This is a genomic window from Paraburkholderia sp. CNPSo 3274, from assembly GCF_024206475.1.
Classification (GTDB): Bacteria; Pseudomonadota; Gammaproteobacteria; order Burkholderiales; family Burkholderiaceae; genus Paraburkholderia.
In genome coordinates this window covers 1-57,487 of sequence record NZ_JAMBPR010000042.1, presented here as the reverse complement: position 1 = coordinate 57,487, position 57,487 = coordinate 1, and the positions used below count along the sequence as shown (strand labels likewise).

The 57,487-nt window shown below is 64.7% G+C and carries 50 protein-coding genes and 1 pseudogene (1 of these 51 cut by a window edge); 17 read left to right on the top strand and 34 right to left on the bottom strand.

Annotated elements, in window-relative coordinates; translation table 11 throughout:
* The 12 genes from M3I54_RS26415 to M3I54_RS26360 form a co-directional block, all read right to left on the bottom strand.
* Positions 1–526: the 5' portion of a VOC family protein gene (locus M3I54_RS26415; RefSeq protein ID WP_254341362.1), read on the bottom strand. 437 nt of this gene lie to the left of the window's left edge; 526 of the gene's 963 nt are visible here — the first part of the coding sequence; its start codon is at positions 524–526; the stop codon falls past the left edge of the window.
* Between the two features lie 75 nt (positions 527–601).
* The gene (locus M3I54_RS26410; RefSeq protein ID WP_254341360.1) at positions 602–2,095 is read right to left on the bottom strand and encodes an aldehyde dehydrogenase; all 1,494 of its coding nucleotides are present in this window, start codon (positions 2,093–2,095) and stop codon (positions 602–604) included.
* A 25-nt stretch (positions 2,096–2,120) separates the two neighbouring features.
* A complete protein-coding gene (locus M3I54_RS26405) occupies positions 2,121–2,948 on the bottom strand; it encodes an aspartate dehydrogenase (protein ID WP_254341357.1) in 828 nt (275 codons plus the stop codon).
* The gene (locus tag M3I54_RS26400) at positions 2,941–4,599 is read right to left on the bottom strand and encodes a thiamine pyrophosphate-binding protein (RefSeq protein WP_254341356.1); all 1,659 of its coding nucleotides are present in this window, start codon (positions 4,597–4,599) and stop codon (positions 2,941–2,943) included. The genes M3I54_RS26405 and M3I54_RS26400 overlap by 8 nt, the downstream gene beginning before the upstream one ends.
* Positions 4,592–5,407, bottom strand: coding sequence for an SDR family oxidoreductase (locus M3I54_RS26395; RefSeq protein ID WP_254341354.1), 816 nt, complete (start codon positions 5,405–5,407; stop codon positions 4,592–4,594). Before M3I54_RS26395 ends, M3I54_RS26400 begins: the two co-directional genes overlap by 8 nt.
* Positions 5,404–6,276, bottom strand: coding sequence for an IclR family transcriptional regulator (locus tag M3I54_RS26390; RefSeq protein ID WP_254341351.1), 873 nt, complete (start codon positions 6,274–6,276; stop codon positions 5,404–5,406). The genes M3I54_RS26395 and M3I54_RS26390 overlap by 4 nt, the downstream gene beginning before the upstream one ends.
* Positions 6,273–7,175 (bottom strand): alpha/beta fold hydrolase, encoded by a 903-nt coding sequence (locus M3I54_RS26385; RefSeq protein ID WP_254341349.1) that lies wholly within the window; start codon positions 7,173–7,175, stop codon positions 6,273–6,275. Before M3I54_RS26385 ends, M3I54_RS26390 begins: the two co-directional genes overlap by 4 nt.
* A gap of 29 nt (positions 7,176–7,204) precedes the next feature.
* Positions 7,205–7,741, bottom strand: coding sequence for a cupin domain-containing protein (locus tag M3I54_RS26380; RefSeq protein ID WP_254341347.1), 537 nt, complete (start codon positions 7,739–7,741; stop codon positions 7,205–7,207).
* Positions 7,742–7,786: 45 nt separating this feature from the next.
* Entirely contained in the window at positions 7,787–8,563 is a 777-nt protein-coding gene (locus M3I54_RS26375) for an SDR family oxidoreductase (RefSeq protein WP_254341345.1), read from the bottom strand.
* Positions 8,556–9,641 (bottom strand): aromatic ring-hydroxylating dioxygenase subunit alpha, encoded by a 1,086-nt coding sequence (locus M3I54_RS26370; protein WP_254341342.1) that lies wholly within the window; start codon positions 9,639–9,641, stop codon positions 8,556–8,558. Before M3I54_RS26370 ends, M3I54_RS26375 begins: the two co-directional genes overlap by 8 nt.
* 35 nt (positions 9,642–9,676) lie before the next feature.
* Positions 9,677–9,988, bottom strand: coding sequence for a recombinase-like helix-turn-helix domain-containing protein (locus M3I54_RS26365; RefSeq protein ID WP_254341340.1), 312 nt, complete (start codon positions 9,986–9,988; stop codon positions 9,677–9,679).
* Between the two features lies 1 nt (position 9,989).
* Positions 9,990–10,304, bottom strand: a complete 315-nt coding sequence (locus M3I54_RS26360; protein WP_254341338.1) for a non-heme iron oxygenase ferredoxin subunit — start codon at positions 10,302–10,304, stop codon at positions 9,990–9,992.
* Positions 10,305–10,756: 452 nt separating this feature from the next.
* Here M3I54_RS26360 and M3I54_RS26355 point away from each other — a divergent pair, with 452 nt between their 5' ends.
* Positions 10,757–11,830 (top strand): porin, encoded by a 1,074-nt coding sequence (locus M3I54_RS26355; protein ID WP_254341337.1) that lies wholly within the window; start codon positions 10,757–10,759, stop codon positions 11,828–11,830.
* 36 nt (positions 11,831–11,866) lie between these two features.
* Here the strand turns inward: M3I54_RS26355 and M3I54_RS26350 are convergent, their stop codons facing one another.
* The 4 genes from M3I54_RS26350 to M3I54_RS26335 all read right to left on the bottom strand — a co-directional run bounded on the left by M3I54_RS26350 (position 11,867) and on the right by M3I54_RS26335 (position 16,115).
* Positions 11,867–12,844, bottom strand: a complete 978-nt coding sequence (locus M3I54_RS26350) for an IclR family transcriptional regulator (protein ID WP_254341335.1) — start codon at positions 12,842–12,844, stop codon at positions 11,867–11,869.
* A gap of 373 nt (positions 12,845–13,217) precedes the next feature.
* Positions 13,218–13,562, bottom strand: a complete 345-nt coding sequence (locus tag M3I54_RS26345; protein WP_254341333.1) for a hypothetical protein — start codon at positions 13,560–13,562, stop codon at positions 13,218–13,220.
* Positions 13,563–13,721: 159 nt separating this feature from the next.
* The gene (locus tag M3I54_RS26340) at positions 13,722–14,981 is read right to left on the bottom strand and encodes an MFS transporter (protein WP_302059140.1); all 1,260 of its coding nucleotides are present in this window, start codon (positions 14,979–14,981) and stop codon (positions 13,722–13,724) included.
* A 93-nt stretch (positions 14,982–15,074) separates the two neighbouring features.
* Entirely contained in the window at positions 15,075–16,115 is a 1,041-nt protein-coding gene (locus M3I54_RS26335) for an ABC transporter substrate-binding protein (RefSeq protein ID WP_254341415.1), read from the bottom strand.
* A gap of 165 nt (positions 16,116–16,280) precedes the next feature.
* Here M3I54_RS26335 and M3I54_RS26330 point away from each other — a divergent pair, with 165 nt between their 5' ends.
* A complete protein-coding gene (locus M3I54_RS26330; protein ID WP_254341329.1) occupies positions 16,281–16,946 on the top strand; it encodes a response regulator transcription factor in 666 nt (221 codons plus the stop codon).
* The gene (locus M3I54_RS26325; protein WP_254341327.1) at positions 16,933–18,360 is read left to right on the top strand and encodes a sensor histidine kinase; all 1,428 of its coding nucleotides are present in this window, start codon (positions 16,933–16,935) and stop codon (positions 18,358–18,360) included. The genes M3I54_RS26330 and M3I54_RS26325 overlap by 14 nt, the downstream gene beginning before the upstream one ends.
* Here the strand turns inward: M3I54_RS26325 and M3I54_RS26320 are convergent.
* The 6 genes from M3I54_RS26320 to M3I54_RS26295 form a co-directional block, all read right to left on the bottom strand.
* On the bottom strand, positions 18,347–19,123 hold the full coding sequence (locus M3I54_RS26320) for a TIM barrel protein (RefSeq protein WP_254341324.1): 777 nt from the start codon (positions 19,121–19,123) through the stop codon (positions 18,347–18,349). The genes M3I54_RS26325 and M3I54_RS26320 overlap by 14 nt on opposite strands.
* Before the next feature lie 27 nt (positions 19,124–19,150).
* A complete protein-coding gene (locus M3I54_RS26315) occupies positions 19,151–20,353 on the bottom strand; it encodes a sugar transporter (RefSeq protein ID WP_254341322.1) in 1,203 nt (400 codons plus the stop codon).
* A gap of 115 nt (positions 20,354–20,468) precedes the next feature.
* Entirely contained in the window at positions 20,469–21,791 is a 1,323-nt protein-coding gene (locus tag M3I54_RS26310; RefSeq protein ID WP_254341321.1) for an MFS transporter, read from the bottom strand.
* A gap of 97 nt (positions 21,792–21,888) precedes the next feature.
* Positions 21,889–22,527, bottom strand: coding sequence for a 3-isopropylmalate dehydratase small subunit (gene leuD / locus M3I54_RS26305; protein WP_254341320.1), 639 nt, complete (start codon positions 22,525–22,527; stop codon positions 21,889–21,891).
* Positions 22,520–23,938: a 3-isopropylmalate dehydratase large subunit gene (leuC, locus tag M3I54_RS26300; protein ID WP_254341319.1), complete on the bottom strand. Its 1,419-nt coding sequence runs from the start codon at positions 23,936–23,938 to the stop codon at positions 22,520–22,522. The genes leuD and leuC overlap by 8 nt, the downstream gene beginning before the upstream one ends.
* Before the next feature lie 39 nt (positions 23,939–23,977).
* Positions 23,978–24,856: an alpha/beta fold hydrolase gene (locus tag M3I54_RS26295; RefSeq protein WP_254341318.1), complete on the bottom strand. Its 879-nt coding sequence runs from the start codon at positions 24,854–24,856 to the stop codon at positions 23,978–23,980.
* A gap of 117 nt (positions 24,857–24,973) precedes the next feature.
* On the opposite strand from M3I54_RS26295, the gene M3I54_RS26290 reads away from it, so the two are divergent.
* A complete protein-coding gene (locus M3I54_RS26290; protein ID WP_254341317.1) occupies positions 24,974–25,882 on the top strand; it encodes a LysR family transcriptional regulator in 909 nt (302 codons plus the stop codon).
* A 281-nt stretch (positions 25,883–26,163) separates the two neighbouring features.
* Positions 26,164–26,988 carry an alpha/beta fold hydrolase gene (locus M3I54_RS26285; RefSeq protein WP_254341316.1) on the top strand — a complete coding sequence of 275 codons (825 nt, stop codon included), beginning with the start codon at positions 26,164–26,166 and terminating at the stop codon, positions 26,986–26,988.
* 24 nt (positions 26,989–27,012) lie between these two features.
* Here M3I54_RS26285 and M3I54_RS26280 read toward each other — a convergent pair whose 3' ends face one another.
* Both M3I54_RS26280 and M3I54_RS26275 read right to left on the bottom strand, forming a co-directional pair.
* Positions 27,013–27,264, bottom strand: a complete 252-nt coding sequence (locus tag M3I54_RS26280; RefSeq protein WP_254341315.1) for a hypothetical protein — start codon at positions 27,262–27,264, stop codon at positions 27,013–27,015.
* A gap of 61 nt (positions 27,265–27,325) precedes the next feature.
* The gene (locus tag M3I54_RS26275; RefSeq protein WP_254341314.1) at positions 27,326–27,742 is read right to left on the bottom strand and encodes a MarR family winged helix-turn-helix transcriptional regulator; all 417 of its coding nucleotides are present in this window, start codon (positions 27,740–27,742) and stop codon (positions 27,326–27,328) included.
* A gap of 435 nt (positions 27,743–28,177) precedes the next feature.
* On the opposite strand from M3I54_RS26275, the gene M3I54_RS26270 reads away from it, so the two are divergent.
* A complete protein-coding gene (locus M3I54_RS26270) occupies positions 28,178–30,421 on the top strand; it encodes an NADP-dependent isocitrate dehydrogenase (RefSeq protein ID WP_254341313.1) in 2,244 nt (747 codons plus the stop codon).
* 108 nt (positions 30,422–30,529) lie between these two features.
* On the opposite strand, the gene M3I54_RS26265 is transcribed toward M3I54_RS26270, so the two are convergent.
* Both M3I54_RS26265 and ilvD read right to left on the bottom strand, forming a co-directional pair.
* Complete coding sequence (locus M3I54_RS26265; RefSeq protein ID WP_302059137.1) at positions 30,530–31,585, bottom strand: DUF535 family protein; 1,056 nt, start codon at positions 31,583–31,585, stop codon at positions 30,530–30,532.
* Between the two features lie 476 nt (positions 31,586–32,061).
* Entirely contained in the window at positions 32,062–33,918 is a 1,857-nt protein-coding gene (ilvD, locus tag M3I54_RS26260) for a dihydroxy-acid dehydratase (RefSeq protein ID WP_254341310.1), read from the bottom strand.
* A 250-nt stretch (positions 33,919–34,168) separates the two neighbouring features.
* Here ilvD and M3I54_RS26255 point away from each other — a divergent pair, with 250 nt between their 5' ends.
* A complete protein-coding gene (locus tag M3I54_RS26255; RefSeq protein ID WP_254341308.1) occupies positions 34,169–35,557 on the top strand; it encodes an alkaline phosphatase family protein in 1,389 nt (462 codons plus the stop codon).
* 35 nt (positions 35,558–35,592) lie between these two features.
* Here the strand turns inward: M3I54_RS26255 and cynR are convergent, their stop codons facing one another.
* The 4 genes from cynR to nirB form a co-directional block, all read right to left on the bottom strand.
* On the bottom strand, positions 35,593–36,489 hold the full coding sequence (gene cynR / locus M3I54_RS26250) for a transcriptional regulator CynR (RefSeq protein ID WP_254341307.1): 897 nt from the start codon (positions 36,487–36,489) through the stop codon (positions 35,593–35,595).
* 435 nt (positions 36,490–36,924) lie between these two features.
* Positions 36,925–41,109, bottom strand: coding sequence for a bifunctional nitrate reductase/sulfite reductase flavoprotein subunit alpha (locus M3I54_RS26245; RefSeq protein ID WP_254341304.1), 4,185 nt, complete (start codon positions 41,107–41,109; stop codon positions 36,925–36,927).
* Between the two features lie 84 nt (positions 41,110–41,193).
* Entirely contained in the window at positions 41,194–41,541 is a 348-nt protein-coding gene (nirD, locus tag M3I54_RS26240) for a nitrite reductase small subunit NirD (protein WP_254341302.1), read from the bottom strand.
* A gap of 29 nt (positions 41,542–41,570) precedes the next feature.
* Complete coding sequence (gene nirB / locus M3I54_RS26235) at positions 41,571–44,162, bottom strand: nitrite reductase large subunit NirB (protein ID WP_254341413.1); 2,592 nt, start codon at positions 44,160–44,162, stop codon at positions 41,571–41,573.
* 631 nt (positions 44,163–44,793) lie between these two features.
* Here nirB and cobA point away from each other — a divergent pair.
* Positions 44,794–45,588, top strand: coding sequence for a uroporphyrinogen-III C-methyltransferase (gene cobA / locus M3I54_RS26230; protein WP_254341411.1), 795 nt, complete (start codon positions 44,794–44,796; stop codon positions 45,586–45,588).
* A 56-nt stretch (positions 45,589–45,644) separates the two neighbouring features.
* Here the strand turns inward: cobA and M3I54_RS26225 are convergent, their stop codons facing one another.
* Complete coding sequence (locus M3I54_RS26225; protein WP_254341301.1) at positions 45,645–47,039, bottom strand: MFS transporter; 1,395 nt, start codon at positions 47,037–47,039, stop codon at positions 45,645–45,647.
* A 23-nt stretch (positions 47,040–47,062) separates the two neighbouring features.
* Positions 47,063–47,797: a type IV pili methyl-accepting chemotaxis transducer N-terminal domain-containing protein gene (locus tag M3I54_RS26220; protein WP_254341299.1), complete on the bottom strand. Its 735-nt coding sequence runs from the start codon at positions 47,795–47,797 to the stop codon at positions 47,063–47,065.
* 489 nt (positions 47,798–48,286) lie between these two features.
* Between M3I54_RS26220 and M3I54_RS26215 the strand changes: the two genes are divergently transcribed.
* The 8 genes from M3I54_RS26215 (at position 48,287) to M3I54_RS26180 (ending at position 55,733) form a co-directional block, all read left to right on the top strand.
* A complete protein-coding gene (locus M3I54_RS26215) occupies positions 48,287–48,655 on the top strand; it encodes a hypothetical protein (protein ID WP_254341297.1) in 369 nt (122 codons plus the stop codon).
* A gap of 336 nt (positions 48,656–48,991) precedes the next feature.
* Positions 48,992–50,098, top strand: a complete 1,107-nt coding sequence (locus M3I54_RS26210) for an AI-2E family transporter (RefSeq protein ID WP_254341295.1) — start codon at positions 48,992–48,994, stop codon at positions 50,096–50,098.
* A 76-nt stretch (positions 50,099–50,174) separates the two neighbouring features.
* Positions 50,175–51,695: a TolC family protein gene (locus M3I54_RS26205; RefSeq protein WP_302059138.1), complete on the top strand. Its 1,521-nt coding sequence runs from the start codon at positions 50,175–50,177 to the stop codon at positions 51,693–51,695.
* The gene (locus M3I54_RS26200) at positions 51,692–52,810 is read left to right on the top strand and encodes an HlyD family secretion protein (RefSeq protein WP_254341291.1); all 1,119 of its coding nucleotides are present in this window, start codon (positions 51,692–51,694) and stop codon (positions 52,808–52,810) included. Before M3I54_RS26205 ends, M3I54_RS26200 begins: the two co-directional genes overlap by 4 nt.
* Positions 52,811–52,818: 8 nt before the next feature.
* Positions 52,819–53,865: a DUF2955 domain-containing protein gene (locus M3I54_RS26195; RefSeq protein WP_254341289.1), complete on the top strand. Its 1,047-nt coding sequence runs from the start codon at positions 52,819–52,821 to the stop codon at positions 53,863–53,865.
* A complete protein-coding gene (locus tag M3I54_RS26190; RefSeq protein WP_254341286.1) occupies positions 53,862–54,242 on the top strand; it encodes a potassium channel family protein in 381 nt (126 codons plus the stop codon). The genes M3I54_RS26195 and M3I54_RS26190 overlap by 4 nt, the downstream gene beginning before the upstream one ends.
* A gap of 132 nt (positions 54,243–54,374) precedes the next feature.
* Positions 54,375–55,307 carry a hypothetical protein gene (locus tag M3I54_RS26185; RefSeq protein ID WP_254341409.1) on the top strand — a complete coding sequence of 311 codons (933 nt, stop codon included), beginning with the start codon at positions 54,375–54,377 and terminating at the stop codon, positions 55,305–55,307.
* A gap of 36 nt (positions 55,308–55,343) precedes the next feature.
* On the top strand, positions 55,344–55,733 hold the full coding sequence (locus tag M3I54_RS26180; protein ID WP_254341284.1) for a hypothetical protein: 390 nt from the start codon (positions 55,344–55,346) through the stop codon (positions 55,731–55,733).
* Positions 55,734–56,060: 327 nt separating this feature from the next.
* On the opposite strand, the gene M3I54_RS26175 is transcribed toward M3I54_RS26180, so the two are convergent.
* Positions 56,061–56,831 carry a LysR family transcriptional regulator gene (locus M3I54_RS26175; RefSeq protein ID WP_254341282.1) on the bottom strand — a complete coding sequence of 257 codons (771 nt, stop codon included), beginning with the start codon at positions 56,829–56,831 and terminating at the stop codon, positions 56,061–56,063.
* 111 nt (positions 56,832–56,942) lie between these two features.
* Here M3I54_RS26175 and M3I54_RS26170 point away from each other — a divergent pair.
* Positions 56,943–57,041: pseudogene (locus M3I54_RS26170) on the top strand (thiamine pyrophosphate-binding protein); the annotation flags it as partial.
* 210 nt (positions 57,042–57,251) lie between these two features.
* Here the strand turns inward: M3I54_RS26170 and M3I54_RS26165 are convergent.
* Positions 57,252–57,487, bottom strand: a 236-nt coding sequence (locus tag M3I54_RS26165) for a transposase (protein ID WP_254341279.1), incomplete at its 5' end; no start/stop codon positions are given.

Below are 57,487 nucleotides of genomic sequence, written 5' to 3'. Positions count from 1 at the left end.
CGAAGCCGAGCCGTTCGTGATAGAACTTTTCCTGTTGCGCGAGGCAGTTGGTGAAGAACACCACGTGGCCCACTTCCACCGGCTCCGCGCGCTCATACACCGGCGAAGGCTGATCCACGCGCAGCGTCTGCCCCCATACATTCGAAGGCGAGCCTTTCACGTCGATCTCGCGCCGACGTGTGACTTCCACGCGAATCGCCATCCCGGCGGGGTCGAAGCAACCCACTGCGTCGGCTTCGCTGTAGTAACCGGGTTGGTCCTTCAGGCGTTCGCGCAGCGCGTCGAGTTCCGGGCGGGTGGCCACGCCCCACGTCACTTCGCGCAGCGTCGGGCCCGCTTCGAACGCGGCGGGCAGCGACGCATCGTTCGCGTCGACTACAAGCACAGTGCAGCCGTTGAGCGTTTCGAAGCGCGCGCGCGTTTCGTCGTGCGCGGTTTCCTTTAAGCCCCAATCCGCGAAAAAACGGCGGCAGGTTTCGAGGTCCGCCACGCCGTAAGTAATCTGTTCGATGCCGAGTATCGTCATGTTGCTTGTCTCCTGTCGACCGCAATCGGCGTTAGAGCGCCTGGTGCGGTCCCATGCGTAGCGAGTCCCGCGCCCTCAGGCGTTGGCCCAGGGCAGCGGCGCGTCGTTCAAGCCCCAGTAGAGGCTCTTTTGCTGCATGTATTCACGAATACCGAGCCGCCCTTTCTCGCGGCCCATGCCGCTCTCCTTCCAGCCCGAGAACGGCGTGGAGATTGAGAACAGCTTGTACGTGTTGATCCACACCGTGCCCGCTTCGAGCTTGCGCGCGACGCGCCACGCGCGTTTGTAGTCGCGCGTCCAGATGCCGGCGGCGAGGCCGAACACGCTGTCGTTCGCTTCTTCGATCAACGCCGCTTCGTCGTCGAAAGGCATCGCCACGAGCACTGGCCCGAAAATCTCCTCCTGGCAGATACGCGCGTTGTTCTGGAGTCCTTCCAGAATGGTTGGCTGATAGAAAAAACCGTTCTCGCGCCCGTCACCCACCGGGCGCTCGCCGCCGCACAGCAGCCGGCCGCCTTCCTCCAGACCGAGCGCCACATAGCGTTCCACCGACTCGCGGTGCTTCGCCGTAATGAGCGGGCCCATCTGCGTGTTCTCGCGCGACGGGTCGCCCACGCGCAGCCTGCGCGCGCCTTCCACGAGGCGCTTCATGAACGCGTCGTAAATCGAGCGCTGCACGAAGAGACGCGATCCGGCGATACACGCCTCACCCGACGAACTGAAGATGCCGTACAGCACGCCGTTCACGGCATGGTCGAGATCGGCGTCTTCGAACACGATGGTCGGCGACTTGCCGCCCAACTCCAGCGACACCGGCATGAGCTTTTCCGCTGCAATGCGCGCGATGCCGCGGCCCACTTCGGTGCCGCCCGTGAACGACACCTTCTTCACGAGCGGATGGCGCACCAGCACGTCGCCGATCACCGAGCCCTTGCCGGGCAGCACGCTCAGCATGCCCTTGGGCACGCCTGCTTCCTCGCAGATGCGGGCGAGTGCGAGCGAAGCGAGCGGCGTGACTTCGGCGGGCTTGAGCACCACCGCGTTGCCGGCCGCGAGCGCCGGCGCGAGCTTTTGCGCGTCGGAGGCGATCGGCGAATTCCACGGCGTGATCGCCGCCACGACGCCAATCGGCTCGTGCACGCTCATCGTCAGATAGTCGCCGCGCGAGGGCGTGAGGTCGTCGTCGAGCGTTTCGAGGCACGCCGCGAAATAGCGGAACGTGTTCGCCGCGCTCGCCACCAGCACGCGCGTTTCGCCGATCGGCTTGCCGTTGTCGCGGCGCTGCAGCTGCGCAAGCGCTTCGTGGCGCTGCATGATGAGCTCGGCGATGCGATAAAGCACGAGCGCGCGCAGATGCGGCTTCATGCCGGCCCACTCGCCCTGCTTCCATGCCGCGTGCGCCTTTTCGACCGCAACGCTTGCGTCTTCGGCGCTCGCCGTCGAGACCTCCATGTTCAGCGACTGGTCTGCCGGGTAAAGGCTCGCGAAAGGCGCGGCGCGGCCCTGGCGCCACTCGCCGCCGACCAGAATATCGCTGTTCGGGATGAGGCTCGTATCGAATGAAGTCATCTTTGGTGTCTCACTTCTGTTCGCATCAAATCACGCAGCGCGCGGCCCGGTTGCGCAGTGCGCGAATCGCGCTATACGCGGTGAGCGCGGAGGTCTTCGGGTTGTCGGGCAGCGGTTTGCCGCACATTTCCAGCGACATTTCGCCGAACACACCGCGCGCCACGATGCGGTGCACGTTGCGCTCCACCGCCGGATCGGCGATCAGGCGTACCGTCGTGTGGTCCAGACCGAGGCCCGCAAGCGCGATGGTCGCCGCCACGTTCGCGTTCTTCGGAAAGAGCCGCGCCGCTTCGCGCGCGCTGCCTTCGAAAATCACCTTTTCCTGCGTGAGCGCACGCAGGTCGCAGACCTTTTCCGCAGGCGTATCGAGCCAGCCGAGCGGCGGCTTGCGGCCCGTGTACAGAACTTCGTCGAGGCCACCCAGCTTCGCCGCGGAAAGCGCGTCGATGCCGCCGATCGCGCCAGAAAGCAGCGTGAGCGTGGCGTCGCCTTCGTCGGCGGCGTGCGAGAGACGTTCGAGCAGTTCGACATCGGAAAGCGCGCCGATCGAGGCCACCGCGCAATCCGTGCCGCTTTGCAGCAGCGGCACGACATGATCGACGAGCGCGGCATGACCGGCGCACTCGAGCGCGAATTGCGGCCGCGTGGAAAGCGCGTGCACCGACGACACCACTTCCACCGCGCCGTCTACCTGCTCGCGCACGGCGGCGGCGTGGTGTTCGGGCACGATCACATGCGAGACGTGCACGAGCGGATCGGCGGCGACCGCGCGATACACGGTCTGCCCGATCGCACCGAAGCCGATCATCGCGATGTCGATGGGTGCGTGCGGCACGGCGTGGCCGTTATGCATGTTGGGGCTCCTCCTTGCGCACCGGCGGGCCCGCGAACGCCGTCTCGAAGCTGCCCACGGCCTTCATGTCCACTTCGAGCAGCACGGGGCCTTCGAACGCCATGCCTTCGCGAATCACGGTGTCGGCGTCGTCGAGCGACGAGAGGCGGTAGTGCTTGAGGCCAAGGCTCGCGCAGAACTGCGAAAACTCCGGCTGGTGCAGATCGACATACATGCGGCGACCGCCGTATTGCGCGTCCTGGATGTTGCGGATCACGCCGTAGCACTGGTCGTTCATCAGCACGATCATCACATTGGCCTTTTCCTGCACGGCCGTTGCGAGTTCGCCGACGTTCACCATCAGCCCGCCGTCGCCCACGAGGCACACGGTCTTCGCGGCGGCGTTCGCGAGCGCCGCGCCGATCGCCATCTGCATCCCCTGGCCGATGCCGCCGCCGAGCGCATGCACGCCCGCGCGCGGCGTGAAGATCTTCAGGAGGCGGTTGCCCCACGTGCTGTTCGAGATCGTGACGTCGCGCACCCAGTTGTAGTCGCGGCCCACGGCGCGCTGCAGCGCTTCCACGAGACGGCGGTAAGGACCGAGGCCCCTGGCTGTTTCCGCCACGGCGATTTCGCGCGCCTCGGCAATATCGGCGGCGAATTGCGGATCGACCTTGATGCGGCTTTCCAGGCGCGTGGCGAGCGCGTCGAGCACGCGCGAGGCGTCGCCATGCACGAACAGCGCGTTACGGTAGCCGCGATTGTCGGCGAGCGCGTCGGCGTCGATGCGATAGAGCGGTTGCGGCAGCGCGAGCTTGTACTTGAGCGTTTCGTTGCCGCGCAGGCGCGAGCCCACCACCAGCATCGCGTCGCAGGTCTTGTACAGACGCTCGACCGAGGGGCTCACGTTGAACGCGCCGAGCGTGGCCGGATGATCTTCGGGCAGCACACCGCGGCCCTGCACGCTCGTCACCACGCCAAAGCCGAGTTCAACGAGGCGCTCCACCGCGGCGCGCGCATGACGCGTGCCGCCGCCCAGCCACAACAGCGGGCGTTTCGCCTTCACGAGTTCGTTTGCCAGTTGCTCCACACGCGCTTCGTCGTGCGTGAGCGTCGTGAGGTGCGGCGCGGTGAGATCGGCGGGCCAGTCGGTAAGCGCCGCCTGAATGTCGATGGGAATCTCCACGCTCACCGGGCCGCTCGGCGCCGTCTGCGCCACGCGCACCGCTTCGCGGATGGTGGGCAGCGCGGTCTCGACCGAACGCACGCGGAACGCGGCCTTCGAAATCGACGAAAGCATGCTCAGCTGATCGGGCGCCTCGTGAATGTACGCAAGGTCCTGATCGAGGTATTCGGTTTCGATCTGGCCGGTGATATGGAGCAGCGCCGTACCTGCCGTGAGCGCCTCGACCATTGCGCCCGCCGCGTTGCCTGCCGCCGTGCCCGTGCTGGTGAACGCCACGCCGAGGCCGCCCGACACGCGTGCAAGGCCGTCCGCCATGTTGAGCGCACCCGCTTCGCCGCGCGCGCCGACGTAGCGGATATTGCCGCGCGTCCCGATGGCGTCGAGAATCGGCATGTTGTGGATCGAGATCACGCCGAACGCGGTTCGGACTCCACATTGTTCGAGGAAGGCGGCGATCAGTTCGCCGACGGTGGTTTTGTTAGACATGACGTGCAACGCCTCCAGATACATCGATATGACTGCCCGTCGTATAGGACGACAGGGACGTGGCCAGATAAAACAGCGCCTGGGCGGCTTCTTCGGGGCGGCCGAAGCGGCCAAGCGGAATGTGCTTCTTGCGCGCGAGCGCTTGCGTCCAGTCTTCCCAGCTCTGGCCGGTGGACTGCGCCTCCGGGTCGTTTTCGTAGCGCCGGCGCCACTGCCCCGACTCCACGATGCCGATCAGGATCGAGTTCACGCGGATCTGCTCGGGCGCGAGTTCGACGGCGAGCGACTTGATGAGGCTGAGCACCCCGGCGCGCGCGGACGAGGTCGCGACCATATGCGGCTCGGGCTGCAGCGCGAGCAGCGAGTTCACGCAGACGATCGCGGCGTTGCCTGCTTTCGCGGCATTGCGCAGCAAGGGCAAAAACGCGCGTGTCGGGCGAATGATGCTGAAATACTTGAGGTCGAGTTCCTCGCGCCACGCTTCGTCCGACGTATCGGCAAAGGTAGAAACGCGGCCTTGCCCCGCGTTGTTCACGAGCATGTCGGCGCGGCCGAAGCGTTGTTCCACTTCTGCCGCAAATGCGGCGACTTCGCCCGCGTCGAGCACGTCGCAGCGCGACGCGAGCAGTTGCCCTTGCGGATAACGCTCGCGCAGGCCTCGTTCGGCGCGCGCGAGGCGGTCGTGGTCGCGGCCGCAGATCGCAACCGCTGCGCCCGCACGCAAAAAGAGTTCGGCGGTGGCAAGGCCAATGCCGGACGATCCGCCCGTCACGACCGCGACCTGTCCGGTCAAATCGAGTTGAATCATTTGATCCCCAATGCTTTCATGTAGGGCGCACCCCTGGACGTCTGCGGCCGGGTTTGAGCCCCGGTCTGAGGCCGATAATTCAGGCGCTTCGAGAGTTCGCCGGCTGTGTGGCGCACCTTCTCGATCAAGCCCCCGTCGAGCAGTTGCGCGTCGATGCCGGGGCGCGGAATGGTCGTCGTCACCACGGCGGCAATGCGGCCCGTGTCGTTGCGCACGGGCGCCGACACCACGGAGATGCCGCGCTCGAACGACGATTCGCTCACGGCATAGCCGCGCTCGGCGTCTTCGCGAATGCGCTCGAAGAGCGCCTCGACTGTCTCCGGCGTGGAGGGCGTGAAGCGTTCCAGCCGCGGCTCCGGATAAAGCGCGCGCAGTTCGCCGAGTGTGAGATCGCCCATCAGCACCTGGCCGTGAGTCGTGGCGTGCGCCGGCAGGCGCGTGCCGACGTTCACCTTCACCGAGCTGAAAATGGGCGCGTGGCTCTGCGCCTTGGCGACGAATACGATGTCGCGTCCGTCGCGAATCACGATATGCGCGGTCAGTCCCGTCGCGTCGCGCAGCGCCTCGATCAACGGCAGGCCGAGGTCGGTGAGTTCGAGCGAGCTGAGGTATTCGAAGCCGAGACGCAGCACGGCGACGCCGAGGCGATAGTTGCGGTCGCGGTCGGCGCGCTCCAGAAAGCCCAGCGATTCGAGCGTTTGCAGGAGACGAAACACCGTGGTGCGCGGAATGCCCAGGCGGCGCGACAGTTCGGGCGCGTCGAGCACCGGCTCGCGCGGCGAGAATTCGGTCAGTATGCGCAAGCCGCGCTCCAGACCGGGCACGCGGTAGCTGGCGTCGTTGCGGTCTTCTTCGACGTCGGGGGTCATGCCTTTAGCTCCGTAGTACTGAATGTACGGTTCAGCGTGAATTCGATCAGCGTGCTATAAGCCAGCGGTTGTTCGATGTAGCCCGCGTGGCCCGCGTGCGGCACGGTATGGAACGGCGCGTGGGCGATCTGCGCGAGCTGCTCGCAGGCCTCGGGCGGCGTAATCGTGTCTTGCGCACCGACCGCGACGGCCATCGGCACCCGGCCCACGCAACGCGCGAGGTCGGCGGCGAGATCGGCGTTCGCGAGCAGATGCGTGGCCTGGGCGTAACCGTGCGGCACGATGCGCGCCATGTTCCAGCGCACCCAGGCGCGTGCGGCGTCGTCGGCGTGCGGCGAAAGCATGTTCGCGCTGCGCTTTTGCGCGAGCCCCTGCGCACCGAGTTCGGCAAGCATGGCCAGGCGCGCGTCGCGCTTTTGCGCGCGCACGGTCGCATCGGCGGCGCCATAGCCACCGGCCGGCGAGATCAGCAGCAAACCGGCCACGCGTTCGGGATGCGCGGCGGCAAACGCTCCTGCCATGATCGCGCCGAGCGAATGGCCCACCAGTGCGCAACGCGCGATGTGCAGCGCGTCGAGCCAGTCCACCAGCACGCGCGCATAGTCCGCAGCGACTGGCGACGCGCTCGCGACCGGCGTGGATGCACCGTAACCCGGCGCGTCCCACGCGAGCACGCGGCGCGCGCCGCCGAGCGCTTCGAACTGCTGCACCCAGGAAGCCGCGCCGGAGCCGATGCCATGCAGGAGCACGAGCGGCAGCGCCTCCTTACCTCCCTCTCCCACGGCTTCGCGATAACTCACGCTGAACTCGCCCGCTCGTGCACTACGCGGTGCAAAGCGCGCGAGCCGCGTTTCGAGCGTGGCGGCCGACGAGGCTGCAGTGTTGGTCGTGTCGTTCATGGCTTTGGATCGGGTTGCGGCTGTGTCGCTTACTTCATCTCGCGCTTGATCTTCGCGAGCGGCGAGTCGGGCGGATACGTCGGCGTGATGGGCTTCGACGAGCCGAGCATCACGCACATCAGCGCGTCCTCTTCGCCCACGTTGATTTCCGTGCGGTACACGCCCGGCGGCACCGAAATCAGGTCGCGTTCGCCCAGCACGGCTTCCCACGTCTCGCCGTCCTTCTCGCAGACGACCTTCATCTTGCCGCGCAGCACGAAAAAAATCTCTTCGACATCGATATGGATATGGCTCGGGCCGATGTTGCCGGCCGGAATCACCATGGTCGAGAACGTGAAGCCGCCAGCGGGCACGGTGTTGACGTCCTTCGCGACGCCCGTGCCGCCCGTGCCCACATAGCGCATTTGCGCGCGGCGGTACTTCGGGTCGTAGTCGGCCTGGAACTTCAGCGCGTCCCAGTCGTAGCGGCGCGTTTCGAAGCGCGCCACGCGCGTGTTCATCCAGTCGTCAAAGCTCGCGTCGGCGGGGCGGTCCCACGACTTGCGCTCGATATCGGCATCGGCCATGTTTTCTCCTTGGGTTCTTTCGAACGTATCGTCAGTTCTACGAAATCAGTTCATCACGAAGCCGCCGTTGACCGGCAGCAACTGTCCGGTCACGAAACGCGCAGCGTCGGACAACAGGAACAGCACCGGGCCCGTCACGTCCTCGGGCACCTGCGCGCGCCGCAGCGCCCGCCCTTCCAGGTAGTACGCATGGCGCTCGGCGGGTACGTAGGCCGTCGCCTCCACTTCGGTCAGTCCGGGCGCAATGGCGTTGACGGTAATGCCGTCCGCGCCGAACTCGCGCGCGAGCGAATGTGTCATCGCGATCACGGCGCCCTTGCTCGCCACGTAGGCGAGCAGTTTGGGCGCGCCCCACAGTGCCGTATCGGAAGCGATGTTGACGATCGCGCCGCGGCCCGACTCGCGCAACCAGCGCTGCGCTGCCGCGCACATGAGCCAGGTGCCGCGCACGTTCACGTCCATCACCGCGTCCCACGTCTCTACGCTCACTTCGTGCGCGAGTTTGCCGCCCGAGTTCGTGATCGCCGCGTTGTTGATGAGCGCGTCGACGCCCCCCATACGCTGCGCGGCGGCATCGACGAATGCGGCGATGCTTGCCGGTTGCGCGAGATCGAGCGGCGCGAAGGCAACGTCATGCCCGGCTGCAGCGAGTTGCTGAGCGAGCGCTTCGCCCGCCTCGACCAGCACGTCGCCGAAGGTCACGCGCGCGCCGGCCGTTGCGAGCGTCTTCACGAACGCCGCGCCCAGACCGCGTGCGCCGCCCGTAACGACCACCCGCCGCCCGGCGAGCGCGACCTGCGCTGCGAACGTGGCGTCATGCATGGCCATGCTCGGCGGTGTGTGCGCTGGCGCCTGGCTGGGCGCGCAGCGCGTCGAGTTCGGCGAAGTGCTGCTGGGCGCGCTGGCGCAGCATGCGGCGCACACGCGTCATGCCGACGTCGTGCTGATAGAGAAATTCGTGATCGCGCGCGTTCGGCGCCATGCTTTCCAGCACGTAGCGATCTTGCTCCAGCACGGCCCAATGCAGACCTTCCAGACGATTGCGATACATGAAGCGCCATGCGTCGCGCTGCCAGCCCTGCACCTTGCGCGTGCGCCAGAAGTAGACCTGGCAGTTGTTTTCGTCCACCGGCACGGCGAAGCCGATGATGCCGAAGTTGCCACCGGGGCCGAACTTCTTCTTGTACGGAATCGCCAGGCGCATCCACAGGCAGCCGGTTTCGCCCAGTTCGACCCAGTCGAAGTTGACGTCGCGCTGGCCGACCTTTTCGAACATGAGGCCGGATTCGGTCTTGCGCACGCGCATGTCGGCCTGCTTGTCGCCATCGGCCATCGAATGCGAGGTGGCGTGCAGATACGCACCGTGCATCGGGTCCATCACGTTGTCGATGGCGTACTGGTAATTGCACTTCCAGTTCGACACGCACAGAAAGCTTGCGTACTCCTCACCAACGAGTTCCTCCGGCAATTGCAGCGGAGCGGCTTCCTTGTGCGCTTCGTCGCCGAACCACAGGAACACCGCGCCGGCATGCTCCTGCGCCGGATACGACTTCACGCACTTCTGCCCTTCGAGCGGGCACGCCGAAACGGCCGGCACGTTCTGCACCGTGCCCCCGCCATCGACTTCGATGCCGTGGTACCAGCACGCCACTCGGTTGCCCAGGTTCCAGCCGAGGGACAGCCGTGCGCCGCGGTGCGGGCAACGGTCTTCGAGCGCATGGACCTGACCGTCCTGATCGCGCCACAACACGATCTGTTCGCCGAGGCGCGTGATGCCGATGGGCGCGTTGCCCACTTGCCAGCTCGGGGCAACGGGATACCAGTAGTTCTTGATGCCGCGATCGAGATAGGCGCGGATGGGATCGGCGCCGCCTGCGGCTTCAATCGTGGGGGACGTCATGTGGGGTCTCCGTATTCAGTGTTGGCTGCGCTGGCTCATTCGGCGAGCAGACGGAATTCGGCGGCGAGGCGCTCGGCGTTCCATGCTGCGCCTTCGGGCGTGCGAAAGCCGATGCGGTTCAGGCCCGCCACGACTTCCTCGAGTTCGGCGGCGCCCGCTTCGAACACCTGTTCGAGCGCGTCGCCGAAGTCGTTTTCGTATTGCGTGGGCTCGGCCTTGCGCGTTTGCCACACCAGGTTTTGCGCTTCGCCCGGCTGTTCGATCACGCCCTTGCCGGCGACGTTGTTCGGTTGCGGCGCGAGCCAGGGCTTGAGCGACGGATTGAAATTCACGGGGACTTCTCGCATGTCATTCCACCTTGATCTGGATTTCTTCACCGGCGAGCCGCACTGAGTACCTCTTCAGATCGCGGCCGCCGGGCTCCTTGAGGCACTTGCCGGTCGGGATATGGAACACGGCTTCGTGCAGCGGACATTCGACGGTGTCGCCATCGACGAAGCCTTGCGTCAGCAACGCGTAAGCGTGTGGGCAGACGTTTTCCAGCGCGTAGATCTCGTCGCCCACCCTGTAGATGCCGATCTCCGTGCCGTCGAGTTTGTATTCGAGCGGCCCGTCTTCGGTCAGATCGCCGGCATGCCCGGCGCAGCGCCATTCTTCAGCCATTTGTCACCTTTCCCGTTCAACCATGTTCCATATACGGAACAGTAGTTCGTGTATGGTCAATTATGAAACGGTCTTGGGAAGAAAAAAATAGAAATCCGGCGTGCCTGGGGAAAATACCGAGCGCACCTTGCAAGATGACATCGCAAAGGTCGCCAAGGGTGCCGTTCTGGTTGCCAAAACGCTTACGGCACGTGCACTTACACGCGTATGGCGCAACCGGGCACCGCGCCGCACCTGGGGGAATCACCGTCCCAAAAAAGTGTTTTGGCGTCTCGCAAGAGTCTCTATACTTTCCATAGGCAGCACGTCTAACCATATATGGAACAAACGGAGCCACGTGCGAGCGCTTGCCGACAGAAAGCGCGCCGCGCACCGCCTGTGGGTTGGCCACGCGGGTTGGGTATGCCGGATCAACACCTCCGGCTTTTCGTCATACGATCAGGAGTCCAAAGTTGAAGCATTTCATTGCCGCGGGGTTGACGGGCCTTTGCGCCGTCTCGTCTGCATGGGCGCAAAGCAGCGTCACGCTTTATGGCAGTCTGGATGCGGGCGTGGCCTACGTCAGCAACGTAGGGGGTCACTCGAAGTGGATGATGGAGCAGGGCAACACACAGCCCGACCGCTGGGGCCTGCGCGGCCAGGAAGATCTGGGCGGGGGCCTCAAGGCGATCTTCCAGCTGGAAAACGGCTTCTACACCAATACGGGCGCGATGGCGAAGGCCAACACGCTATTCAATCGCCAGGCGTATGTGGGCCTGAATTCGGAGCAGTTCGGCACGCTCACGCTGGGCAATCAAACGCCGTTCTCGTTCGACACACTCAGTCCGTTCAGCACGGCTTATCTCGCGGCAAGCTGGTACGCGTTCCACCCGGGCAACATCGACCAGTTGGCGGATACGGGCGTCGTGCCTTACAACAACTCCGTCAAATATCGTTCGCCGAGCTTTTACGGTTTCACGGCAGGCGCGATGTTCGGCTTCGGCAATACCACGAACTTTTCGACCGGCAGAACGATGAGCTTTTCGCTCAGTTATGCTAACGGTCCATTCAAGGCTGGCGCGTCGTGGTCGAACGAACACGACCGCTCGGTGTCGATAGCGACTACCGGCATCACGGAGTTCCAGGGTCAACCAGCGGCCACCTATATCGCCGACAAGGTCGAGAACATGGGCGTGGGCGCGTCGTACTCATTCGGCAAGCTGCTCGTACACGGGCTCTACACGCGCACGAAGCTGCAGTCCAATGGCTACTCCGACACGTTCCAGAGCTACGACGCCGGTGCGAACTACCAGTTCACGACGGCCAACGCCGTCGTGGGCGGCGCGGCGACGTCCACGCTTTCCGGCCGCCGCTGGACCCAGGCGATGATCGGCGACGTGTATTCGCTTTCGAAGAGCACGCAGATCTATGTCAACGCGCTTTACCAGCACGCCAACTCCGAAGCACAGGCGGCCTTTTTCACCGCGGGCGTGTCGAGCGGGCGCAATCAGGCGATTGTGCTCGCAGGCATTCATCACTCGTTCTGATCGCGGCGCCTTCGGGCGCCGTGCCTGAACCTCGCCTCAGATCGCGTGCGAATTGCGGGTGCGCGCGGCCTGTGCCGCAGTGGGGTCGCTCGCCGCGGGCCGGTAATTGAGCCGCGCCGAAAGGTCGATCGCTGCGGCGCACGCGGCGGCGACGAGCGGTGCGCGCTCGGCCTCGCCGATGTCCGATCGCGGCACGGTTGCCGTGAGCGCCGCCACGATACGGCCCGACTGATCCCTCACCGGCGCGCTCACCACCGAGATGCCGGTTTCGAACGACGCTTCGCTCACCGCATAGCCCTGCTGCGCGAACTCGCGCACGCGCGCATAGAGATCGGCGACGGTCGCGGGTGTGCGCTCCGTGTAACGTTCGAGCTGTTTCTCGGGGTAAAGCGTGCGCAGTTCGGCGAGCGTGAGGTCGCCCATCAGCACCTGGCCATGCACGGTGGCGTGCGCGGGCAAGCGCGTGCCCACGTGAACCTTCACGGAGCTGAACATTGGCTCACGCGTTTGCGCCTTCGCCACGAAAACCACGTCGCGCCCGTCGCGAATCAACAGATGGGTGCTGAGGCCTGTCGCGTCGCGCAGGCGCTCCAGCAGCGGTGTGCCGAAGTCGGTCAGTTCGAGCGAACTAAGATATTCGAAGCCGAGGCGCAGCACCGCCACGCTCAGCCGATATTGCCGGTCACCGTTGGCGCGCTCGATGAAGCCGAGCGCTTCGAGCGTCTGCAAGAGGCGAAACGTGGTCGTGCGCGGAATGCCGATGCGCCGCGAAAGTTCGGGCGCGCCCAGCACGGGCTCGCGCGCCGAGAATTCGGCGAGAATGCGCAGGCCGCGCTCGAGGCCCGGCACGAGATAAGTGGACGCGCCCACGCCCTCGTCGTCCGCTTCGGGATTCGCTTCGGGATTCGAACCGGCGGCATCCGCGTCGGCTGTGGTCTCCTCGGCAGGCAGCGCTGTGCGCTTGCCCGGCCCGGCGCTGCGACGCACGGGGCCTGTGTTTTGTTTAGTGACCATGAGCGGCTTGAATGGGTGGACCGGGTTGGACCCGGCTGGACCTTTCTTTGATGGGGTCAATGATAACGCGAAGCGCCGCCGCCCCATGCCGCCCCTTCGATATGCGAACATCGCACCTTGTCTCGCGGACGCTATCCACCCATGCCGAAAAGCCGAAAAACACTCGCCACGTTGCCAGGCATCGCACTCGCCGCGGGCAGCGCCGCAGTGCAACCGGCGCAGAAGCCGCCGGGGCCGGTCATGATGGTCCATTTCGATTACTACCCGAAAGACCGCCCGCAGATTCATGCGCTCGAACAGCGGCTGGCAAGCGCTATCAAGCGCGCGGACGCCGGCGAAGTCGGCGTCCGTGATTCGCTAAGGCGCGCGCGCCTTAGAGCTTGGGATGACATTCGAAGCGGATAACGGAGGCCTGCTGCTGCAGCGCCTCGAGCCCTTCGGTGTGCTCTATGCCGAGGCTCGTTTGCATGCCGCGGCTCTCGCAGTAGTCGTTCGCTTCGCTCACCGCGCGCTTGTGGGCGCGCGCCCACGCGAGGCGCCCACCCGTTGCGGACGCTGAAACGACGAACGTGTCCGGATGGTCCGCCGTGGTGACATTACCAGCCGACGCGCAACCCGCGAGCACCGCGCAGGCGGCGGCAAGCGATACGGCGACCTTGGGCCAGGACCGGCTCGCCACGCCCGCAAGACTGACGGTCCCATTGAAAATCTGCTGCATGACTCCCTCTCACGATCGAGCGTCGCAATACGCTCACATGGGAGTGAATTTTAGGGTCGCCCTATCGAAAGTCTATGCCAATAGAATGAATTCACTGTTACCGTCAGAAATACAATCACGATCCCTTTCTGGCCCTATGAATTCGACGAGCGGCCAGGTTCAAGCCGGCACGCCCTCCATGGCGCGCCCGGTACGTCCCCACGCCACCGCGACGCCGAGACCGAGCACCGCGAGGCACACGATCGGCACGATCATCGGTCCGAATGCGGTGCCCGTGACCTTGCCCGCGAGCGGCATGAGGTTCTGGCCAAAGAAGCCGCCGAGATTGCCGATCGAGTTGATCGCCGCAACGCTCGCCGCCGCTCGCGCGCCGGTGAAGTAGCGCGGCGGCATCGACCAGAAGCACGGGTACAGGAGCGGAATGCACGCGCCGCCGAACACGAGCGCGATGAAACGCAGCGGCGTGGAAGGCAGCAGGAGACTCAGCAGGAAGCCCAGCGTGCCGAGCGCCGCGACGATCGCCATCGCGCGAAGAATGCTTTTCGCGCGACGCAGTTTCGACGGCAGCCACAGCAGCAGCAAAACCGCCAGCGCCCACGGCAGCATGCTCAACAGCCCGTTCACGCTGCTCGACACGCCAAACGACTTCACGAGCGTGGGCAGCCAGTAGGTCACGCCGTAGAGCGACGTCGACATCAGCATATAGGTCGCCGCGAAGAGCATCACGCGCGGATCGAGCAGCGCCTTCCAGGGCTGTGCGTGTTCGGCGTGCTCGGGCTTCTCGCGCTCGTGCGCGGCCGCGACGATCTGCTTTTCGCGCTCGTTCAGAAAGCGTGCTTCCTGGTACGACGCCGGCAGCAGCCGGAACACGGCGATGCCGACCAGCACGGCGGGCAGACCCGTGGCGATGAACACCCACTGCCAGCCGGCGAGGCCCCAAACGCCATTGAGACTCAGCAGCCAGCCGCCCACGAGCGAGCCCAGCATGTTGGCGAGCGCGCTGCCCAGCGTAAAGATGCCCAGCACGCGCGCGCGATAGCTTTGCGGAAACCACAGCGTGAGGTAGTAGATCACGCCCGGATAGAAGCCGGCTTCGGCCACGCCCAGCGCGAGGCGCAGGCCGCAGAACACCTTCATCGACGTGGTGAAGCCCATCAGCACCGTAATCACGCCCCAGGTGAGCATGATGCGCGCTAGCCAAACACGCGCGCCGAAGCGGTGCAGCGCGAGCGTGCTAGGCACTTCGAACAGCAGATAGCCGATGAAGAACAACGACGACGCAAGACCGAACGCCGTTTCGGTCATGTTGAGGCTGTGCACCATCTGCAGCTTCGCGAAGCCAACGTTTTGCCGGTCGATGAACGAGATCAGAAACATCACGACGAGGATCGGCATGAGGCGGCGCGCGATCTTCGACATGACATCCCGCTCTTCGGCGGACTGCTGATCGACGGTTGAGTCTGTATTCACTATGTTCTCCTACGTTTATTTATAGATTGCCTGCGCGTATGCCTAAGACGGACGGAAGTCCCCGAGCATCGCCACGAACATGTCGTTCCATGTGCGCGGCTTCGCCTTGATCGTGCCCACCATGAACAGAAAGTCCACGTACTCCATCAACTGCTCGGGCCAGACCGAAAAGCGCGACTCCGGTGCGGCGAGCGTCTGCACCACGTGCTCGCGCGACGCGCCGAAGCCCGACGAATCGACGTAGATCTGCGCCGCAGCCGCTTTGTCCTGCGCGATCATTCGGTTCGCCTCGTCGAGCGCGTGAAGGAACGCTTTTGCCAGCGCCGGCTCGGTGTCGACGAGGCGCTTGGGCGCGAACACCACGTCGAGCGTGAGCGGCCCGAGCACGTCGACCGAATTGACCACGCGGTGGATGCCCGGCTGCTGCAATTCGAGCGTCGAAAACGGTGGCGACGCGAAATGCGCGGTCACGCCGCCCTCGCGCCGGATCAGCGACTGCATGGCCTGCGGATGCGGCATGCCGACGGTGATCGAATCGAGCTGCGCGAAGTGCTGTGGCCCGAGCAGCTTGCTCGCCACCATTTGCAGCACCACGGCCGAAAGCGAGGTGCGAATGCCCGGCACTGCAATGCGGTCGGCGCTCGTGAAGTCGCGCAGCGTCGCGATCTGCGGCCGGTTCGTGTTGAGCGAGAGCGCCGTGGCCGAAAGGCCGCTGATGCCGATCACCTCGACGTTCGGTATGCCGCGCGCCCGCGCCCACAGTTCGATGAAGCCGGGTGCCCCCACGGCGGCGAAGTCGAGCGTGCCGGCCATCATGGCGTCGTCGACGGAATTGCCGCCGTCGAGCCTCACCCACTCCACGCTGACGCCCGCGAGCCCCTGGCGGGCCGCATGGCGCTCGAAGAGCCGCGCCTTTTCCATCACGAGCAGCGGCAAATAAAGCAGGCCATAGCCCTTCGAAATGCGCACCGTGCGCGGCGTGGCCCTGACCCAGGCAGGCGCGAGCGCCGCGGCAACGGCGGCCGCGCCAAGCCCGGCCGCAACGAGCGCGCGCCGCCGCGATGAAGGCCGCGGCGACTTCATGCGCATCTTGCCGTCTCCGGTGGTTCGTGTCGTAATCACGTCGCTCTATCTTCCATGGTTCGCGAGATTACCGGGCGAGTCTGAGAAAATGCTGAGAAACTCGAATAGTAGACCTCGGGGAAAACCCGCAATCGCACCCATGAAGATTTCGGCAGGAACGGCATCATGCGCATTCTGGTGGTAGAGGACGACGCGGAAATCGGCGCGGCGGTCCGCGGCCGCCTCACGCGCCTCGGTCACGCGGTGGATCTCGAAGCGAACGGCGCCACGGCGAACAGCCTGCTTGGCGTGGAGCGCTTCGATCTGGTCGTGCTCGACGTGATGCTTCCCGCCATGGACGGCTTCGAGATCCTGCGCAACCTGCGCGCGGCGGGCTCGACCACGCCGGTGCTGCTCCTCACCGCACGCTCCGCCATCGACGACCGCGTGAGCGGCCTCGGCCTCGGCGCCGACGACTACCTCGTCAAACCGTTCGACTACCGCGAACTCGAAGCGCGCGTGCAGGCGCTCCTGCGCCGCAACAGCGGGCACGCGAACGATGTGGTGAGGCTGGGCGGTCTCGCCATCGACCGCAGCAGCCGGCTTGCCGAACTCGACGGCAAACCGCTTTCGCTTTCGCGCCAGGAATTCGCGCTGCTCGAAATCCTCGCCAGCCGTCCGCAGCGTATCTTCCCGAAGGAAGAATTGCTGAATCAGTTGTTCAGCTACGGCAACGAGCCGACCGCGAACGCAGTCGAACAATACGTCACGCGCGTGCGCAAGAAGCTGCAGGGCAGTTCGGTCGAAATCCGCACGGCGCGCGGCATGGGATATCAAATTGCCGCGCTTTAACTGGTTCCCGAAAACGCTGCTCGGCCGCACGCTGCTCTTCATTGCGCTCGTCGTGGCGTCGGGCGCGGCGGCGCTCGCGGGCATCGCGCGTTATTACGCGGGCGTCGCTTCCGAGCGCGCCTACGATCAGCTGCTTGCGGGCGCAACCATCCAGGTCGCCGAAAACCTCTACGTACAGGGCGGCGTGCTCGCGCTCAATCCGCCGGTGGCCGCGCTCTCCACGCTCTCGCGCTATGACGTCGTCTACTACAAAGTGGTCGACGCGCGCGGCCTCGTCGTTGCCGGCTATGGCGACCTTCCCGGTCCGGCCGATACGATGAGCGCGATGAGCGCGCGCCAGGGTCCGACATTCGCGAACGCTCGCTACCAGGGCGAGCGCTTGCGCACGGCGACCATCGGGCGCTACATGCCGGACGCGCGGCCGCCCGGCTGGGCCCTCGTCACGGTCGCGCAGACCACGCACGCGCGTCAGCAACTCACGAACGATATGAGCTTCAAGGTCTGGACGCTCATTCTGCTGATGAGTGTGCTCGCCATCGGCGCGAGCGGTCTGGCGATCCGGCGCGGCTTGCGTCCGCTCGCGCAGATCGAGCAAATCATCGCCGCGCGCGACCCGGCCGACCTGCGGCCCGTGGCACACGACACGCCAAGCGAAATCAACGCGCTGATCGGCGCCATCAACGGGCTGATCGGCCGCCTCGCCGAACGCATGACGGCCATGCAGCGCTTCATCGCCGACGCCGCGCATCAGATGCGCACGCCGATCGCGCGGCTGGACGCGCAGATCGAGCTGCTCAGCACCGAGTCCGATCCCGCGCGTCAGGCCGCGCGGCTCGAAGCGTTGCGGGCCACCTGCTCGGACGTGGGCCGGCTCACAGGCCAGTTGCTCAATCACGCGATGGTGATTCATCGTACGGAAGTGGTGCCGTTGCAGCGCGTGGACCTCGCGAAGCTCGCGAGAGAAGTGCTGGGCCGCACCATTCCGCTCGCCGGCGAACGCGACGTGAAAGTGGCATTCGAAAGCAGCGCGCCGCAAGTCTGGATCGCGGGCGACCCCGTGAGCCTGCAGGAAGCGCTATCGAACGTGCTGCACAACGCGCTGCTGCACGGCAAGGCCGACGATATCGTCGTCACCGTGAGCGCCTCGCAGGCGGCCGTCACGCTGACCGTGACCGACAACGGAGGAGGCATTGCGCGCGAACACTGGGACGCCGCGTTGCGTCCGTTCGAGCGCATCGGCCAGGAAGGCGCGGAGCGCACCACGGGCTCCGGCCTTGGGCTCGCCATCGTGCAAGCGGTGATGAAGGCGCACGGTGGGCGCGTGAACTTTGCGTTTCCCGCCGAGGGCGGTTTTGCCGTGGTGCTGACGTTTCCTCCCCCAGAAGGCGGGACGCCTCCCGCTACGCCACTGTGAACGCCTCGCGAAAGCGCCAGAGTGCGAGCTCGGCGTCGCCGCTCGCCCAGGCTTCCAGGCCGATCGTGCCGCGATAATCCAGCGCGGCAAGCGCGCGTGCAATCGCGGGGTAGTGAATCTCGCCTGTGCCGGGCTCCATGCGCCCCGGCACATCGGCTACCTGGATCTCGCCGATGTAAGGCGCGGCCCGGCGCACGAGTTCGATCAGATTGCCCTCGCCGATCTGCGCGTGATACAGGTCGAGATTCAGGCGCAGATGCGGGTTATCGACGGCCTCGATGAGCGCCAGCGTGTCGGCGGCGCGCGCGAACGGCACGCCCGGATGATCGACCTCGGTGTTGAGGTTTTCAAGGCAGAACACCACGCCGTGCCGCGCGCCGAGTTCGGCAATGCGCGCAAGCGTCTTCTGCGCGGCCAGCCACATTGCGCCGGTCACGACCGGCACCGGCGTCACGGGCAGGCCCTTTGCATCGAGCCCTGTGCCGTGCAGGTTCAGGCGCGGACACGCAAGGCGCTTCGCGACTTCGATCGATTGCTCCGCCGTGCGCACAAGCGCATCGGCGCCGCTTGCGGTGATCAGGTCGCCTTCGATATAACCCGTCATCGACGAAAACTTCGCGCCGCTGCGCGCCAGCGCGTCGATATCGTGCTGGGTCCAGTCCCATATCTCGACCTCGAAGCCCAGCTCGTCGATACGCCGAACGCGCTCGATTACCGGCAAGTCACGAAAGACCATCTCGGCGCACACTGCGAGCGTGAACATGTGTATTCCACTTTAAATCGGAAGAATTCAGTCTGGTGGATGATGTGGTGAAGGATGCGCCCGCGCATACATGCGCAATGCGAGCCAGCATACTCCAGCCCCAAGACCGCCCACCACGCCGCCGAAGCTGCCGACCCACGACACGCCAAAGCCGTTGGCAATATGGTTGCCAAGCAGCGCGCCCGCGCCGATCCCCACGTTATAGAGGCCGGAATAGATCGAGACCGCGAGGTCCGCGGCTTCGGGCGCGAGCTTGAGCACCCATGCCTGCATGGCAAGGCCGAAGGAAACGATCGCGCCGCCCCACACCAGCGTGTGAACGGACAACGTGACGATGCTCAGCGCGGCGGGAAACAGCACGAGCAGGCACACGCACACGGCGATCACTGCCGCTTGCAGGAATTGCCCCGGATCGCGCGGATAAAGGCGATTGAAGAAAATGGCCGCGGGAATGCCGGCACTGCCGAACAGGATCAGGATATAGGTGATGCGTTGACTGCTTTCGTGGCCCACGGTGTGAATGAAGGGCTCGATATACGTATACGACGTGAAGTGCGCGGTAACGACGAGTATCGTGAGCAGATAAAGCGAGGCCAGCATCGGCTTTCTGAATAGCACAGGCACGCTGCTGAACGAGCCCGTTTGCTGGCTTGGCAACACGGGCAGCATCACGCGCAACATGAGCAGCGCAACCGCCGCCGCGCCCGCAATGACGAAGAAAGTCTGCCGCCAGCCCAGCGTCTCGCCGATCACGCGCCCAAGCGGAATGCCCGCCACCATGGCAATCGACGTGCCCATGCCGAGCATGGCGAGCGCGCGGCTCTTGTTGCCAGGCGGCGCGAGCCTCACCACCAGCGATACGGAAATCGACCAGAATATGGCGTGCGCAAAGGCAATGCCGATTCGGCCCACCATCAGCACCGTAAAGTTCCACGCCACGCCGGTCACGATATGGCTGACCACGAAGAGCGCGAATATCCAGGTCAGCAGCTTGCGGCGTTCGACGTTGCGCGTCAGCAGCATCAGGGGCAGCGACGCCACGGCCACCGTCCACGCGTAGATCGTCAGCATGAGGCCGACGTCGGTCGGCTTCATGTGCAGGCTGTCGCCAATGGCGCTCAGTAGCGCAACGGGCACGAATTCGGTCGTGTTGAAAATGAAGGCCGAAAGCGCCAATACGAGCACGCCCCACCAGGCGTGCCCGGAAGAGACCGGTTCAGGCGTTGACATACGAGAGACGCGGGAATCGATGATGGGCGATTATCGCGTATCGCGCGCCATGCGATGCCTGAAGCGTGCAGTGCCTCTTCTGGCCCTCGCCGCACGCAGCGCGGGCCGGACCCGCTCATTTCACGGTTACGGGTGCTGCGCGCCGGGCACGCAACCCGAACGCATACGCGAGCACCGATGAAACGAGCAGCGTGGCGCTGACGAAATACAGCCCCAGTGAATAGTCGCCGCTCAGGTCGCGCAGCCGACCAATCACCATCGGGCCGATCGTGCCGCCTATGAGGCTGCCCATCGCGTTGATGATCGCAATGCCCGCCGCGGCAGCGGAGCCCGAGAGAAACTGCGTGGGCATGCTCCAGAGCGGCGGCTTCGCCGCGTTGATGCCAAAGTTCGCGATCGAGAGCCCAACGATCAGCAAGACGGCGTTGGCGGCGTGCCCGGACATCAGCATCCCGATACCGGCCGCGAGACACGCAATCGCAACGTGCAGGCGGCGTTCGTTCCTGCGATCCGAGTTGCGCGCCCAGAGCACCATCGTCACGACCGCGAACAGATTCGGAATCGCGTTCACAAGACCCAGTTCAAAGTAGCTGAAGCCGAACCGGTGGATGATCATCGGCGCCCAGATGCCGATGGCGTAGAGCCCGGTCGACGTGCCCGCGTAGACGAGCGCGAGCAGCAGCACGCGCGGGTCCTTCACTGCACCCCATACACTCGACTTGCTCTGCGCTGCCCTCGCTTCGCGTTCGCGACGCATTTCGCCGCTCAGCCACTCGCGCTCGGCGGGCGCGAGCCACTGCGCGTCCTCGGGCCGGTCGGTCAGATAGAAGTACGAAACGATGCCGAGCAGCACGGTCGGCGCGCCTTCGACGAGGAAGAGCCACTGCCAGCCGTGCAGATGCGCCACGCCCTCCAGACTCATGAGCGCGCCAGAGATGGGCGAGCCGATCATGTTCGAGAGCGGCGCGGCGGTCATGAACATTGCCGTGACGAATGCGCGATGGCGAGCGGGAAACCAGAAGCTCAGGTAGAGGATGATGCCGGGAAAGAAACCCGCTTCGGCTAGACCGAGCACGAAGCGCAGCGTATAGAAGCTGTACGGGCCCGTGACGAATGCGGTGGCCGCGGAAAGCAGCCCCCACGCAACCATCAGCAATGCGATCCATCTGCGTGCACCGACGCGCTGCAACGCGAGGTTCGACGGCATGCCGGCCGCGATATAGCCGACGAAGAAGATCCCCGCGCCAACGCCGAACATGGCCTGCGAGAGCCCGATGTCATGATTCATCGTGAGCCCGGCAAAGCCGACGTTCACGCGGTTCAGAAAGCTCAGGAAATACAGGACGATGATAAACGGCGTGATGCGTCGCGAAACCTTGCGCACGACGCTGGGCTCCAGCGCTGCAGCGTCCTGCGGATGGACTGCGGCAATGTTCATGGGTGTCTCCGTATGAGCGCACTTGCCGCGCCTGGCGGTAAGTGCGCCCCTTTGCCGTTGCGCGCGTCGCACGAACGGTCTGGTTATGGATAAGTGCTTAACCGCGCTGCTGCTGCGCCGGCAGATCGATGCGGCACCACGGCTGCGCGGCCCAGTGTTTTGCCTCGAATGCGTCGATCGCCTCCTGTTGGCGCAGCGTCATGCCGATCATGTCGAGCCCTTCCACGAGCATCTGCTTCTGGCGCGGCGGCAGCGAGAACGCGTAGCGCTGTCCCGAAGGCGCGATCACGACTTCGCTTTCGACATCGATCGACACGTGCTTGTCGTCGCTGCCCGCGATCTCTGCGACCAGCGCCTCGACCTGCTCCGGCGGCAGCGTGACGAGCAGCAGCCGGTTATTCGTCGAATTGAAATAGAAGATCTCGCCATAGCTCGGCGCGATCACGGCTTCGAAACCTGCCTGCTGGAGGCCCCAAACGGCGTGTTCGCGGCTTGATCCGCAGCCGAAATTCGAGCCGCCGATCAGCACCTTCGCGCCACGATATTCGGCGCGATTCAGCACGAAAATCTCGCGCGCGCGGCCATCGGCATCGAAACGCAAGTCGTACAGCAGCCCGCGCGCGAGTCCCGATTTGTCGATGCCGAGCAGAAACTGCTTGGGCATGATCTGGTCGGTATCGAGGTTGTTGACCGGCAGCGGCGCGGCAACGCCCGAGATCATGAACGGCTTAGCCATGTGCAAGCTCCTTGCGAATGTCGACGATGCGGCCCGCTATCGCGGCGGCGGCGGCCATCGCGGGGCTCATCAAATGCGTTTTGCTGCCGCGCCCCTGGCGCCCTTCGAAATTGCGGTTCGTCGTCGACGCACAGCGCTCGCCCGGCGCGAGCACGTCATCGTTCATCGCGAGACACATCGAGCAGCCCGGCTGGCGCCACTCGAACCCCGCATCGATCAGCAGTTGCGCAATGCCTTCGCGTTCCGCCTGATCGCGCACCATGCCCGAGCCCGGCACGACCATCGCGCGCACCGTCGCGGCCACCTTGCGGCCGCGCACGACCTGGGCAACGGCGCGCAGATCCTCGATGCGCGCGTTCGTGCAGGAGCCGATGAACACGCGGTCGACGGGCGTGCCCTCGATCGGTGCGCCTGCGGCAAGGCCGATGTAGTCGAGCGCCTTGTGCAGCGTCGCGGCATCGAGACCCGCGCCTTCGGCTGCCTCGGGAATGCGGCCGTCCACCGGCACCGCCTGGTCCGGGCTCGTACCCCATGTCACGTAAGGCGCGACGCGTGCGGCGTCGAAGCGATGCTCGATATCGAAATGCGCGTCGTCATCGGAGCGCAGGTTCGACCACGCGTTGCACGCGGCGTCGAGCGTTTTTGCGTCGAAATCACGGACCTTGCTGGAAACGTAGTCGAGCGTCGTGCGGTCCGGCGCGATCAGCGCGGCGCGCGCGCCCGCCTCCACGGTCATGTTGCAGAGGGTCATGCGCGCCTCGGCGGAGAGCCCGGCGATCGCTTCACCAGCATATTCGACGGCGTAGCCGCGCGCGCCCTGCGCGCCGATCTTCGCAATGATGTGCAGCACGAGATCCTTCGACGTCGTTCCCGGCGGCAGCGCGCCGTCCACCACGATGCGCATGTCCTTCGCGACACGATAAACGAGTGTCTGCGTCGCCAATACGTGCTCGACTTCCGAGGTGCCGATGCCGAACCCGAGCGCGCCCAGTGCGCCGTAGGTCGTCGTGTGGCTGTCGCCGCACAGCACGACCATACCGGGACGAATCAGTCCGATCTCGGGTGCAACCACATGCTCGATGCCCTGCATGGGATCGTGGATATCGAACAGATGAATACCCTGCTCCACGCAGTTGCGCGTGAAGTTCGCGGCCTGCTTCGCGGCATCGACGATCTCGATCGTGCGCGCGGCCACGGGCACGGGCTTGCTGGGAATCACGTGATCGACCACGCCCATCTGCTGGCGCGGGCGGCGCACGCGCAGGCCCTTCTCACGCAAGCCCGCGAAAGCTTGCGGGCTCGTGTACTCGTTCATGATGTGCAGATCGGCGTAAAGCAGAACGTGCTCGGCATCGATGATCGATACGGTGTGCGAATCAACCAGTTTCCGGTAAAGCGTTTGTGAGGACATGATGAAGCCCGACTGAATAATGACGAACGAACGAACGGATCAGCGCTGGAGAAACGGCAGCACGCGTTCGAGGAGCAACTGTGGCGCTTCTTCCGCGATGTAGTGGCCGCACGCCAGAGCCTCGCCGCTCACACCGGCGTTCCAGCTACGCCACTGCGCCAGCGGATCGAAGCACTGGCCAACCGTGCCATGCGCGCCCCACAACGCGAGGAACGGGCACTCGATGCGCTTGCCCGCCCCTAGATCCGCGCGGTCGTGTTCGAGGTCGATGGTGATCGACGCCCGATAGTCCTCGCAGATGCCGTGTGCCGTCGCCGGGTCGGAGAGGCAGCGCAAATATTCCGCATAGGCCTCGGGCGCGAATGGCGCGAGCCCTGCGCTGCGCGCGCCCATGGTCTGCTTCAGATACAGATCGGGGTCGGCGCGTATTAGCGTTTCCGGAAACGGCGCCGGGCGCACGAGAAAAAACCAGTGCCAGTAAGCGCGTGCAAATTCGAACGACGTCTGCTCGTACATCGCAACGGTTGGCGCGACGTCGAGCGTAATGAGCTGCGTGACCGCGTCGGGGTGATCGATCGCCATGCGCGCGGCAACGCGTCCGCCCCGGTCGTGACCCATCACCGCGAACGACGTGAAGCCGAGGGCGCGCATGAGCGCAACCTGATCGAGCGCCATACGGCGCTTCGAATAGCTGGCGTGGTCGGGCGTGCCCTGCGGTTTGCCGCTGTCGCCGTAGCCGCGCAGGTCGGCGGCAACTACCGTGAAGTGTTCCGCGAGCGTCGGCGCCACCTTGTGCCAGATGGCGTGCGTTTGCGGATGGCCGTGCAGGAGCAACAGCGCGGGGCCGCGTCCGCCCTTGATTGCGTGTATGCGAACGCCTTCGATGTCGGCTGAAGCGTCTGTGAAACCGTCGAACATGCTTGTCTCCCGAGGTTGCATGCAGTCTAATTGATGCCTTGGGCGATTGGGTTTCCGTAAAAGCAATCCGGTCGTAACTTTCAGGAACGAATCACGCAAGTCAACGGGAGCGGCGCAATGGACGCGTTTTCCGATCTGAATCTCTTTGCACTCGTGGCGCGCAACCGCAATCTGGCGGCGGCGGCACGCGAGCTGGGGGTCACGCCGCCCGCCGTGAGCAAACGGCTCGCGCAACTGGAGCAGCGCCTTGGCGTGCGGCTCGTGAACCGCACCACGCGGCGTCTTTCTCTCACGCCGGAAGGCGAGCTCTATCTCGCGAACGGCTCACGTATCCTCGACGAACTCTCGGAACTGGAGCAACTCGTCACGCGCAGCCGCGGCGAACCCGCAGGACTGCTGCGCGTGAACGCGTCGTTCGGTTTTGGCCGCGCGCATGTCGCGCCCGCGGTGTCCGCTTATGTCGAGCGTTTTCCCTCGATGAAGATTCAGCTGCAGTTGACGGAGCGGCCGCTCAGTCTTCAGGAAGAAGGCTTCGATCTCGGCATCCGCTTCGGCGAGGTGCCCGACGCGCGCATCAATGCACGTTTGCTGCTGAAGAACCAGCGCGTCGTGTGCGCGTCGCCTGCGTATTTGAAGCGGCACGGCAAGCCATCGGCGCCGCACGATCTGACACGCCACGCGTGCATCGTGCTGCGCGAAAACGACTCGGCTTACGGAACCTGGCACTTCTCGCGGGGCAAGCGCGCGGAAACCGTGAAGGTCGACGGCGCGCTGTCGAGCAACGACGGCAGCACCGTGCTGCGCTGGGCGCTCGACGGTCGCGGCATCGTCGTGCGCTCACAGTGGGAAATCGGCGAGCATATCGAGCGCGGCGAACTCGTGCCGCTGCTCACGGATTGGTCGCTGCCGAACGCCGATATTCACGCGATCTATCTCGAGCGCAACAAGCTCTCTGCGAAGCTGCGCAGTTTTGTCGAGTTTCTCGGCGATTATCTGCGCGATGCGGTCGGCGCGGAAATCGCCTAGCCGCGCGCGGCGGCACTGAAGCTCACACGCCGTCTGCAAACATCCGCACTGCCGAGACGAATTTAGGCCGCACAGCTTCGCGTCATCGCTCAGGCGTTCTCTCTATACTGACCCGCGTGCCTACTGCACCTTTCCATGACGTGCAGGTTGCGGCACGTTCCACCCGCATCGCCCATCCCTGGACGCCGCCATAAACCGCCGCGCGAAGCGCGACCGCGCGTGCCGACGCGTCGGCGTCTGCCTGCTTTGTGATCCTGTAATTAGAAACTGGAGCGTTTCCAATGAGCACCTTCACCACCCGCGATGGCACGTCGATCTATTACAAGGATTGGGGCAGCGGCAAGCCCGTCGTCTTCTCCCACGGCTGGCCGCTGACCGCCGACGCCTGGGACGCCCAAATGCTCTTTCTCGTGCAAAACGGCTTTCGCACGATCGCGCACGACCGCCGCGGCCACGGCCGCTCCGATCAGCCCGCCAAGGGCAACGACATGGACACCTGGGCCGACGATCTGGCCGACCTGCTCGACAAGCTCGACGTGAAAGACGCCACGCTCGTTGGCCACTCCACGGGCGGCGGCGAAGTCGCGCGCTACATCGGCCGCCACGGCACGAAGCGCGTCTCGGGCGCAGTGCTGATCGGCGCGGTGCCGCCCATCATGATCAAGAGCGAGAAGAATCCGGGCGGCCTGCCCAAGGATGTCTTCGACGGCATCCGCAAGGGCGTGATCGACGACCGCTCGCAGTTCTTCAAGGACCTGGCCGTGCCGTTCTACGGTTACAACCGTAGCGGCGCGAAGGTCTCGCAGGGCGTGATCGACTCATTCTGGCAGCAGGGCATGAGGGGCGGCATCCTCGCGCTGCACGACTGCGTGCACGAGTTCTCCGAAGTCGATTACACGGAAGACCTCAAGAAGTTCGACGTGCCCACGCTCATCCTTCACGGCGACGACGACCAGATCGTGCCGATCGACGACGCGGGCAAGCTCTCCGCGAAGATCGTGAAGGACGCGACGCTCAAGATCTACCCGGGCGGCCCGCACGGCATGTGCACGACGATGGCCGATCAGGTCAACGCCGACCTGCTCACGTTCCTGAACCGCAAGTAACGAGGTTGCGCGCGGCGTGCCGGTTTAATGCGCGCACGCCGTGAGCGCCTCGACGTATTGCGCCTGCCACGCCGGGTCTTGCGCGAACGCCGCGAGATCCGCATGCAGATCGTTGGCGTAGGCCGCCATGCACGCGCGGTTGTTCGCCTCCACGGCGCGCGGCATCACGAGGATTGCCGCAGCCACGACGCCGCCCACCGCCAGCGCGGCGATCGCCACGCCGATCGCCCAACGCCAGGCTTCTTCCCCCGTCCCTTTTAGCGCCGCTTCGTTCATCGCTCTTCTCCTTATTGATTAGCAAGACAATCATTGGATGTTTAAAAAAGGCGCGAACGCCTTATGCGAGTCCCTTGCGTATCTTGCGCATGCCGGTGACCGTCGACTCGAAGAGGTCAGGGCCCACTTGCGCACGCAGGCGCCGCGCGACTTCGGCGCTCGCGCCGTTGATCGGGCCGTCGAGCGCCGTGCCGCTCGCCGTGGGAAAGAGTCCCCATTCGCGGCCATCGGCCTCGCCCTGGCGGCGCTCGAGCAAGTCCTTCTCGCTCAGGTTGTCGACGAGACGCGTAGCCGTGGGCCGCGCGATGCCGAGCGTTTGCGCGACATCGCTCGCGAGGCACCCGGGCTTCGCCAGCACGACGCGCAGCACGAAGCCTTGCGCGGGCGTGAGGCCGAACGGCGCATAAGCGGCACTCCACTCGCGCTCGATGAGCCGCGCGAGCGCCGACGAATTGAAGTAAAGACAGTGATCGAACATGGGGGAATGAAACCACAAATTGGTTAGCAAGACAACCGTTATCGTAAGTTTCAGCGAGCCTTGCGGGACAAAATTCTTATATAAGACTCCCCGATTCACTTCTCTTTTCACAAGGGTCTTTACCAGCTTGACAGTCAATCAAGGGTACGATCCATAAACCGACAATACCATGGTCGAATCATCGGTATCGCCTCGCGAAGCCTTATATAACGGGGCTGCGGCGCGGAAACGTTTTCAGCGCGCGGCCGGCCGATCAAGGCAAACGCGCCGATGACTTTCTGGTCAATTAACATTGCGCAACAGCTTTCCACAATATGAAATATAGGCACGGTTGGCCCCCGGCCCGCTGCAAATTCAGGCAAAATCCAGGTGTTTCGCCGACTGCGCGCAGCCGGTGGTGTTATCACCCCGTTTTTGAACCCCGCCAAGAAGCCGATGAGTACCCAGCAACCCACCATCATCTATACCCTGACCGATGAAGCGCCGCTGCTCGCCACCAGCGCGTTTCTGCCGATCATCCGCACCTTCGCTGCGCCGGCCGGCGTGAACGTCGAGACCAGCGATATCTCCGTTGCGGGCCGTATCCTCGGCGAGTTCCCGGAATTCCTCACGGAAGAACAGCGCGTGCCGGACAATCTGGCCGAACTGGGCCGTCTCACGCAGTTGCCGGAAACGAACATCATCAAGCTGCCGAACATCAGCGCATCGGTGCCGCAGCTCGTCGCCGCGATCAAGGAACTCCAGGGCAAGGGCTACAAGGTCCCTGACTTCCCCGAAGATCCGAAGACCGACGAAGAAAAGGCTATCCAGAAACGCTATTCGAAGTGCCTCGGTTCCGCCGTGAACCCGGTGCTGCGCGAAGGCAACTCGGACCGCCGCGCACCGCTCGCGGTCAAGAACTACGCGAAGAAGCACCCGCACAGCATGGGCGCGTGGAGCATGGCTTCGCGCACCCACGTCGCGCACATGAAGCACGGCGACTTCTACCACGGCGAAAAGTCGATCACGAATGACCGTGCGCGCGAAGTGCGCATGGAACTCGTGACGAAGAGCGGCGAAACCATCGTCCTCAAGCCGAAGGTCGCGCTCCAGGCTGGCGAAATCGTCGACAGCATGTTCATGAGCAAGAACGCGCTGCTGGCCTTCTACGAAGAGCAGATGGAAGACGCGCGCAAGACCGGCGTCATGCTGTCGCTGCACGTGAAGGCGACCATGATGAAGGTTTCGCACCCCATCGTGTTCGGCCACGCCGTGCGCACGTTCTACAAGGACGCGTTCGCCAAGCACGCCAAGCTGTTCGAACAGCTCGGCGTGAACGTGAACAACGGCCTCGTCGACCTGTACACGAAGATCGAAACGCTGCCGGAATCGCAGCGCGAAGAAGTCATCCGCGACATGCACGCGTGCCACGAGCACCGTCCGGCGCTCGCCATGGTCGACTCGGCCAAGGGCATCTCGAACCTGCACGCACCGAACGACGTGATCGTCGACGCATCGATGCCGGCCATGATCCGCGCAGGCGGCAAGATGTGGGGCGCCGACGGCCGCCCGGCCGACACGAAGTGCCTGATTCCGGAAAGCACGTTCGCGCGCATCTACCAGGAAATCATCAACTTCTGCAAGACCAACGGCGCGTTCGACCCGAAGACCATGGGCACGGTGCCGAACGTCGGCCTGATGGCGCAGAAGGCTGAAGAGTACGGTTCGCACGACAAGACCTTCGAAATCCCGCAAGACGGCACGGCACGCATCGTCGACAACGCCACGGGCGAAGTCATCGAAGCGCTCACGCAAGAAGTCGAGCAAGGCGACATCTGGCGCATGTGCCTCGTGAAGGACGCGCCGATCCGCGACTGGGTCAAGCTCGCCGTCACGCGCGCGAAGAACTCGAACACGCCGACTGTGTTCTGGCTCGACCCGTACCGTCCGCACGAAAACGAAGTGATCAAGAAGGTCGAAACGTACCTGAAGGATTACGACACGAACGGCCTCGACATCCAGATCATGTCGCAAGTCCGCGCCATGCGTTACACGCTCGAACGAGTGATCCGCGGCCTGGACACGATCTCGGCCACGGGCAACATTCTGCGTGACTACCTGACCGACCTGTTCCCGATCATGGAACTGGGCACCTCTGCGAAGATGCTCTCGATCGTTCCGCTGATGGCGGGCGGCGGCATGTACGAAACGGGCGCCGGCGGCTCGGCTCCGAAGCACGTGCAGCAGCTGGTTCAGGAAGACCACCTGCGCTGGGACTCGCTCGGCGAATTCCTCGCGCTGGCCGTGTCGCTGGAAGACCTCGGCATCAAGACGAACAACGCGCGCGCCAAGCTGCTCGCGAAGACGCTCGACGCCGCCACCGGCAAGCTGCTCGACAACAACAAGGGCCCGTCGCCGAAGACCGGCGAGCTGGACAACCGCGGCAGCCAGTTCTATCTCTCGATGTACTGGGCGCAAGAGCTGGCAGCGCAGAAGGACGACGCGGAACTCGCGGCGCACTTCGCGCCGCTGGCGAAGGCATTGGCCGAGAGCGAGCAGAAGATCGTGGGCGAGCTGGCCGCTGTTCAGGGCAAGCCGGTCGATATCGGCGGCTACTACAAGCCGGACTTTGCGAAGCTCGCTGAAGTCATGCGCCCGAGCGCGACGTTCAACGCCGCACTCGCAGCCGCTGCGAAGTAAGTGATGGAAACCGCCCCCGTGCGTTGCGCGGGGGACGTTCCACCAAATGAATCGAGCCTCCCATGGGAGGCTCGATTTTTTTTGCCCTGATGATGGTGACGGCCGATGTCAGGCGGCGAGTTTTTGCTCAACCGGCCGATCGTCCTGCGTCGGATCGCACTGCTCGAGGGCAATGCCCGGTTCCAGGTCACAACGATCGGTTGCCCGAGCCACAGCAAGATCCAGAAGATGCTTGCCGGACTTTGGATGACTCAGGTGAGGCGACATGACCTCTTCAATCAGGTCCGTGTCTATGGCCCGCGGGATCTGCGCGAGTAAATCTGCAATCAGCGTCTGTCGCCTGCGAAATGCAGCACGCCGGTTTGACGGGACCTCGCTGACGTCGCGGTGATGCAGGCGAAGCGGCAGCACGTAGCGCCCATTGCGTTCAATGCCACCCAACTCCTGCCAGAAGCCATCATAATCCGCGCGTATCTGAGCCGGCCTGGAGTCGGAAACGTGCGTCTTCTTCGTCACCCCAGTCAGCACACCTACCCCTGCCATCCTGCACAATACGCAGACAGCCTCCATGACAGCAGCCTTGGGTCGCAATCCATGGCATGCGCGCGTCGCCTCACGTACTCGCTCCCTGTCCATGCCGGATGGCCCTTGCAGCCCACCGATAAGCGCCCCGGTTTTCCCCGATTCGGAGCACCATTCGAAACTGATTGTCGCCCACGCAAGATCGACGTGATCGACCACGTCGCGCCAGGCGACGGTCAGCAACCCTTCACGCCAACAGCGTACCGGCTCGCTCACGACGATGGCATACCTTCCGCTCAATGCCAAAGTCACGTCTTCCGACTTCAGATAAAGATTGCGCACCAATTCTTCGCCGAAGCGTTCCCGCACGACTCGAAAATGTCCGCACAGTAACTCGGCACGCGCGTAGGCACGCATGTCCGTCTGGACGAAGCGGCGAAAGGGACGCTCGAGATAGCGGCGGTTTTGGACAACAATATCGGCAAGCAGGGAGTTTGCCGCCAATGCACTCAACCAGAGGTGGGCTGCAAACGGATGAAGCAGTGCGTACATAAGCACGCGCCCCCTCCGAAACAGGGCAGCGGGACTTCTCCCAGGAATGGCCCTGGACAGCAAGCGGAAAATCTCGGAAATCGATGTCATTGACCGCGATCCGTTTTCATGAATGGCCCAAACGCGGAGGCAACCAATGCAGCCGTGACGGCGTTGCAATTTGCGCCCGATGACGATCCGGATGCTGGAGGCTTGAATATGCTGCGCAAATACATCGCAGTTAACGGATTGCCCCACTCGCCGATCTTCGATACACGCGACGTCACGGACCAGTCGTTCGGTCAACCGATGCGAACGCTCTTGCGAGGAGTCGACCAGCCATCGAGGCCATGAAACATATCACAGTATTACGGACTATTACAGAATTTTCCGCTGGGCGTTCGCGTTAGCTTCTAGTAATAATTATGAAACCTTCAAGCAACCATACGATTCAGTCCAGGGCTCAGCCGAACCCCGGCTCCCCTGCCCCATTCCCCGCGAATCCGCGGTGCAGTCCAAAAAAAAGCCGCTCCGAGGAGCGGCTTTTATGCTGATCTGCCGATCAACGGGCGCGAAGCCCGTTGCAATCAGTCCAGCAGCGAGAGATCGCGCACGGCGCCCTTGTCTGCCGACATCACGAGCTTGGCGTAGGCCTTCAAGGCCGCCGACACCTTGCGCGGACGCGCCTTCGCCGGCTTCCAGCCACGAGCGTTCTGCTCTTCGCGGCGGCGCGCGAGTTCCTCGTCCGACACCAGCACGTTGATCGTGCGGTTCGGAATGTCGATGCGGATCTTGTCGCCGTCGCGCACGAGGCCGATTGCGCCGCCCGCCGCCGCTTCCGGCGAGCAGTGGCCGATCGAGAGGCCCGAGGTGCCGCCCGAGAAGCGGCCGTCCGTCAGCAGCGCGCACGCCTTGCCGAGGCCCTTCGACTTGATGTAGCTCGTCGGATAGAGCATTTCCTGCATGCCGGGGCCGCCCTTCGGGCCTTCATAGCGCACGATCACGATGTCGCCGGCCTTGACCTTGTCGGCGAGGATGTTTTCCACCGCTTCGTCCTGCGACTCGGTCACGTGAGCCGTGCCTTCGAACACGAGGATGCTGTCGTCCACGCCCGCGGTCTTCACCACGCAGCCGTCAAGCGCGATGTTGCCGGTCAGCACGGCGAGGCCGCCTTCCTTCGAAAACGCGTGCTGATACGAGCGGATGCAGCCTTCGGCGCGGTCCGAGTCGAGGCTCGGCCAGCGCGTGTTCTGGCTGAACGCGACCTGGCTGGGAACGCCAGCCGGGCCGGCCATGTAGAACGTCTTGACCGCTTCGTCCTGCGTGCGCGTGATATCCCATTGCGCCAGCGCGTCGCCGAGCGTCGGCGTGTGCACGGTCGGCACGTCGGTGTGCAGCTTGCCGGCGCGCTCCAGTTCGCCCAGGATCGCCATGATGCCGCCAGCGCGGTGCACGTCTTCGATGTGGTACTTGTTCGTGTTCGGCGCGACCTTGCACAACTGCGGCACGACGCGCGAAAGGCGGTCGATGTCGGTCATGCCGAACTCGATGCCCGCTTCCTGCGCAATGGCCAGCAAGTGGAGGATGGTGTTGGTCGAGCCGCCCATGGCGATGTCGAGCGTCATGGCGTTTTCGAACGCCTTGAAGCCCACCGAGCGCGGCAGCACGCGCTCGTCTTCCTGCTCGTAGTACTGGCGCGCGAGTTCGACGATGCGGCGGCCGGCGCGCTTGAAGAGCTGTTCGCGGTCCGCGTGCGTGGCGACCACGGTGCCGTTGCCCGGCAGCGAGAGGCCCAGCGCCTCGGTCAGGCAGTTCATGGAGTTGGCCGTGAACATGCCCGAGCACGAACCGCAGGTCGGGCAGGCGGAGCGCTCGACTTCTGCCACTTCGGCGTCGGAGTACTTGCTGTCCGCTGCGATCACCATGGCGTCGATCAGATCGAGCTTTTTGACCTCGATGGCCTTCGTGACGGGGTTCGCGAGGCGCGTCTTGCCCGCTTCCATCGGGCCACCCGAGACGAAGATCACGGGAATGTTCAGGCGCATGGCGGCCATGAGCATGCCCGGGGTGATCTTGTCGCAGTTCGAGATGCAGACCATGGCGTCGGCGCAGTGCGCGTTGACCATGTATTCGACCGAATCCGCGATGATGTCGCGGCTCGGCAGCGAATACAGCATGCCGTCGTGGCCCATGGCGATGCCGTCATCGACGGCGATCGTGTTGAATTCCTTGGCCACGCCGCCCGCGGCTTCGATTTCGCGCGCAACGAGCTGGCCGAGGTCTTTCAGGTGCACGTGGCCGGGCACGAACTGGGTGAACGAGTTGACGACCGCGATGATCGGCTTGGCAAAGTCTTCGTCTTTCATGCCGGTGGCGCGCCAGAGGGAACGCGCACCTGCCATGTTGCGGCCGGCGGTGGAAGTTTTGGAACGGTATGCGGGCATTGTGGCTGTAGGAGAAAATCGCAGAAAGGAAGCGGGCCACGGGAATAAAGGCCCCACGCACGCCCTTGCGAACAACCTCTTGAGCTGCGCTCTGGGCAAAGCTTGCGATTATCCCACACGCATGGGCGCCCCGCTGGATCCGCCGCCGGCGGTCGTGGCGGTATTGTTTGGTGTTTTTGTGGCCGAACCTTGCCGAATCCACACGCCTGCACCACTATTCTGCGTCAGACCCGCGTGACGGAGAAAACCCATGTCCCTGCAGAACATCAAACACGTCGTTGTCGTGATGTTCGAAAACCGTTCGTTTGACACGATGCTCGGCGGCTTGTACCTCAACGGCAACAGCCCCACGCATTTCCTGCCCGCCGCCAGCGCGGAACAGCCATTCGACGGGCTCAGGGCGGGCCTGAGCAACCCAACCAGGGCAGGCGGCACCATCGCCGCAACCACGCCGGCCGCCACGGCCACGCTGCCCGACCCCGATCCGCAGGAGACGTTCGCGAACGTGCGCGTGCAACTGCTAGGCAACGCGCCAGGCGCGATGCCCATGTCAGGCTTCGTAGAAGACTACGAAACCACCGCGACGACGGACGCGAGCCAGGTCATGCAGTGCCACAGTCCCGATCAGTTAAAGGTGCTCGCGACGCTCGCGCGCGAATACGCCGTCTCCGACGCCTGGTTCGCCCCCGTGCCGAGCCAGACCTGGCCGAACCGCGCATTCGCCCACGCGGGCACGTCGAACGGCCACGTCGACAACGGCTCGCCGCCCGACCCGTTTGAATGGCAAGTGCGCACCATTTTCAACGTGCTGGCCGACATGGGCGCGAGCTGGGCCGTGTACAGCGCCGCGCTCGTCGCGCCCTCGCTCACGCTGACGATGTTCCCGACGTTATGGGATGCGAAATACAAGGCGAACTTCCAGCGCTTCAGCAACTTCGTCTCGGACTGTCAGAACAACACGCTGCCGCAGTATTCGTTCATCGAGCCGCGTTTTCTGCTCGATCCCAACGACCAGCACCCGCCACACGATGTCTACGCGGGCGAAAGCTTTCTCTACGACATCTGGCACGCGTTGAGCACGTCGCCCGCATGGCCCGAAACACTGCTCGTGATCACCTACGACGAGCACGGCGGTACCTACGACCACGTGCTGCCGCCCGCCAACGCCGTGGCGCCCGATGTCGCGAGCACCCCCGGCGACCAGAACTTCGCCTTCGACAGCTTCGGCGTGCGCGTGCCAGCGGTCGTGGTTTCGCCGTATATCGCGCCGGGCACCGTGTTCCGCTCACCCAGCGCCACACCCTACGACCACACGTCGATTCTCGCCACACTGCGCGACTGGCTCGGCATCGCGCCCGCCGACATGCTCGCGAGCAAGCGTGTAGCCGCCGCGCCCACGCTCGCTCCATTGCTCACGCTAGACGCGCCGCGCACCGACCTGCCGGCTCTCGCCGCGCCGCCGGCTTCCGGATTCATCGCGACCAATCTCGCCCGCCCGCTCAACGACCTGCAAAAGAGTCTCGTGAGCGGCACGGCGCGGCGCTCGGGGCTCGACCCGGCAGCCACGCTCGCGACCATGCCAACCCGCCAGCACGCGGTGGACTTCTTCCATAGCCTGCTTTCGTCCGGGCAACCCTGAGCTGCCGAAAAAGCCATAGGGCATGCGAGGCCGCCTCAGGCTTCGCCCAGCCCTTCCTGTGAAATCAACGCGAACAGTACGTCCGAAAACGCGTTGGCGGCGAGCGTGCTCGATGCGCGCCGCCGCTTGAGCAGCGCGACGGTGCGCTGTGGCAACGCCGGCGTGACGGGCAGCGTGACGAGCCCGCGATGCTCGCGCAGCACCGCCGAAGGCAACAGCGTGGCGAGCGTGCCGTCCTTCACGAGCTTGAGCACCGTGCCCACCGAATTGGCCTGCAGCATCACGCGCGGAATCAACTGGTGCGCACGGAAATAGGCATCGGCGAAGCGTCGCACCACGAAGTCGGGGCTCAACAGCGCAAGCGGCATCGCCCCCAACTGCTCCACCGTCACCTCCACGCGGCGGCGCGCCAGCGGATGGCGCGTGGCCACGAGCAGCGCCATGTGCTCGGCAAAGAGCGGACGCACTTCGATTTCGTCGGAGCGCACATCCGTGAAGCCAATGCCGAGATCGAGTTCGTCACGCTCGAGTCCGCCTTCGATATCTTCCAGCGGCCGCTCGCTCACGTCGAGCGCGATAGCCGGGTGCGCTTCGCGAAAGCCGCGCAGCGCCGGGCCGATCAGATATTCCGCGAAGGTCGGGGTATAGGCGAGCCGCAGCAGGCCGCGCGTGAGGTCGCGAACCTCGTTCAGCGAGCGCTTGCCGGCGTCGAGATGCGCGAGCGCCTGGCGCGCGTGTTCGATGTACACGCGCCCGAATTCGGTGAGGCTGATGGCGCGGCCGCTGCGGTCGAACAGCGCGCCGCCAAGATCGTTTTCCAGTTGGCGGATCTGCTGTGAGAGCGCCGGCTGCGAGACGTGCAGCACTTCGGCTGCGCGCGTGAAATTCTTCAACTCCGCCACGGTGAGCACGTAGCGTATCGAGCGAAGCATCAAGATGGCTGCCTCCCGAGTGTCTCCGGTTATTTTTCATAAGGCGCGCTTATCGTGACGATCCGAATATCGTCTTGGACGTGGACGCGCGCCCTGCGCAAAATGGTTCGCGATGGCGGCGATGCCGTGCGCAGTACGCGCGGCATCGCCCGCCGGACATCATTCTACCGGGGGACAAACGGATGTTCGAGTCGATCTCGATGAGCGTGGTGGCGGTGTTCGCAGGCTCGTGCCTGACATTTCTCATCGCCATCCTGCTGCCTGAACCTGTCGTGGCCAAAGGCGCCCAGGGCGGCCTTTATGCCGGGCTCGGCAATAAAGATGAAAGCTGCGCGCGCGCGGACCAGGCGCGCACGCGCCGCTTTCGAGCGCTGAAAACGTGGCGCGCAGGCGGCCGTCCCTCGCAGAGCGGGCCCGAAGCCGCGCCACGCCCCTTCAATAGACGTCGCGCAGGTAGCGCTTGTCCCGTCCGAGCGCATTGACGTACTCGTGCGCGGCCTCGGCGCTCATGCCGCCATGCCCCGCCACCACTTCCCTGAGCGCCATATCCACGTCCTTCGCCATGCGGCTCGCATCGCCGCACACGTAGAGGTGCGCCCCTTCCTGTAGCCACGCCCATAGCTGCGCGCCCTGCTCGCGCATGCGGTCCTGCACGTAGACCTTCTCGCTCTGGTCGCGCGAAAACGCGAGGTCGAGCCGGTCGAGGTGGCCGTCCTTGCGCATTTGCTCCAGTTCGTCGCGGTAGTAGAAGTCGGTGGCCGCGTGCTGCTCGCCGAAGAAGAGCCAGTTGCGGCCGGTGTCACCGCGCGCCTGCCGCTCGTGCAGGAAGGCGCGGAACGGCGCGACGCCCGTGCCGGGGCCGACCATGATCATCGGCGCGTCGCCGCTGCGCGGCGGCCGGAAATGCGTGCTCTTTTGCACGAACACCGGGACGCTGCCCTCCTGCGCGCGGTCGGCGAGGAAGGTCGAGGCCACGCCCTTGCGCTCGCGGCGGCCGTTGTTGTAGCGCACGGCCGAAACGGTCAGATGCACTTCGCCCGCATGTGCCTTCGGGCTCGACGAAATCGAATAGAGCCGCGGCTGCAAGCGCTTGAGCATGCCGAGCAGTTCGGGCGCGCTCGTGTCGATGGGATATTCGTGGAGCACGTCGGCGAGCTGCTGGCCCCAGAGCCAGTTGCGCAGATCGCCCTTGCGTGATTCGTCGAGCATCTCGGCCAGGCCCCGCGAGCGCGTGCGGGACGCAATGAACGCGAGCGCATCGGGGTTCGGGCGCGCGATCTCGTAGTGCTTGCCAAGCGCCTCGCCAAGGCGCATCTCGCCGTGGCCGCTCACGACGACCGGTGTGTCGGCGGCGAGGCGCGAGAGGTCCAGCAACTCGTCTACGAGCGCGGGACAGTTGGTGGGCCACACGCCGAGCGCGTCGCCCGCTTCATAGTCGAGGCCCGCCTCGCCCGTTGCGAGCGAGAAGTAGCGCGTGTCTTTCGTCGCGCCCTTCATGTTCAGGCGCACGTTCTTCAGAAGCTTCGAGGCTGTCGGGCGTGCCTTCGTCGCCGCGCTGCCCGGCAGCACCTCGGGAATCGAACCGTCGGCGGGCACCGCGTGCAGCGCCGCGTCCTCCTGCTTGATGCGCACGACGATGCGGTCGAGCCATGCGTCGGCGGCGCTCTGATATTCGCTGTCGCAATCCGCGCGCTCCATGAGACGCGTGGCGCCCAGCGCTTCGAGGCGCGCGTCGAGCTTGCGCCCGTGGCCGCAGAACGCGTCGTAGTTGCGGTCGCCGAAGGCGAGCACCGAGAAGCGTAGCGATGCGAGGCGCGGCGCGTTTTCTGCCGCGAGCGCGCTCCAGAAGGCCTCGCCGTTGTCGGGCGCGTCGCCGTCCCCGAACGTGCTCGTCATCAGGAGGACGTATTGTGCCTTTGCGAGGTTCGCGAGCGGGTAATCCGCCATGCAAGCCGTGCGAATCTCGAAGCCCGATTCCATGAGTTGCGTCGCGTATTGCTCGACGAGCGATTCGACGTTGCCCGTCTGCGAGGCCCACAGCAGCACGACCTTGGGGCGCGTATGGGCGATGCGCACGCCATGCGGCTTTTCTTCAGGAGCGCTTGGCACGGCGGGCGCAGTCGTACGCGCGATGGGCTCGCCGCGGCTGAATAGACCCGCCAGCAAGCCGTCCAGCCATACGCGAGTGTCTGCGGGAAACGGCGCGTGCGCGGGCAGCATGGGCACGCCAACGGGCTCGGTCGCCCGCAACGAGCGCAGCCCGCCTACAAAGCCCGCGAGATACTGGCGCTGCGCGTCGCCCAGTTGCGGCGCGGCGACGTCGTCGAGACCGAGTAGCGTCGAAAAGGCATCGATACGGGACATGTCGAGTTCCTGAGACGGGTTGACGGCTTGCGGCGCGCTGGCGTAATCAGCAGAGGCAACGGCGGCATCCGGCATGCGCGTGGTCTCGCGCGGCGTGGATTGCGGGCCGACGCGCGAGAGCGCGACCGCGCAAAACTTCAATTCGGGCTGCCGGGAAATGGGGTCGATCGCATCGCTCGTGACCGCGTTCACGCAAAGCTCCTCGCCATACACGTCGTTCCAGTGCATGGGCGCGAAGCAGTTGCCGGGGCGCACGCGCTCAGTCACCACGGCGGGCAGCACCACGCGACCGCGGCGCGAGCGCACTTCCACGCGATCCTTCGCGGCAATGCCGAGCGCGGCGGCATCCTCGGGATGAATCTCGACGAAGGGGCCCGGGTTGAGCTTGTTGAGCATCGGCACCTTGCCGGTCTTCGTCATGGTGTGCCACTGGTGCTGCAAGCGACCCGTGTTGAACACGACCGGGAAGGTGCCATCGGGCAATTCGGCAGGTGCGACATGCGCACGCGCGAAGAACACGGCCTTGCCGTGCGGCGTGGCGAACGCGATGCGAGGGCGCGTGCCATCTGCGTTTTCCTTGAGCGTCTGGCTCACGCCGTCGTTCACATAGCGCAGCGGGTTGCGATCGCTCGCGGCATCCGGCCCGATGGGCCATTGCAGCGGCGTTTCGCGCAACTTCGCGTGGCTCGCGCCGCGCAGGTCGTAGCCCGTCTTCGGGTTCGCGAAGCGCGTGATTTCGTCGAACACCTCGGCGGCGCTTGTGTAGCTGAACGCCTCTGCGAAACCCATCTCGCAGGCCACGCGCGCGATGATCTGCCAGTCGGGCAGCGCCTCGCCCGGCGGCTCGACAGCTTGCTGCATGAGCGTCATGTTGCGCTCGGAGTTGATCATCACGCCCTCGGCCTCGGCCCAGAGCGCGCCGGGCAGCAGCACGTCGGCGTACTGATTCGTTTCGGTGTCCAGAAAGGCGTCCTGAGCGATCACCAGTTCGGCGGCCCTCAGGCCCGCCATCACCGTTTGCCGGTTTGCAACGCTCGCCACCGGGTTCGTGCAGATGATCCAGCACGCCTTGATCTCGCCCGCCGCCATGCGCGAGAACATGTCGATGGTGCCGTCGCCCACTTTCACGGGCAACGTGCCGGGCGCCACGCCCCACGCCGCCTCGACGAACGCGCGGTCGTCTTCCGCGAGCACCGTGCGCTGACCGGGCAAGCCCGGTCCCATATAGCCCATCTCGCGCCCGCCCATTGCATTGGGCTGCCCAGTGAGCGAGAACGGTCCGCTGCCGGGACGGCAAATCTTGCCCGTCGCGAGATGCAGATTGCAGATCGCGTTCGTGCTCCACGTGCCATGCGTGCTCTGGTTCAGACCCATGGTCCAGCAGCTCATCCACTCGGGCGCGTCGCCTATCATCTGCGCGGCGCGGCAAATGTCGTCAACGGCCAGGCCCGTGATTTCAGCGACCTTCTCCGGCGTGTAGTCTTCAAGGAACGCGGGCATCGCGTCCCATCCTTCGGTGTACTGTGCAATGAAGTCCGCATCTGTATGGCCGTTCTTGTGCAGTAAGTGCAGCAGGCCATTGAGCAGCGCGAGATCGGTTCCCGGCGCGATCTGCAGGAAGAGCGACGCCTTATCGGCGGTCGGCGTGCGGCGCGGGTCCACGACAATGAGCTTCGCGCCCGCCTTCACGCGGTCCATCATGCGCAGGAACAGGATCGGATGGCAGTCCGCCATGTTTGCACCGATCACGAAAAAGAGGTCTGCGCGGTCAAAGTCCTGATAGGAGCCCGGCGGGCCATCCGCACCGAGCGAAAGCTTGTAGCCGCTGCCCGCGCTCGCCATGCACAGGCGCGAGTTCGACTCGATGTTGTTCGTACGTACGAAGCCCTTGGCGAGCTTGTTCACGAGGTACTGCGCCTCGATCGACATTTGCCCGGAGACGTAGAACGAAAGCGCGTCGGGGCCGTGTGCATCGAGCGTCGAGCGCAGGCGGCGCGCCGTATCTGCGATCGCCTGCGCGAGCGGCAGCGGCACCGGGTCCTCGTCGCGCGCGTGGCGCACGAAGGCGCGCTCGAGGCGCCCCGACTTGCGCAGCGCCACGTGCGCCGACGAACCCTTCGTGCAGAGGCGGCCAAAATTGGTCGGATGCTCAGCGTCGCCGGAGATCTTCGCGACCTGGCCGTCCTCGACGTGCAGGATCATCCCGCAGCCTACGCCGCAGTACGGGCAAACGCTCTTTACGCTCTCGCTGCTCATGCGGTCGATCGATATCAGCTTGAAACAGATTCAGGGCGCACGGCGCATCCTGCACGCCGCGCCGTTGTCACTTCAGCCGGCAACTCAAGCGGCAACCCACACCTGACCGTTTTCCACGCGCGCGGGGAACGCGTTGACCGAATGCTGCGGCGCTTCAATGCACTCGCCGGTGGACAGATCGAAGTGATGCTTGTAGATGGGCGAGGCCACCACGACGCGCTCGCCGAAGCTGCCCACGAGCCCGCGCGAAAGCACCGCTGCGTGCGAGTTCGGATCGTAGTTGCCGATGGCATACACACGCGCGTCGCCGTCGTCGACATGGAACACAGCGACCTGTTCGCCCTTTACGAGCGCGCACACGCCGGTGTTCGGCACGATATCGTTGAGCGTGCAGACGGGAACCCAGTTGCCTTGAATATGTTCGTTGCTCATTTCGTACTCCTCGGTTCGATGAATGGGAATCAGACGGTTTCGACGACTACGGGAATTCCGCTCAGCGCTTCATGTCGCTTGAAATGCGGCGCCGCTTGCGGAGCCTGCGTGCGCTCCTCGGGCGTAGCCGGGCGAATCTGGCCGCGCTCTTCAATGAAGGTGACGTGCTGGTCACCGGCATCGCTATTGACGAAGTGACGGAAGCGGCGGCGCGTTTCAGGATCGGTCACGGCCTTCTTCCACTCGCATTCGTAGGTGTCCACCACGAGCTGCATTTCCGTTTCGAGTTCGGCGCCAAGGCCGAGCTTGTCGTGCACGACCACGTCGATCAGATAGTCGAGGCCGCCTTCGAGGTTGTCGCGCCACACGCTCGTGCGCTGCAGGCGGTCGGCCGTGCGCACGTAGAACATGAGGAAACGATCGACGTAGCGCACCAGCGTGGCCTGATCGAGATCGGCCGCGAGCAGTTCCGCATGGCGCGGCTTCATGCCGCCGTTGCCACACACGTAGAGGTTCCAGCCCTTCTCGGTTGCGATGATGCCGACGTCCTTGCCTTGCGCCTCCGCGCATTCGCGCGTGCAGCCCGAGACACCAAACTTGAACTTGTGCGGCGCGCGCAACCCCTTGTAGCGGTTCTCGAGTTCGATCGCGAAGCCCACCGAGTCGCCCACGCCGTAGCGGCACCACGTCGAGCCCACGCACGATTTCACCGTGCGCAGGGCCTTGCCGTATGCGTGCCCCGATTCGAAGCCCGCGGCGATCAGCTCTTCCCAAACGAAAGGCAACTGCTCGACGCGCGCACCAAAGAGGTCCACGCGCTGGCCACCCGTAATCTTCGTGTAAAGGCCGTACTTCTTCGCCACCTGCCCAACGGCGATGAGGCCTTCCGGTGTGACTTCGCCGCCCGGCATGCGCGGCACCACCGAATACGTGCCGTCTCGCTGAATATTGGCGAGGTAGTAGTCGTTCGAATCCTGCAGGCTCGCGTGCTCCTTCTTCAGCACGAATTCGTTCCAGCAGGACGCCAGAATCCCGCCCACGGCCGGCTTGCAGATATCGCAGCCCAGTCCTGTCCCATGCTTCGCGAGCAGTTCGCCGAAGGTCTTGATGCCCTCCACGCGCACGATGTGATACAGCTCCTGGCGCGAATAACGGAAGTGCTCGCAAAGGTGATTATTGACGGCGAGCCCCTGGCGCTTCATCTCCGACTTCATGACCTGCGTGACGAGCGGCACGCAGCCGCCGCACGACGTGCCGGCGTTGCACGCCCCCTTCACCGCGGCGACGGTCGTCGCACCGTCTCGCACGGCCGCACAGATTTCGGCCTTCGAAACGTTGTTGCATGAGCAGATCTGTGCGGCGTCGGGCAGCGCTTCCACGCCGAGCGCGGGCTTGGCCTTGCCGTCGGCCTGCGGCAGGATCATGAATTCGGGCGACTCGGGCAGCTCGATGCCGTTGAGCATCATCTGCAGCAGCGTGCCGTATTCGCTCGCGTCGCCCACCATCACCGCGCCGAGCAACTTCTTGCCGCAATCGGACACCACGATCTTCTTGTAGACCTGGCGGCGCTCGTCGGCATAGCGGTAAGAGCGGCTGCCGGGGGTCTTGCCATGCGCGTCGCCGATGCTCGCTACGTCCACGCCCATCAGCTTGAGCTTGGTGCTCATGTCGGCGCCCGCGAAAGTCGTCGCCTCGCCCGCCAGCGCCCTCGCGGCGATGCGCGCCATGTCGTAACCGGGGGCGACGAGGCCGAAGATCTGCCCTTGCCAGAGCGCGCATTCGCCGATGGCGTAGATGTTCGCGTCGCTCGTGCGGCATTGGCCGTCAATCACGATGCCGCCGCGCGCGCCGATTTCGAGGCCGCTGGCGCGGGCGATTTCGTCGCGCGGGCGAATGCCGGCCGAGAACACGATCATGTCGGCGTCGAGGTGCGTCCCGTCGGCGAACTGCATGCGGTTGGCGGCCGTTGCGCCGTCCACCGTTTTACCGTCCACGATCGCCAGCGTGTTCTTCTGCGTGTGCACGTTCACGCCGAGTTCTTCGATCTTGCCGCGCAGCATGCGGCCGCCGTCGTCGTCCACCTGCACGGCCATGAGGCGTGGCGCGAATTCCACCACGTGCGTGTCGAGGCCCAGGTCGCGCAGCGCTTTCGCGCATTCGAGACCGAGCAGGCCGCCACCCACCACCACGCCCGACTTCGCGTGCGCACCGCGCGCCTGCATCGCTTCGAGATCGGCAATGGTTCGGTAGACGAAGCAATCGGCGCGATCATTGCCCGCGATGGGCGGCACGAACGCCGAGGAGCCGGTGGCCAGCACGAGCTTGTCGTACGAAAGCGTCTCGCCATTGGACACCTTGATGGAGCGCGCTTCGCGATCGATCGACACCGCCTTTGCGTTCAGCACGAGACGCACATTCTTGCGATCGAAGAAGCCGGGCGCAACGAGCGAGAGATCGTCCGCCGACTTGCCCGCGAAGAATTCGGAGAGGTGCACGCGGTCGTATGCGGGACGCGGTTCCTCGCAGAGCACGGTCACGCGCGCGTTGGGCGCGCCGTCCACAAGGATGCACTCGAGAAATTTGTGGCCCACCATGCCATGGCCGACGACGACGATCTCCATCGCGTCCGAGCTGTTCACTTCGTTCGTTGCTTGCACCATGAGCCCCTGCCAATAAAAAAGGCGTCCCGCGATTCCAGCTTGCGCGAAGCCAGATTCGGGGGACGCCGTTGCCCTGAATACGAAACCCTTGTGCGCTGCGCTACTGCTTGCAGCCGAATCCCCATTGATTCGCTTGGCACTTGCTGTAAAGCACTACGCAAGCACTGTGCCAAGTTGCACGCATCCCGCGCAACGCCCCGTGCGGCGGACTTCAGCGGCTTGCGCGCGGTGCGGCCAGCAGTTCGCTGGCGCGCGCATCGTGATGCAGGCCAGCACAAGATTGGTGCCGTGCAGCACATTGACTGTGCGCCCTGGGCGTGCAGGCTGCGGCGAGCGCCCCGCCAGCGGGCGGGCGGCGCGAGCGCGCGCGAGTTGGTCTGGAACTTGCGTGAGTTTGGGCGCCCGGCAGCGTTGCCGGGCATGCAACCAGGGGCCGCGCTTCGCGCACCGCTAGCCGCGCACCGCTCGCCGCGCGCCCCGATTCGAGCACACCGGACAATGGCGTCCCCTCGTCGCAAGCGGCGAGCGGACGCCATTTGTTTTATGGCGTTCCCCACGTGGGCGCGCGCAATACCAAAGGAAGACGACGATGATGACGGGCAACGAAGGCAAGGTCACGCTGGTGAGCGCAGGTCCGGGCGATCTCGACCTCCTCACCCTGAAGGCGGCGAAGGTCCTCGCGAGCGCCGACGTCGTGCTGCTCGACGATCTCGTGAACCCGGAAATCGTCACGCTCGCGCCGCAGGCCCGGGTGATCCGCGTGGGCAAGCGAGGCGGCTGCCGGTCCACGCCGCAGGCCTTCATCGAGCGCCTGATGCAGCGCTACGCGCGCCGCGGCTTGCACGTGGTGCGCGTGAAAGGCGGCGACGCACTGCTGTTCGGCCGCGCAGGGGAAGAACTCGCGGCGTTGCGCAATGCGGGGGTGACGGTGGAAATCGTGAACGGCGTTTCATCGGCGTTCGCGGCGGCGGCGGGACTCGGCGTGTCGCTCACGCATCGCGACCATTGCCAGGGCGTGATCTTCGTGACCGCGCATCTGCGCGACCACAGCGAACCGGACTGGCAGGCGCTCGCCGCGACGGGCATGACGCTCGCCATTTATATGGGCATGAGCCGGATCGAGTCGCTGTGCGCAACGCTCGTGGGGGCGCTCCCCACGACGACGCCCGCCGCTGTCGTGCAGTGGGCGGGCAGCGCGAACGAGCGGCGCGTAACGGGCACGCTCGGCACGATCGCGGCGCACGCTCATGCGGCAGGCCTCGGCAGCCCCGCTATCATCCTCGTGGGCAATGCAATTGGCGAGGCGGCTTCGTTCGCCATTTCGCCTGCGTCGTTCGGCGTGCATTCGCGCGAAGCGGATATTGAGGACCTGCGTCGACGCGCGTAAACGCGTTAGCGGCCCGTCGCTCACGCTCGGGCCGCACCCTGCTGTCTACCTAAGTCTTAGTTGCTTGCACTAGCCTGAGCGCCCTGCACGACAGCCGGCGCCATTGCCGCCTCCTGAGGCAGCGCCCATTCGAGCCAGCGTGCGCGATGCAGCACCACGAGTCCGAATGCGGCCGCCGCGATCACGCCGAACGTCGCGAAGCCCATCTGGTAGCTGCCGGTGCTCTCCTTGGCAATGCCCATGATGACCGGCAGATAGAAACCGCCGATCCCCCCCGCCGCGCCGATGATGCCCGACATCAACCCGGTGCGCCCCTGCCAGCGGCGCGGGACGAGCTGGAACGTCGCGCCGTTGCCGAGACCGAAGCACACGTAGGTGAACGCGAGCAGCGCAATGCCAGCGGCGAACGGCGGCATCCACAGCGCAAACGCGAAGTCGCACACCGAAATCGCGGCAAGCAGCACCACGAGCGCGCGCACGCCCGAAATGCGATCCGCGATCAGCCCGCCGAGCGGGCGCACCATCGCGCCGGTCAGCGCGAGCAGCGACATCACCACGCCGGCTTCGAGCTTCGGCACCTGGTAGAGGGAAATAAGCAGCGTCGAGATATAGGACGACATGCCGACGAAGCCGCCGAACGTGATGCTGTACACGAGCATCACGACCCACGTGTCGCCTTCGGTCAGCACCGCGCGATAGTGGCGCGGCAACACAGCAATGGCGAGCAGCGCGCCCAGCACCGGCAGCAGCAGCACACCGGTCCTGCCCGCGCCGAACAGGCCCGCGTGCACGGCAAGCACGAGCGCGATCAAACCAGCCAGCGTGATACCGAACGACCGCAATGCCTGCAGCGCGCTACCGGACTTCTGGCCGAGATCGCGAGCCCAGAAAGTCACAGCCGTCGCGGCGAGCGCGAGCAGCGGCAGCGCCGCGCCGGTGGCGCGCGCCCAACCGTAGTGGCTGGCGAGGCCCGGAAAGAGGAAGCCGTCGAGCACTGCGCCAATATTGCCGGCCGCGGCGAGGCCGAGCACGAGGCCCTGCACCTTCGGCGGATAGTTGCTGCCCGCCATGGGCAGCGCCACGGCGAAGCTGGCGCCGCCCACGCCGAGCAGCACGCCGAGCACGAGCAGCAAGGTATACGACGGCGTGCCCGGCATCATCAACAGCACGGCAGCGGGGATGGCGGAAAGCGCGATGCCCATCAGCGCAACACGGCGGCCATCGTAGGCCTGATAGAGATTGCCAAGCGTCACGCGCAAAATCGCCGCGCCGAGCACGGGCACGGCCACGAGCAGGCCCAGTTCGGCCGGCGTCATCGCAATGTCCTTCTGGATGAAAGGCGCGAGCGGGCCGAACATCACCCACACCGTGAAGCCAGTGTCGAAATACAGGAAACACGCGATCAGCGCGCGCCAGTTACCGCTCTTGAGCGAACTTACCAGGTCTTTCACGAGGTTCTCCCCAATGGTGGATCTCAACCCGCAACGCGGGCATGCATCCGTTGATTTCGGAATCCAGAATGTCGTTCGGGCGCGCTGTCACGCGTTTCGTGCTTGCCGACTACGCCCTGCACGAGCCTGTCCATCTCGCCTATCACGTGCGTCAGTTCTGCCGTGATCACCGCGAATTCGCGGCCGAACTGGCCGGCGCGTGCGGCAGCCACCCGTGCATTGAGCGCGACGATGTTCGCGCGCAGGGAAATGGCGGCAAGTTCATCGACAATGCCGGCCTGGCGCTTCGCCGCCGTGGCTTCCACGCTGCGCAATTCGTCCTGGTACGCCTGGGTAAGCGCTTGCAGCAGTTCGAGCAGCGGCGTGGCGGCGGCGGTGAGTTCCGTCACGGCTGACTCGCACACGCTATCGACCGTCGATGCACGGACAGAGCGCTCGAGGCACGCGCACGCGTGCGCGGCGAGTTTCATGAACGCGCGAATGCGCTCGTCGGCCTTGCGTGCGCCGAAATAGAGTTCGCGCAACGCCGTTGAGAACACGCCCGGAAAGTGATCGTCGCCCTCTACGAGCCGTGCGTGCGAAGCCGCAAACGTGTCGAGGCATTCGCGCGCGATGACGAGCGCGGCCGCGTCGCCGCGCAAGCCGAGCAGCGCATGCAGGACGACGCGCTGCGAAAGCATGCGCTGGCGCCCGGCCAGATTGATGAGCTCGCCGACGATTTCCGCAGAGAGGTCAGGTGTCGTTTCCCGCATGTTCATCTTTAGTAGTGCAAATCGCGTCGCCCAGGGTTTGCCAGACCAGGGCGCTTGGGCGAAGCGCATAAAAAAAGCGTCCCGAAGCGCACCCACGCACGCTGTGCCGTGGAGTGCCACTTCGGGACGCCGTTGCCCCGCACGATCGATTGATCCCGCGCACGGCGGGACGATGATGCAATTCGTTGGAGCCTTCATTGGCCCCGGTAGCGACAAAGCAATAGGTGTGCCACCCGCCTCGCAGGCAGCGCGCGCACCCCGCGAAACTGCCCTGCTGGTGCGGGTTTCACCGTTCACGCAGCGCGCGCGGCCCGCGAGGCCGAGACCGGGTGCGCGCCACCAATCGTGTGCTTCAGGTGACTGCTGCTGGTGCACTGCAGCGAAGCCCCGCACCATCGCCGGGCACTGTCTTGCCCTTCGGCTTGACCGCACTAAGCTGTAAGCGTGGATTGGGGGCCGCACTAGCGCGCATGCGCACGCGGCGTGGGAGGCGTCATGAAACCAACCGCAATTGCACTCGCGCTTGCATGGGTCGCCGTCGGCCTTGGCGCCCTCGTCATCTCGTCGGCGGCGCCCGTCGCGAATGAAGCGACGATCGCTATCGTCTCCGGCACCTACGGCAGCAACTGCGGCGCATCACACGGCAACGTCACACGCGATCTCGCCGAGCACTGCAACGGTTTGCGAACCTGCAGCTATCCGGTGTCGATGGTCGCCGCGCAATCAGGCGGCTGTCGCAATGACTATCTCGCCGAGTGGCGCTGCGGCGGTCATGAATTCCACAACGCTGCACTGGCCGCCGGTGCGGGCAACGGCGATCGACTCATTCTCAGTTGCGAGCCTTCGAGTGGTCCGGGGCATTGAGGTCTGCGAACAAGAATCAGAATCGCAGTCCGCATACGACGCGATTTTCAGCGCACTGCTAACCACATTCCTCGCTGGCCCAAAGCGGGCCGGACGTTCGTTGTCCCTTTTCACAGCGTGTAATAGACTCAATTCGACGGCACGCTCCGCACAACTCTTAGGCGACTGCAAACATCGTAGAGTTGTGCTCCCGGTCACGGGGTCATGCTGGAAAGGAGCGCAACGTCCGCGGACAGTTTCTCGTACCACCTGAAGTTCTGGCGGCCCTCGCCAGGACGCGATAGGAGCCAGGGCGCGTCTGAATTGCGCGCCCTGGCCAGCGAGGAGAGACAGACGATGCTGCTGCCCACTACATCAACGCCAAAGGCGCAGTCCCGGGATTTGCTCGATGTCCTGATCCGCGCCGCGCTCATTGCCGTCCTGGCGATGTTTTGCTTTCGCATCTTCGCCCCGTTCCTCGACCTCATGGTCTGGTCCGTGATTCTCGCGGTCACCCTTTATCCGCTGCAAATGAAACTGCAGCGCAGCTTCCCTCACAAGGATGGACTCATTGCCACGCTGATCATTCTCGTGGCATTCGGCGTGATCCTCGCGCCGACCTGGCTGCTTGGTGTAGCCGTGGCCGATTCGATCGACCATGTCATGAGTGTCGCGAAGAGCGGCACGTTTCATATACCGCCTCCCGCGGACTCGATCGCTCACTGGCCACTCGTTGGTCAGCGCGTGTACGACTTCTGGATGCAGGCGTCGACCGACATCACCGGTGTCGTGCAGCGGTTCGCGCCGCAACTGAAGGCGGCCGGCCTCGCGCTGCTCGGCACGGTCACCGGTCTTGGCGCCGCACTGCTGGTTTTCTTCGTAGCCCTGATCGTTGCGGGCATTCTCATGGCGCACGGCGACAAGGGCCATCGCAGCACGGTGCTGATCGCTTCGCGCGTTTCCGGCCCGGAAAACGGCCTGCAAATCGCCGAGCTTTGCACCGCCACGATTCGCGCGGTCGCCCAGGGCGTGGTGGGCATCGCGTTCATCCAGATGGTGTTGATCGGCATCGGCTTCATCGTGATGGGCATTCCCGGCGCAGGCCTGCTGGCGCTGGCCGTGCTGCTGATCGGCATCATGCAGTTGCCGGCCACGCTCATCACCGTGCCCGTCATTATCTTCGTGATTATGACGCAGGGCGTCAGCACGGCGACCATCGTCTTCTCCGTCTACGAGTTCGTTGCGGGTCTCGCCGACAACGTGCTCAAGCCGCTGCTGCTTGGCCGCGGCGTGGCGGTGCCGATGCCCGTGGTGCTGATCGGCGCGATTGGCGGTATGGTCACGGGCGGCGTGATCGGCCTTTTCATTGGTCCGGTGATGCTCGCCGTTGGCTATCAACTGTTTTGGCGCTGGGTGAAAGACCAGCCTCAACCCGAACGCGCACGAGAAGAACAGCAGGCTTGAGTCGCGAGGCCGCCCTGTGATCCTCTGCGAGCGCCCTTACTGGCTCCCGCTCGGCGCGTGCTGCCTAGGCACGCTACTGGGCGCATGCATGCGCGTGGGACCCGACTTTCAGCCGCAACACGAAAGCTGGAGCGAACATTGGAGCAGCGCGTCGATCGAGCAGGTCACGTCGGTCGCGACACAACCCAACGCGCAACCCGACGCGCGACAATGGTGGCGCGTATTTGGAGACGAAAATCTCGAACAGCTGATTGCCGCGGCCGATGCGAACAACGGCGACCTGAAGATCGCCGCATTGCGCGTGATCGAGGCACGCGCCCAGCTCGGCATCGCGCTCGCGGGGCGTTACCCGCAGGTGCAACAAGCCAACGCCGACGTGCTGGCCTCGGCGCGCAAGCGCCACGACGGTTTCGACCCGCGTTCGGGCGCGTACTTTCAATACGGTCTTGGCTTCAGCATCGGCTGGGAACTGGACTTCTGGGGACGCTTTAGCCGCGCGATCGAATCGGCCGACGCCTCGTTCTTCGCCGCCCAGGACAACCGCGAGGACGCGCTCGTCCTGGTTCACGCGCAGGTCGCGGACACCTATTTCACGCTGCGCACGACCGAAGCGCGTCTGCGGATTGCGCGCGAAAACGCGCAGTTGCAAAAGCGCAGTTACGACATCACGCAAAAGCTCTTCAAGAGCGGCGAAACCGACGAGCTCGATCTCCAGCAAGCGAAAACACAGTATCTCGGCACGCTGAGCAGCATTCCCGTGTTCGAGAGCCAGATCGCCGTAGCGCGCCACGCACTGTGCGGGCTGCTTGGGCGGCCGCCCGGCCCGCTGCCGGAACTCGATGTACAGCCGGCCAAGGCTGGCTTCGTCCCGCTCATCGACCACGCCGTGCTTCAGGATGTGCCCGCGAGGCTTTTGCTGCGCCGGCCGGACGTGCGCGCGGCGGAGCAGCAGATGGCCGCGCAGTCGGCGCTGATCGGCGTCGCCAAGGCCGATCTGTATCCCTCCGTTTCGCTGGTCGGCTCGCTCGTGTGGAGCGCCAGTTCGCTCGCAGGCGCGCCGAGCACGCTCGCCGTGGTGGGCGGCCCGAGCATCACATGGAACCTGTTCGATCACGGCCGCATCACGAACAACGTGCGCGTGCAGGATGCCCGCCTGCAGCAATTGATCGTCGCTTACCAGGAGACCGTGCGCGACGCGGCGCGCGAGGCCGACGACGCCGCAACGGCACTGAACGCGGCACTGCAGCGCGACACGATCCTGCACGACGCGCAGGGCGCGGCGCAGCGCTCGCTCACGCTCGCCAATACGATCTACCGCGAAGGGTACTCGGACTTCCAGCGCGTGCTCGACGCGCAGCGTGCACTCTCCGCGCAGCAGGACGCGTTCGTCGTCAATCGCGGCAACGCCGTGAGCAGCCTGATTGCGCTGTACAAGGCCGTGGACGGAGGCTGGGATCTGGAGCAGCAGCCGCTCATCGATCCCGCTACCCGCGCCCAAATGCAGCGACGCACGGACTGGGGCGACCTGCTCGACGAACCGCCATCGCCCTCCGCCGCGCAGAGTCCCGGCAATCAACCGGATGGGCCGACACGATGAGCGGCGCCTCCGAACCTTCGAAGCCGCCCCAGACGCCACCGGCTTCCGACTCCTCCGGCAAGGCACTCAAGTGGATCGTCATCCTGATCGTCATAAGCCTGCTCTGGTACCTGCTTGCCGATCGCTTCACGCCTTATACGCAGCAGGCGCGCATAGCGGCCTACGTCGTGCCCGTTGCGGCGGAAGTGTCGGGACGCGTGACGCGCGTGCTGGTGCACAACAACCAGGAGGTCAACGCGGGCGACGTGCTGTTCGAAATCGACAACGAGCAATACCGCATTGCCGCCGACCGCGCGCGCGCCGACCTCGAATCCACGCGCCGGCAAATCGGCGCGAGCACCGCCGGTATCGATTCGGCGCAGGCCTCATTGCGCGCGGCGCTCGCCAACGAGGTCAAGGCGCGCCAGGATAGCGACCGGCTGGAACGGCTGTACCGCGAAGACGAGGGCACGGTGTCGCTGCGGCGGCTCGAAGTGGCGCGCGCCACGCACGAGCAGGCGCAAAGCCAGGTCGAAGCCGCCCGGGCCGAAGTCGAACGCGCGCGCGAACAGCAAGGCGGCAACGAAGCGGAGAACGCGCAGTTGCGCAGCGCGGCGGGCGCACTCGAAAAGGCCGAACTCGATCTCGCCAATGCGCGCATTCGCGCGCGTTCGGCCGGCGTCATCACGGACCTGCGCACCGAAGTCGGCCAGTTCGCGGCGGCGGGCAATCCGGTCATGACACTCATCGCCATTCACGATGTCTGGGTCAGCGCGGACATGACCGAGAACAATCTGGGCCGCCTCCATGCGGGCACGCCGGTCGCCATCGCGCTGGACGCGCTGCCGGGCGAAGTGTTCGCCGGACGCATCCGCAGCATCGGCTATGGCGTGAGCGTTGGACAGAGCACGCCGCCTGGCACCCTGCCCACCGTACAGAATAGCCGCGACTGGCTGCGGCCCGCGCAACGCTTTCCCGTGATCGTCGAGTTCGACAGCGACGAGCGCGCACGACTGCGCAACGTTCGCGTGGGCGGGCAAGCCGAAGTAATGGCGTTTCCGAGCGCAGGCAACCCGCTCAATCCGCTCGGCCGCGTATTCCTGCGCGTGATGAGCTGGCTCTCCTACCTCTACTGAGCGCGCCTATGCAAACGAGCCCATCGCTTCCCGGCCGCCGCGCGCTACGCGTGGCCACTGGCACGGCGCTCACGCTTGCCGTCAGCTTCGCACTCGATTTTCCAATTCCCGTGATCGCGCCGGTGCTCGCCGTCTTTCTGCTGGCGACGCAGAACCAGCCGCTTTCGCTCAAGGCGGCACTCGGGCTCGCACTGGTCGTTGCGCTCACAACGGGCAGCGGCCTGTTGCTCGTCCCCGTGCTGCGCTATTACGCGTTCGCGGGCGTGCTGCTCGTCGGCCTTTGTCTCTTCCTTGCGTTTCGCGCCGGCCTGCGCGGCGGCAACAATCTCGTGGCGACGTTCCTCGCGGCGGGCCTCACGATGATTACCGCGGCAGGCGTGGCCGACCAGCAACTCGCCGCCACGGTGGTCGGTGCGCTTGTAAAAGGATTGCTGCTCGCCGTGCTCGTCTCGACCGTGAGTCACGCGCTGTTTCCCGAGCCCGGCGCCGCGGTTGCCGGCGCCAAACCCGCTGCGCGCGTCATGCCGCAGGAAACGGCGTCGCGCATCGCCTTGCAGGCCGCGCTCGTGGTTATGCCCGCCTGGCTGCTGGCGATGAACGACCCCGCGAACTACATGCCCATCATCATGAAGTCCGTGAGCCTCGGCAGGCAAAGCTGCACCACGTCGGCACGCGACGCGGCGCGTGAACTGCTCGGCGCCACGGCGCTCGGCGGGCTGCTCGCCGTCGCGTGCTGGTTTGCGCTCAGACTCTTTGTAAATATCTGGATGTTCTATCTCTGGATGCTGCTGTTCGGCTTGCTCGTGGCGCGCAAGCTCTATCGCATCCGCCCCACGCGCTACTCACCCGGCTTCTGGCTGAACAGTCTTGTCACCATGATCATTCTGCTGGGTCAGTCGGTACAGGACAGCGTGGCTGGCAAGGACGTTTTCCGCGCATTCGCCGTGCGCATGATGCTCTTTCTCGCCGTCACCGCTTACGCGTGCCTGATGCTGCAGATAGTCGAGCGTTTCGCACAGCGTGGCGCAGCGACGCTCAAAAGGAATACGCCATGAACAATGCGCCAGAAAGCGCGGACCATGCCCCGAAAGCACGCGAAATCCTGCTGGAATCGGGCCGGACCATCTGGTATATGCGTCTGCTTCTAGGCGGTCTGTTGCTGATATTCGTCATCCTGACGATTGGCATGTTCTATTTCGGCGGTGCCGTGGAGACGCTGAACCGCACCCCATCGCCGATGGGCGAGACCGTGTACTTCTGCGCGATCACGGCGCTGACCATCGGATACGGCGATGTGGTGCCGACCACCGCGTTCGGCCGTGTCGACGCGGTGCTGCTCGGACTGATCGGCCTCCTGTTTACCGGATTGATCGTCGCCGCCGCCGTGCGCGGCGTGCAGGAGGCCTCACGCCATGCGCGCAGTCGGGCGTGAGCCAGATTAAGCAAACTCGAGCAGGTGTAATCAGACCCAATCGGGCATCGGGACCCGGCAGGATCGAACATGACGAACACCACCGTCTGTTGGCTGCGACTGCGCATCGCGCTGGTAAAGACTGGCGTGGCGATGCTCGCGGCGGTGCTGCCCTGGCAAGCGCACGCGCAGAGCACGCCGGGCCAACTGACGAATCAAACAGTGATAGGCGGCAACGTCAAGCAGCATGCGGACGCCGTGCTGTCCATCATGACCTACACCACGGTTCCGGACGTTACCACCAGTTCGCTTTCGATCAACAACGGCGCCACCGGCAACCCAGGCTTTGGGCAAACACAGCTAGGCGGCGGCTTCACGCTGAGCCGGACGTTCCCTCTCTACATGGAAGGTACGCTCGCTTATAGCCGCTACGACCCGACGTTCATCGCGACCGACGGCGCCCAGCAGCGGGCGCTGCCCACGAGGTGGAATACCTTCAGCGGTACGGTGGGGCTTGGCTGGGACTTCCGCATCACCAACGAACTGGTGTTTCGCCCGATAATCAACGGCACGATTGGACGTGTTTCCAGCGATCTGCGAGTCGGACAAACGTTGTTCAACCATGTCACGGACAGCAATCTCCAGTTCCTCAATAACGGCTATCTGGACGCGTATGGCTATGGCGGTTCGCTCATGCTCGACTATGAGCACTACCGCGAAAACTACGAAATCGATGCGGAATTGCGCGCGACCGATATCTACCTGCGCAGTTTCGGCGGCAGTTCGGAAGCCGTTCAAGGTTCTGCCATGGCGCAGCAAGTGAGCCTCTGGACGCGCTGGCGCGCACCAACGGGCTGGCACGCGCTGGACAAACCGGTGCGCTACGTGCTGGAGTTCGCCTACTCGCATTACTTTGGCGACAGCGCCGGGGTGCTCGGCTTCAATGAACTCACATCGCTGGGCGTGGGTCTGGAACTCGACAGCAGCGCGTATCCCGTCATCATTACCCGTACGCGGGCAATGGTGCGCTATGTTTTTGGCCACAACGTGCGCGGTGTGTCGTTTGGCCTGGCGGTCAGCTTTTAGGATGTCGAACGATGGATACGCGTCAGGAGAATAGCGATGAGTCTACGAACTGAGCGGCAATTGCGCACAACGGCAGGTTCCGCAACGAGGCGTCTCGTGCTCGCAGGCGTTTGTGCCTGCCTGCTGCCACTGGCGGGATGTCCCTACTATGCGGTGCCCGCCGGCACTGTGGTCATGACGCCCGCCAGCTACGACCGGTCATTCGCCGCCGCAGCGGGCGCCATGCGTGACGAGGGACTCGCCATCACCGTGCAGGACCCCGGCACAGGCACGATTGCGGGGACGCTAGATGGCGGCACCATGACGGCGAACGTGCAGCAGCAATCCGACGGCAGCGTAGTCGTGAAGTTCGATACCGCCGACGCGCGCGATCCCACGCTGATTCACCGGGTCGTGAGCAGCTACGACCGGCGCATGGGGCGCTAGGCGGCTCGTGCGCGGTTGCTCCAGCGGCTAACGGGTTAGCGACGCTCGCCTCCGTGGCGACCGTAACAAAGAGCATGCAGCAACAACCGATCCTGGCGTGCCCGAGCTTCGACTGACTCAGCGCGCCGAGGTCACCGCACGCGACCGCCGCCGTTTGGATACCGCTTCCCCACCGGTTCGAATCGCATCGCGTTCGAGCGCAGGCGGCAATTCCACTTTCAATAGCTCTACCCACGCGCGAGTCTTCGCTTCGAGAAACTTTCTCGAAGGCATCGGCACATACACGCCTACGTCAGGCGCGCGCCACTGGGGCAGCACGTGCACGAGTTATCCGCTGCGTATCCGGTCCACCACGGCGAAGCCCGGCAGCAACGCAATGCCCAGGCCGCTGCACGCCGCCTGCCTCACCGCCTCGGGATGATCGCCCATCAGCGGCCCCACAGGCTGCATCGAATGCGTGGTCTTTCCGTCGGTCAGCTCCCAATGCGGCGTTGTCGACGGATTAACGAGGCGCAGGCACGCATGGTCCGCGAGATTCCCAACTGATTTTGGCGCGCCATGCCGCTTGAGGTAACCGGGCGCCGCGCAGAGCACACCGTTCACCTCGCCAAGCCGTTGCGCAACGAGACTCGAATCCGGCAGGCTGCGCGTGAGATACACGCTCACGTCCACACCTTCGGCCAACAGATTCGGCACGTACTGCGAAGCGCTGTACTCGACGGTCACCGCGGGGTACAGCGCGCAATACTTCGTCACGAGCGGCACCACATAGCGATCGCCGAAGCTCGCCATGCAGAGCACCCGCAGTCGCCCGGTTGGCTCGATACGCGCGCCGCTCACCTCGCCTTCGGCCTGCGTCACCAGCTCGAGAATCGTCCGGCACTGGTTCGCGTAGCGCTCACCCGCGCACGTGAGCGCCATGCGCCGCGTGGTTCGCTGGAGCAATCTCGTTTGCAAACGATTTTCCAGCTCGGAAACGAGCCTCGATACCTGCGCGGTCGTCAGTTCCATTTGCTCGGACGCCGCGGTGAAGCTCCCGGCATCGACGACACGCACGAACGCTGTCATCGCGTGCAGCAAGCCGAGATTCTTGCGCATGACGTAACAAATTTTCAGATCAGACGGTATTTTGCATGAAAGCCCAGTAGTTAGGATCAGTGCCTACGTCGATGAACGACGGTTACTGGTTCGATAGTGAGGTGATCCAAAATGAACGGCGCTGAAAGTCTGTTGCGTTCCCTGGTCGCAAGCGGTGTGGATGTGTGTTTCGGAAACCCCGGCACGTCCGAGATGCATTTCGTGGCGGCATTCGTTGTGCCCTTCGGCGCGCGGAGCGCCGCCGGAAGGATGAGCGCCTTGTCACTCCGTTTGACGGCGAGTGGTGACAGACGCTCCGGAGCCATTAACCATCTACGGCGAGATGTGAACCGTGGCAGGCATTAGCGGTTCGAGCGGCTTTCTTTGCCTGCTTTCTTGAACCTGTCCGCGTTTTTGTGGGCGAGGCAGTTTAAAAGAACGTTACCCTCGCGCCGTCGTGAATCGGTCGCCAAACAGGATGGCAAACTGGTTCATCGCGGATTTCCAGTCAAAGGTGGCCCGTACCGACTTGGCCAGCACGTTGCGTAGCGCTAGCCAGAGTAGTTTGATTGCAGCCTCGTCATTGGGGAAGTGGCCCCGCGTCTTGATGATCTTGCGAAGCTGCATGTTCAGACTTTCGATGGCGTTGGTCGTGTACACAACCCGCCGAATCTCGG

Bases quoted from the DNA above. Each gene is read 5' to 3' on its own strand.
- M3I54_RS26410 (WP_254341360.1), bottom strand. From the start codon at position 2,095: ATGACTTCATTCGATACGAGCCTCATCCCGAACAGCGATATTCTGGTC.
- M3I54_RS26405 (WP_254341357.1), bottom strand. From the start codon at position 2,948: ATGCATAACGGCCACGCCGTGCCGCACGCACCCATCGACATCGCGATG.
- M3I54_RS26400 (WP_254341356.1), bottom strand. From the start codon at position 4,599: ATGTCTAACAAAACCACCGTCGGCGAACTGATCGCCGCCTTCCTCGAA.
- M3I54_RS26395 (WP_254341354.1), bottom strand. From the start codon at position 5,407: ATGATTCAACTCGATTTGACCGGACAGGTCGCGGTCGTGACGGGCGGA.
- M3I54_RS26390 (WP_254341351.1), bottom strand. From the start codon at position 6,276: ATGACCCCCGACGTCGAAGAAGACCGCAACGACGCCAGCTACCGCGTG.
- M3I54_RS26385 (WP_254341349.1), bottom strand. From the start codon at position 7,175: ATGAACGACACGACCAACACTGCAGCCTCGTCGGCCGCCACGCTCGAA.
- M3I54_RS26380 (WP_254341347.1), bottom strand. From the start codon at position 7,741: ATGGCCGATGCCGATATCGAGCGCAAGTCGTGGGACCGCCCCGCCGAC.
- M3I54_RS26375 (WP_254341345.1), bottom strand. From the start codon at position 8,563: ATGCATGACGCCACGTTCGCAGCGCAGGTCGCGCTCGCCGGGCGGCGG.
- M3I54_RS26370 (WP_254341342.1), bottom strand. From the start codon at position 9,641: ATGACGTCCCCCACGATTGAAGCCGCAGGCGGCGCCGATCCCATCCGC.
- M3I54_RS26365 (WP_254341340.1), bottom strand. From the start codon at position 9,988: ATGCGAGAAGTCCCCGTGAATTTCAATCCGTCGCTCAAGCCCTGGCTC.
- M3I54_RS26360 (WP_254341338.1), bottom strand. From the start codon at position 10,304: ATGGCTGAAGAATGGCGCTGCGCCGGGCATGCCGGCGATCTGACCGAA.
- M3I54_RS26350 (WP_254341335.1), bottom strand. From the start codon at position 12,844: ATGGTCACTAAACAAAACACAGGCCCCGTGCGTCGCAGCGCCGGGCCG.
- M3I54_RS26345 (WP_254341333.1), bottom strand. From the start codon at position 13,562: ATGCAGCAGATTTTCAATGGGACCGTCAGTCTTGCGGGCGTGGCGAGC.
- M3I54_RS26340 (WP_302059140.1), bottom strand. From the start codon at position 14,981: ATGTCGAAGATCGCGCGCCGCCTCATGCCGATCCTCGTCGTGATGTTT.
- M3I54_RS26335 (WP_254341415.1), bottom strand. From the start codon at position 16,115: ATGAAGTCGCCGCGGCCTTCATCGCGGCGGCGCGCGCTCGTTGCGGCC.
- M3I54_RS26330 (WP_254341329.1), top strand. From the start codon at position 16,281: ATGCGCATTCTGGTGGTAGAGGACGACGCGGAAATCGGCGCGGCGGTC.
- M3I54_RS26320 (WP_254341324.1), bottom strand. From the start codon at position 19,123: ATGTTCACGCTCGCAGTGTGCGCCGAGATGGTCTTTCGTGACTTGCCG.
- M3I54_RS26315 (WP_254341322.1), bottom strand. From the start codon at position 20,353: ATGTCAACGCCTGAACCGGTCTCTTCCGGGCACGCCTGGTGGGGCGTG.
- M3I54_RS26310 (WP_254341321.1), bottom strand. From the start codon at position 21,791: ATGAACATTGCCGCAGTCCATCCGCAGGACGCTGCAGCGCTGGAGCCC.
- leuD (WP_254341320.1), bottom strand. From the start codon at position 22,527: ATGGCTAAGCCGTTCATGATCTCGGGCGTTGCCGCGCCGCTGCCGGTC.
- leuC (WP_254341319.1), bottom strand. From the start codon at position 23,938: ATGTCCTCACAAACGCTTTACCGGAAACTGGTTGATTCGCACACCGTA.
- M3I54_RS26295 (WP_254341318.1), bottom strand. From the start codon at position 24,856: ATGTTCGACGGTTTCACAGACGCTTCAGCCGACATCGAAGGCGTTCGC.
- M3I54_RS26290 (WP_254341317.1), top strand. From the start codon at position 24,974: ATGGACGCGTTTTCCGATCTGAATCTCTTTGCACTCGTGGCGCGCAAC.
- M3I54_RS26285 (WP_254341316.1), top strand. From the start codon at position 26,164: ATGAGCACCTTCACCACCCGCGATGGCACGTCGATCTATTACAAGGAT.
- M3I54_RS26280 (WP_254341315.1), bottom strand. From the start codon at position 27,264: ATGAACGAAGCGGCGCTAAAAGGGACGGGGGAAGAAGCCTGGCGTTGG.
- M3I54_RS26275 (WP_254341314.1), bottom strand. From the start codon at position 27,742: ATGTTCGATCACTGTCTTTACTTCAATTCGTCGGCGCTCGCGCGGCTC.
- M3I54_RS26270 (WP_254341313.1), top strand. From the start codon at position 28,178: ATGAGTACCCAGCAACCCACCATCATCTATACCCTGACCGATGAAGCG.
- M3I54_RS26265 (WP_302059137.1), bottom strand. From the start codon at position 31,585: ATGACATCGATTTCCGAGATTTTCCGCTTGCTGTCCAGGGCCATTCCT.
- ilvD (WP_254341310.1), bottom strand. From the start codon at position 33,918: ATGCCCGCATACCGTTCCAAAACTTCCACCGCCGGCCGCAACATGGCA.
- M3I54_RS26255 (WP_254341308.1), top strand. From the start codon at position 34,169: ATGTCCCTGCAGAACATCAAACACGTCGTTGTCGTGATGTTCGAAAAC.
- cynR (WP_254341307.1), bottom strand. From the start codon at position 36,489: ATGCTTCGCTCGATACGCTACGTGCTCACCGTGGCGGAGTTGAAGAAT.
- M3I54_RS26245 (WP_254341304.1), bottom strand. From the start codon at position 41,109: ATGAGCAGCGAGAGCGTAAAGAGCGTTTGCCCGTACTGCGGCGTAGGC.
- nirD (WP_254341302.1), bottom strand. From the start codon at position 41,541: ATGAGCAACGAACATATTCAAGGCAACTGGGTTCCCGTCTGCACGCTC.
- nirB (WP_254341413.1), bottom strand. From the start codon at position 44,162: ATGGAGATCGTCGTCGTCGGCCATGGCATGGTGGGCCACAAATTTCTC.
- cobA (WP_254341411.1), top strand. From the start codon at position 44,794: ATGACGGGCAACGAAGGCAAGGTCACGCTGGTGAGCGCAGGTCCGGGC.
- M3I54_RS26220 (WP_254341299.1), bottom strand. From the start codon at position 47,797: ATGAACATGCGGGAAACGACACCTGACCTCTCTGCGGAAATCGTCGGC.
- M3I54_RS26215 (WP_254341297.1), top strand. From the start codon at position 48,287: ATGAAACCAACCGCAATTGCACTCGCGCTTGCATGGGTCGCCGTCGGC.
- M3I54_RS26210 (WP_254341295.1), top strand. From the start codon at position 48,992: ATGCTGCTGCCCACTACATCAACGCCAAAGGCGCAGTCCCGGGATTTG.
- M3I54_RS26200 (WP_254341291.1), top strand. From the start codon at position 51,692: ATGAGCGGCGCCTCCGAACCTTCGAAGCCGCCCCAGACGCCACCGGCT.
- M3I54_RS26195 (WP_254341289.1), top strand. From the start codon at position 52,819: ATGCAAACGAGCCCATCGCTTCCCGGCCGCCGCGCGCTACGCGTGGCC.
- M3I54_RS26190 (WP_254341286.1), top strand. From the start codon at position 53,862: ATGAACAATGCGCCAGAAAGCGCGGACCATGCCCCGAAAGCACGCGAA.
- M3I54_RS26185 (WP_254341409.1), top strand. From the start codon at position 54,375: ATGCTCGCGGCGGTGCTGCCCTGGCAAGCGCACGCGCAGAGCACGCCG.
- M3I54_RS26180 (WP_254341284.1), top strand. From the start codon at position 55,344: ATGAGTCTACGAACTGAGCGGCAATTGCGCACAACGGCAGGTTCCGCA.
- M3I54_RS26175 (WP_254341282.1), bottom strand. From the start codon at position 56,831: ATGCGCAAGAATCTCGGCTTGCTGCACGCGATGACAGCGTTCGTGCGT.